Annotated in this window: 51 protein-coding genes and 1 tRNA gene (1 of these 52 cut by a window edge); 17 read left to right on the top strand and 35 right to left on the bottom strand. The window is 72.6% G+C overall.

Features of this window, described 5'->3' with window-relative positions; genetic code table 11:
* The 3 genes from IE217_RS19520 to IE217_RS19510 form a co-directional block, all read right to left on the bottom strand.
* Positions 1–2,231: the 5' portion of a glycosyl hydrolase gene (locus tag IE217_RS19520; protein WP_190179181.1), read on the bottom strand. 415 nt of this gene lie to the left of the window's left edge; 2,231 of the gene's 2,646 nt are visible here — the first part of the coding sequence; it begins with the start codon at positions 2,229–2,231; its stop codon lies off the left edge, out of view.
* Between the two features lie 176 nt (positions 2,232–2,407).
* Positions 2,408–3,814, bottom strand: a complete 1,407-nt coding sequence (locus IE217_RS19515; protein ID WP_190179180.1) for an NAD(P)/FAD-dependent oxidoreductase — start codon at positions 3,812–3,814, stop codon at positions 2,408–2,410.
* 9 nt (positions 3,815–3,823) lie between these two features.
* Positions 3,824–4,489 (bottom strand): rhomboid-like protein, encoded by a 666-nt coding sequence (locus tag IE217_RS19510; RefSeq protein WP_229865413.1) that lies wholly within the window; start codon positions 4,487–4,489, stop codon positions 3,824–3,826.
* Between the two features lie 123 nt (positions 4,490–4,612).
* Here IE217_RS19510 and IE217_RS19505 point away from each other — a divergent pair, with 123 nt between their 5' ends.
* A complete protein-coding gene (locus IE217_RS19505; RefSeq protein WP_190179179.1) occupies positions 4,613–5,671 on the top strand; it encodes a right-handed parallel beta-helix repeat-containing protein in 1,059 nt (352 codons plus the stop codon).
* 66 nt (positions 5,672–5,737) lie between these two features.
* Entirely contained in the window at positions 5,738–6,766 is a 1,029-nt protein-coding gene (locus IE217_RS19500) for a methyltransferase (RefSeq protein ID WP_190179178.1), read from the top strand.
* Between the two features lie 89 nt (positions 6,767–6,855).
* Here the strand turns inward: IE217_RS19500 and IE217_RS19495 are convergent, their stop codons facing one another.
* The 7 genes from IE217_RS19495 to IE217_RS19465 form a co-directional block, all read right to left on the bottom strand.
* Positions 6,856–7,188, bottom strand: coding sequence for a TcmI family type II polyketide cyclase (locus IE217_RS19495; RefSeq protein WP_189705845.1), 333 nt, complete (start codon positions 7,186–7,188; stop codon positions 6,856–6,858).
* A gap of 46 nt (positions 7,189–7,234) precedes the next feature.
* Positions 7,235–7,720, bottom strand: a complete 486-nt coding sequence (locus tag IE217_RS19490) for an SRPBCC family protein (protein ID WP_190179177.1) — start codon at positions 7,718–7,720, stop codon at positions 7,235–7,237.
* A 3-nt stretch (positions 7,721–7,723) separates the two neighbouring features.
* Positions 7,724–7,981 carry an acyl carrier protein gene (locus IE217_RS19485; RefSeq protein WP_189705843.1) on the bottom strand — a complete coding sequence of 86 codons (258 nt, stop codon included), beginning with the start codon at positions 7,979–7,981 and terminating at the stop codon, positions 7,724–7,726.
* A 74-nt stretch (positions 7,982–8,055) separates the two neighbouring features.
* Positions 8,056–9,306 (bottom strand): beta-ketoacyl synthase N-terminal-like domain-containing protein, encoded by a 1,251-nt coding sequence (locus tag IE217_RS19480; RefSeq protein WP_190179176.1) that lies wholly within the window; start codon positions 9,304–9,306, stop codon positions 8,056–8,058.
* 20 nt (positions 9,307–9,326) lie between these two features.
* Positions 9,327–10,580 carry a beta-ketoacyl-[acyl-carrier-protein] synthase family protein gene (locus IE217_RS19475; RefSeq protein ID WP_190179175.1) on the bottom strand — a complete coding sequence of 418 codons (1,254 nt, stop codon included), beginning with the start codon at positions 10,578–10,580 and terminating at the stop codon, positions 9,327–9,329.
* The gene (locus IE217_RS19470) at positions 10,577–11,023 is read right to left on the bottom strand and encodes a cupin domain-containing protein (RefSeq protein ID WP_229865412.1); all 447 of its coding nucleotides are present in this window, start codon (positions 11,021–11,023) and stop codon (positions 10,577–10,579) included. The genes IE217_RS19475 and IE217_RS19470 overlap by 4 nt, the downstream gene beginning before the upstream one ends.
* Positions 11,024–11,067: 44 nt before the next feature.
* Positions 11,068–12,201: a SchA/CurD-like domain-containing protein gene (locus IE217_RS19465; RefSeq protein WP_190179174.1), complete on the bottom strand. Its 1,134-nt coding sequence runs from the start codon at positions 12,199–12,201 to the stop codon at positions 11,068–11,070.
* A gap of 247 nt (positions 12,202–12,448) precedes the next feature.
* Between IE217_RS19465 and IE217_RS19460 the strand changes: the two genes are divergently transcribed.
* On the top strand, positions 12,449–14,110 hold the full coding sequence (locus IE217_RS19460; RefSeq protein WP_190179173.1) for an FAD-dependent oxidoreductase: 1,662 nt from the start codon (positions 12,449–12,451) through the stop codon (positions 14,108–14,110).
* A gap of 83 nt (positions 14,111–14,193) precedes the next feature.
* Here the strand turns inward: IE217_RS19460 and IE217_RS19455 are convergent.
* Positions 14,194–14,267, bottom strand: a tRNA-Thr gene (locus IE217_RS19455).
* A gap of 244 nt (positions 14,268–14,511) precedes the next feature.
* Between IE217_RS19455 and IE217_RS19450 the strand changes: the two genes are divergently transcribed.
* The 4 genes from IE217_RS19450 to IE217_RS19435 all read left to right on the top strand — a co-directional run bounded on the left by IE217_RS19450 (position 14,512) and on the right by IE217_RS19435 (position 18,179).
* A complete protein-coding gene (locus IE217_RS19450; RefSeq protein WP_190179172.1) occupies positions 14,512–15,648 on the top strand; it encodes an ABC transporter ATP-binding protein in 1,137 nt (378 codons plus the stop codon).
* Positions 15,649–15,895: 247 nt separating this feature from the next.
* On the top strand, positions 15,896–16,357 hold the full coding sequence (locus tag IE217_RS19445; protein ID WP_190179171.1) for a hypothetical protein: 462 nt from the start codon (positions 15,896–15,898) through the stop codon (positions 16,355–16,357).
* 92 nt (positions 16,358–16,449) lie between these two features.
* Positions 16,450–17,184, top strand: coding sequence for a nucleotidyltransferase family protein (locus IE217_RS19440; protein ID WP_190179170.1), 735 nt, complete (start codon positions 16,450–16,452; stop codon positions 17,182–17,184).
* Between the two features lie 398 nt (positions 17,185–17,582).
* Positions 17,583–18,179: a response regulator transcription factor gene (locus tag IE217_RS19435; RefSeq protein WP_190179169.1), complete on the top strand. Its 597-nt coding sequence runs from the start codon at positions 17,583–17,585 to the stop codon at positions 18,177–18,179.
* A 5-nt stretch (positions 18,180–18,184) separates the two neighbouring features.
* Here the strand turns inward: IE217_RS19435 and IE217_RS19430 are convergent, their stop codons facing one another.
* From IE217_RS19430 to IE217_RS19380, 11 genes are all read right to left on the bottom strand, one after another.
* Positions 18,185–20,017, bottom strand: coding sequence for an ATP-binding cassette domain-containing protein (locus tag IE217_RS19430; protein WP_190179168.1), 1,833 nt, complete (start codon positions 20,015–20,017; stop codon positions 18,185–18,187).
* Entirely contained in the window at positions 20,014–22,425 is a 2,412-nt protein-coding gene (locus tag IE217_RS19425; protein ID WP_190179167.1) for an ABC transporter ATP-binding protein, read from the bottom strand. The genes IE217_RS19430 and IE217_RS19425 overlap by 4 nt, the downstream gene beginning before the upstream one ends.
* Positions 22,426–22,553: 128 nt before the next feature.
* Entirely contained in the window at positions 22,554–22,682 is a 129-nt protein-coding gene (ramS, locus tag IE217_RS19420; RefSeq protein ID WP_190179166.1) for a mycelium formation morphogenetic lantipeptide SapB, read from the bottom strand.
* A 32-nt stretch (positions 22,683–22,714) separates the two neighbouring features.
* Positions 22,715–25,342, bottom strand: coding sequence for a class III lanthionine synthetase LanKC (gene lanKC, locus IE217_RS19415; RefSeq protein ID WP_190179165.1), 2,628 nt, complete (start codon positions 25,340–25,342; stop codon positions 22,715–22,717).
* Between the two features lie 222 nt (positions 25,343–25,564).
* Complete coding sequence (locus IE217_RS19410; protein WP_190179164.1) at positions 25,565–27,316, bottom strand: DoxX family protein; 1,752 nt, start codon at positions 27,314–27,316, stop codon at positions 25,565–25,567.
* Between the two features lie 187 nt (positions 27,317–27,503).
* Positions 27,504–28,445, bottom strand: a complete 942-nt coding sequence (rlmB, locus tag IE217_RS19405; protein ID WP_190179163.1) for a 23S rRNA (guanosine(2251)-2'-O)-methyltransferase RlmB — start codon at positions 28,443–28,445, stop codon at positions 27,504–27,506.
* A 129-nt stretch (positions 28,446–28,574) separates the two neighbouring features.
* The gene (gene cysS, locus IE217_RS19400; protein ID WP_190179162.1) at positions 28,575–29,975 is read right to left on the bottom strand and encodes a cysteine--tRNA ligase; all 1,401 of its coding nucleotides are present in this window, start codon (positions 29,973–29,975) and stop codon (positions 28,575–28,577) included.
* Positions 29,976–30,075: 100 nt separating this feature from the next.
* A complete protein-coding gene (locus IE217_RS19395; RefSeq protein WP_190179161.1) occupies positions 30,076–30,480 on the bottom strand; it encodes a PPOX class F420-dependent oxidoreductase in 405 nt (134 codons plus the stop codon).
* A 57-nt stretch (positions 30,481–30,537) separates the two neighbouring features.
* Positions 30,538–31,032, bottom strand: coding sequence for a 2-C-methyl-D-erythritol 2,4-cyclodiphosphate synthase (gene ispF / locus IE217_RS19390; protein WP_190179160.1), 495 nt, complete (start codon positions 31,030–31,032; stop codon positions 30,538–30,540).
* On the bottom strand, positions 31,022–31,834 hold the full coding sequence (gene ispD, locus IE217_RS19385; RefSeq protein ID WP_190179159.1) for a 2-C-methyl-D-erythritol 4-phosphate cytidylyltransferase: 813 nt from the start codon (positions 31,832–31,834) through the stop codon (positions 31,022–31,024). Before ispD ends, ispF begins: the two co-directional genes overlap by 11 nt.
* 290 nt (positions 31,835–32,124) lie before the next feature.
* Positions 32,125–32,607, bottom strand: coding sequence for a CarD family transcriptional regulator (locus tag IE217_RS19380; RefSeq protein ID WP_003953493.1), 483 nt, complete (start codon positions 32,605–32,607; stop codon positions 32,125–32,127).
* A 710-nt stretch (positions 32,608–33,317) separates the two neighbouring features.
* Here IE217_RS19380 and IE217_RS19375 point away from each other — a divergent pair.
* Complete coding sequence (locus tag IE217_RS19375; RefSeq protein WP_190179158.1) at positions 33,318–34,016, top strand: copper chaperone PCu(A)C domain-containing protein; 699 nt, start codon at positions 33,318–33,320, stop codon at positions 34,014–34,016.
* A gap of 162 nt (positions 34,017–34,178) precedes the next feature.
* Here the strand turns inward: IE217_RS19375 and phoP are convergent, their stop codons facing one another.
* Positions 34,179–34,850: a two-component system response regulator PhoP gene (phoP, locus tag IE217_RS19370; RefSeq protein WP_465201975.1), complete on the bottom strand. Its 672-nt coding sequence runs from the start codon at positions 34,848–34,850 to the stop codon at positions 34,179–34,181.
* Positions 34,851–34,855: 5 nt separating this feature from the next.
* Positions 34,856–36,121: a two-component system sensor histidine kinase PhoR gene (gene phoR / locus IE217_RS19365; protein ID WP_190179157.1), complete on the bottom strand. Its 1,266-nt coding sequence runs from the start codon at positions 36,119–36,121 to the stop codon at positions 34,856–34,858.
* A 188-nt stretch (positions 36,122–36,309) separates the two neighbouring features.
* Between phoR and phoU the strand changes: the two genes are divergently transcribed.
* From phoU to IE217_RS19345, 4 genes are all read left to right on the top strand, one after another.
* Positions 36,310–36,999: a phosphate signaling complex protein PhoU gene (gene phoU / locus IE217_RS19360; RefSeq protein WP_190179156.1), complete on the top strand. Its 690-nt coding sequence runs from the start codon at positions 36,310–36,312 to the stop codon at positions 36,997–36,999.
* Positions 37,000–37,122: 123 nt separating this feature from the next.
* Positions 37,123–37,278, top strand: a complete 156-nt coding sequence (locus IE217_RS19355) for a hypothetical protein (protein ID WP_189705823.1) — start codon at positions 37,123–37,125, stop codon at positions 37,276–37,278.
* Positions 37,279–37,638: 360 nt separating this feature from the next.
* Positions 37,639–38,208, top strand: coding sequence for a lamin tail domain-containing protein (locus IE217_RS19350; protein ID WP_190179155.1), 570 nt, complete (start codon positions 37,639–37,641; stop codon positions 38,206–38,208).
* Positions 38,209–38,446: 238 nt separating this feature from the next.
* The gene (locus IE217_RS19345) at positions 38,447–40,339 is read left to right on the top strand and encodes a trypsin-like serine peptidase (RefSeq protein ID WP_229865411.1); all 1,893 of its coding nucleotides are present in this window, start codon (positions 38,447–38,449) and stop codon (positions 40,337–40,339) included.
* Between the two features lie 112 nt (positions 40,340–40,451).
* On the opposite strand, the gene lepB is transcribed toward IE217_RS19345, so the two are convergent.
* From lepB to IE217_RS19325, 4 genes are all read right to left on the bottom strand, one after another.
* Complete coding sequence (lepB, locus tag IE217_RS19340; RefSeq protein WP_229865410.1) at positions 40,452–41,069, bottom strand: signal peptidase I; 618 nt, start codon at positions 41,067–41,069, stop codon at positions 40,452–40,454.
* Positions 41,070–41,289: 220 nt separating this feature from the next.
* Complete coding sequence (locus IE217_RS19335) at positions 41,290–41,889, bottom strand: RICIN domain-containing protein (RefSeq protein ID WP_190179153.1); 600 nt, start codon at positions 41,887–41,889, stop codon at positions 41,290–41,292.
* Positions 41,886–42,431, bottom strand: coding sequence for a hypothetical protein (locus IE217_RS19330; RefSeq protein ID WP_190179152.1), 546 nt, complete (start codon positions 42,429–42,431; stop codon positions 41,886–41,888). Before IE217_RS19330 ends, IE217_RS19335 begins: the two co-directional genes overlap by 4 nt.
* Positions 42,432–42,972: 541 nt before the next feature.
* Positions 42,973–43,734, bottom strand: coding sequence for a phosphoglyceromutase (locus IE217_RS19325; RefSeq protein WP_190179151.1), 762 nt, complete (start codon positions 43,732–43,734; stop codon positions 42,973–42,975).
* Between the two features lie 195 nt (positions 43,735–43,929).
* On the opposite strand from IE217_RS19325, the gene IE217_RS19320 reads away from it, so the two are divergent.
* Positions 43,930–45,207 carry an MDR family MFS transporter gene (locus IE217_RS19320; protein WP_190179150.1) on the top strand — a complete coding sequence of 426 codons (1,278 nt, stop codon included), beginning with the start codon at positions 43,930–43,932 and terminating at the stop codon, positions 45,205–45,207.
* Positions 45,208–45,240: 33 nt separating this feature from the next.
* Here the strand turns inward: IE217_RS19320 and IE217_RS19315 are convergent, their stop codons facing one another.
* On the bottom strand, positions 45,241–45,699 hold the full coding sequence (locus tag IE217_RS19315; protein ID WP_190179149.1) for a DUF2000 domain-containing protein: 459 nt from the start codon (positions 45,697–45,699) through the stop codon (positions 45,241–45,243).
* A gap of 182 nt (positions 45,700–45,881) precedes the next feature.
* Between IE217_RS19315 and IE217_RS19310 the strand changes: the two genes are divergently transcribed.
* A complete protein-coding gene (locus IE217_RS19310; protein WP_229865434.1) occupies positions 45,882–46,634 on the top strand; it encodes an AraC family transcriptional regulator in 753 nt (250 codons plus the stop codon).
* On the opposite strand, the gene IE217_RS19305 is transcribed toward IE217_RS19310, so the two are convergent.
* From IE217_RS19305 to IE217_RS19295, 3 genes are all read right to left on the bottom strand, one after another.
* Positions 46,613–48,292: a glycosyl hydrolase family 28-related protein gene (locus IE217_RS19305; protein WP_190179147.1), complete on the bottom strand. Its 1,680-nt coding sequence runs from the start codon at positions 48,290–48,292 to the stop codon at positions 46,613–46,615. The genes IE217_RS19310 and IE217_RS19305 overlap by 22 nt on opposite strands.
* Before the next feature lie 160 nt (positions 48,293–48,452).
* Positions 48,453–48,983: a type III secretion system chaperone family protein gene (locus IE217_RS19300; protein WP_190179146.1), complete on the bottom strand. Its 531-nt coding sequence runs from the start codon at positions 48,981–48,983 to the stop codon at positions 48,453–48,455.
* Complete coding sequence (locus IE217_RS19295) at positions 48,976–50,409, bottom strand: glycosyltransferase (protein ID WP_190179145.1); 1,434 nt, start codon at positions 50,407–50,409, stop codon at positions 48,976–48,978. Before IE217_RS19295 ends, IE217_RS19300 begins: the two co-directional genes overlap by 8 nt.
* Positions 50,410–50,760: 351 nt before the next feature.
* On the opposite strand from IE217_RS19295, the gene IE217_RS19290 reads away from it, so the two are divergent.
* From IE217_RS19290 to IE217_RS19280, 3 genes are all read left to right on the top strand, one after another.
* On the top strand, positions 50,761–51,591 hold the full coding sequence (locus IE217_RS19290; RefSeq protein WP_190179144.1) for a class I SAM-dependent methyltransferase: 831 nt from the start codon (positions 50,761–50,763) through the stop codon (positions 51,589–51,591).
* A gap of 211 nt (positions 51,592–51,802) precedes the next feature.
* Positions 51,803–52,912 carry a C40 family peptidase gene (locus IE217_RS19285; RefSeq protein ID WP_190179143.1) on the top strand — a complete coding sequence of 370 codons (1,110 nt, stop codon included), beginning with the start codon at positions 51,803–51,805 and terminating at the stop codon, positions 52,910–52,912.
* Positions 52,913–53,263: 351 nt separating this feature from the next.
* Positions 53,264–54,595: a PP2C family protein-serine/threonine phosphatase gene (locus IE217_RS19280; protein WP_190179142.1), complete on the top strand. Its 1,332-nt coding sequence runs from the start codon at positions 53,264–53,266 to the stop codon at positions 54,593–54,595.
* A 113-nt stretch (positions 54,596–54,708) separates the two neighbouring features.
* Here the strand turns inward: IE217_RS19280 and IE217_RS19275 are convergent, their stop codons facing one another.
* From IE217_RS19275 to IE217_RS19265, 3 genes are all read right to left on the bottom strand, one after another.
* Positions 54,709–55,056, bottom strand: coding sequence for a DUF2516 family protein (locus tag IE217_RS19275; RefSeq protein ID WP_190179368.1), 348 nt, complete (start codon positions 55,054–55,056; stop codon positions 54,709–54,711).
* 101 nt (positions 55,057–55,157) lie between these two features.
* Positions 55,158–55,871 (bottom strand): hypothetical protein, encoded by a 714-nt coding sequence (locus tag IE217_RS19270; RefSeq protein ID WP_190179141.1) that lies wholly within the window; start codon positions 55,869–55,871, stop codon positions 55,158–55,160.
* Positions 55,872–56,005: 134 nt separating this feature from the next.
* The gene (locus IE217_RS19265; protein WP_190179140.1) at positions 56,006–56,548 is read right to left on the bottom strand and encodes a helix-turn-helix domain-containing protein; all 543 of its coding nucleotides are present in this window, start codon (positions 56,546–56,548) and stop codon (positions 56,006–56,008) included.
* Positions 56,549–56,707 lie beyond the last annotated feature (159 nt).

The raw sequence follows: 56,707 nt of genomic DNA, 5'->3' as shown, positions 1-56,707 counted from the left end.
GGGAGGGTCAGCTGGTGCCAGCCGGTGCCGTCGGCGTTGCCGACCGCGATGCCCCGGGTGAAGCCCTGGTTGTTGCAGGGCCCGCACCAGGCCGCGTACACCTTGCCGCCGGAGGAGGCGACCGCCGTGGCGGTGTGGCCCGCGCCGAGGTCGAAGGCCGAGGTCCACTCGCTGCCGCTGCGGATCGCCCAGCCCTTGGTGTTGATCCACACGTGCCGGCCGCCGGCGACCCAGGTGTTCTTGTCCTTGATGTCGGCGTTCAGCGGGGCGATGAAGCGGGCCTCGCTGGTGGCGTTGTCGGGCGGGGCGACGGACCAGGTGGTCGCCTTGGACGGGTCGGTCATCCAGGAGCCGTCGTTGACCGCGCAGTTCTGGGTGACGGACACCGCCAGGTAGACGTACTCCTGTGCGGTGTTGCAGCCGTTGGCCGGGTCGGTGATCGTGTCGCCGCCGTCGCCGCCGAAGTTGGAGCCCATCACGCGGTCGCCGGGGCGCAGGACCGACTGGCCGTTGTCCTGGAGGCCGCCGGTGACGTCGACGCCGCGGGAGGCGGGGTCGGCGCCGATGCCCACCGAGTAGTACTGGAGGGCGTCCATGGTGCCGTCGTTGAGCGAGGTCCAGTCGGTGGCGTGGCCCTCGGCGTCGGCGCTGCCGTTCAGCGGGCGCCGGAAGGCGCCGCCGTCGTCTCCGACGACGACGTACGGGGTGCCGTGGTCGCTGCCGATGGTCACCGCGTGCTGGTCGGCGTGGACGGTGGAGGGGCAGTCGCCGGACTGCTTGGCCGGGTCGATGGACCAGCACTTGAAGCCGAAGTTCCAGTACGGCCCCGGCACGGTCCAGGACGCGCCGCCGTTCTTGGTCTCGAAGACCTCCTCCAGGCCGGCGTACAGGTGGTCGGGGTTCTTCGGGTCGACCGCGAGGAACTGGTTGTACCAGGCCTGGATGCCGGGCTCGTATCCGGCGCCGGTGAGCGCCGAACCGGAGTCGCGCAGCTGCTTGTAGTCCGCGATCCGGGTCCAGGGACCGGTCGGCGAGCCGGACTTCGAGACGTAGATGCCCGCCAGGCCGCTGTCGGGGTTGGCGGCGGTCTGCGCCGGCGACTGGTCGATGGCGTAGTAGCGGGAGCCGTCCGCGCTGCGCGCGAAGGTGACGTTGCCGACGTCGGCGCTGTCGCTGGGCAGGTCTCCGAGCCCGGTCAGCCGCTGCCAGCCCGCGCCGCCCTTGGCGTCCTTGGCGTAGAAGCCGTTGTAGGCGTCGCCGCCGCGCCAGCCGACCGCGAGGACGACCTTGTCCGGGTTGGCCGGGTCGACGGCGATGTCGTTGGCGATGTTCTTGTACGCGGCGCCCGGGTCGGAGGCCTTGGCGCCGCCGGGCAGGTAGTCCGGGTTGGGCGCGAACTCCAGCTTCCAGGGGCCCTTGAGGTTCTTCGTGGAGTGGCTCCACACACCCCGCGTGGTCGCCGCCCACACCTTGTCGCCGGCGAAGCGCAGCGCGTGGATCGACGTCGACTCCAGCTCGTCGCCGCCGACCCGGTCGCGCCGGGAGAAGCTGCCGTGCCGGGGGTCGGCCAGGACGTAGACGCCGGTGCCGAGGAAGGCGGTGGAGCTGGTGTTGGCCTCGCCGGTGGCGTACCAGAGCCGGCCGCCGCCGTCGAGTTCGAGGTCGCCGGTGGACAGCGCGGGCAGCCGGTCGGAGATCTCGGTCCAGTGGCCGCCGCCGGTGCGCGAGCGGAAGACGCCGCCGTTGGCGGAGCCCGCGTACACGTAGCCGTGGTCGTCGGCGGCGAGCCCGGTGACCCTGCCGGTCACGCGGCCCGCGCCGCCGCTGGAGTTGGAGTTGACGTCCCGGTAGCGGGGGTCGTCGGAGTCGTAGGGCAGCCGGGTGACGTCCCGCCAGGTGCCGCCGGTGCGCGGCAGGTCGCGCAGGGCGTCGTAGGCGGCGCCGTAGGCGCCCGGGGCGACGATGCCGGGCGAGGTGCGCGCCTCGGCGTACTGGTCGGCCTGTTCGGCGATCTCCTCGCCCTCGTTGCCGCCCCCGTCACCGCCGTCGTCGGCGAGGGCGTGGCGTCCCTTGTGCTGCTCGTTCAGCTGGGCCTGGTGGCGCAGGGCGCGTACCCCGAAGGGGTCGTTGCCGCGTCCCGCCGCCTGGGCCTGGGTGATGGTGAGGCCCAGCGCGGCGGTCGTGATGAGGACCGCCGCTGTTCGTCTTCTTCGCCGGCTCGTGGCCGTCATGAAGTGCCCTCCCCTATGGAGCCGTGGCGTACATGACACATACGGCACACAGCATCGGTGCGACGGCGGTGGCGGGAGGTGTTGGTGACGGCAATCAGCGCGTAAAAATTCGGCCGTTCCACAAAGCAGCGTACAAGCGGGTAAAGGGGCGGATACCGCGAGGAGTTGACCGGCCGTCAGCCGCGGCCGGCCACCCGGTCGGCGACCCTCGCCAGGCGTGAGGAGCGGGCGCTGTGGCTGAGCAGCTCGCGCCGGTCGGCGGTGCGGTAGGTGGCGTACATGCCCTGCACGCCCAGCCAGCGCAGCGGCTCGGGCTCCCACTTGCGCACCTTGTGGCCGGTCCACGGCAGCGCCGTCAGACCGGTCGGCCCGGCCTGGCCGGAATCGAACCGCACGAGGTCGCTCAGGGTGCGGGCGGCGAGGTTGGTGGTGGCCACGCCCGAGCCGACGTAGCCGCCCGCCCAGCCGAGGCCGGTGGCGCGGTCCAGGGTGACGCTCGCGCACCAGTCGCGCGGCACGCCGAGGACGCCGGACCAGGCGTGCTCGACGCGCACCCCGGCGAGGGCCGGGAAGAAGCCGACGAGGATGTCCCGCAGCGCCTCGACGGTCTCCGGCTGGGTGCGGCCGTCGTTGTCGGTGCGCGAGCCGAAGCGGTACGGCACTCCGCGCCCGCCGAGCGCGATACGGCCGTCGGCGGTGCGCTGGGCGTACATGTAGGCGTGCGCCATGTCGCCGAGGGTCTCGCGGCCCGCCCAGCCGACCGCCGCCCACTGCTCGTCGGTCAGCGGCTCGGTGGCGATCATCGAGGAGTTCATGGGCAGCCAGGTGCGGCGCTGGCCCTTGAGGGAGGCGGTGAAGCCCTCGGTGCAGCGCAGCACGTAGGACGCGCGGACGGTGCCGTAGGGGGTGACCGCGCGCTGGGGGCGGATCTCGGTGACCGGGGTCGCCTCGTGGATGGTCACCCCGAGCGCCTCGACGGCCGCCGCGAGGCCCTTGACCAGCTTGGCCGGGTTCAGCCGGGCGCCGTGCGGGGTCCAGGAGGAGCCGACGGCGTCCGCGACCCGGACGCGCTCGGCGGTCTCCCGGGCTCCGTACAGCTCGCGGTCCTTCTCGCCGAACGCCAGCTCGTGCTCGTGGAAGGCCTTCAGGCGGGCCAGCTGGGCGGGGGTGCGGGCCACCTCCAGGACGCCGCCCTTGTGGACGTCGGCCTCGATGCCCTCCTCGGCGGCGACACGGATGACCTCGTCCACGGTCTCGTTCATGGCCCGCTGGAGCCGAACGGCGGCCTCCTGGCCGTGCAGCTTCGCGTACCGGTCGCGGCCGGCGACGCCGTTGTAGAGCCAGCCGCCGTTGCGGCCGGAGGCGCCGTAGCCGCAGAACTTCTGCTCCAGGACGGTGATCCGCAGGAAGGGCGCGGCCTTCTTCAGGTAGTAGGCGGTCCACAGGCCGGTGTACCCGCCGCCGACGATCGCCACGTCGGCGTGTGTGTCGCCCGTGAGCGGCTCGCGCACCGCGGGGAGACCGTCGTGCGCGAACCAGAAGGAGACGCCACCGTTGACGACACTGCTCGACCAGCTGCTCATGGCCGGACGCTAACGCCTGAGGGCGGCCAGTGTCTCCTTCGGATTCCATGCTTTTCCGCAGCCCCTGACCAGCGGATAACAGCCGAGACCGATCAGTACGGCGGTGAAATGCCCGAGATCGGTGAAGGTGCGCCCGGTCACCAGCGGCAACCCGTAGAAGGCCAGCACGGCGGCCAGGTACACGTACCGCCACGGCGGCGCGATCCGGTAGGTCAGCACCCCCACCACCCCCGACAGCGCGTAACTCACGCCCACGTCCAGGGTGTTGACGGCCGACTCGGGCGCCACCCGGCGCTGGATCGCCCACAGCAGCGCGCCCTCGCTGATCAGCGTCGCCAGCACGTGCGCGGCCACGCACACCGCCAGCCAGCGCAGGGTGCCGAGCCACCGCTCGGCCTGCGCGTGGAAGACCGTGAAGAGTGCCGCGTACGGCAGCCACAGACCGCTCGCGATCCACATGGCGCTGGAGAAGAGCACCCGCACCGGGTTGTCCGACAGCTCGTGGATGTTCGTCGACCGCTGCCGCAGGAAGTCCTCCTCGAAATCCGGCGACATCCGGTGCAGCGCCACAGTGGTGACGAACAGGATGAGCAGCCACACGTACGTCCCCGGAGCACTGCGCACGTACGCCCGCACCCTCCGCCCCGCCCGCCGCGCCGCGCTGACCCCGCTCACACGCGCAAGTATGGTCACCGGGACGACCAGGGCGCCCGTCGAGCTCACCGCTTCCAGGCATGACACGCCCCCGGACGGACCATCACCGGTCCTGACGGGTTATCAGGTCATACCGTACAGAATATGACGAAACGCTACATCGCTCTGCTTGTGAGCGCCGCCGCGCTCGTCGGCTCGGGCATCGCAGCCGCCCCGCCGATCCAGTTCCCGCGCACCCACCTGGTGCACTTGGGCGAGTCGATCCAGAAGGCGGTGGACGCCGCCCAGCCCGGTGACACCGTCCTGCTGATGCCCGGCACCTACCACCAGAGCGTCAAGGTGACGACGCCCGGGCTGACCCTGCGCGGCATGGGCCCCGGAACCGTCCTGGAGCCGGCCACGAAGGCCACGGACGACTGCGGAAAGCGCGGCAACGGCATCTGCGTGGCCGGCACCAAGACCAAGCGCCTGACGGGCGTCACGGTCTCCGACCTGACCGTGACCGGCTACTCCCGCGCCGGCTTCATCGCCGTCGGGGCCGACGGGCTGGCCGTGCGGCGCGTCAACTCCGTCAAGAACGGGCTGTGGGGCTTCGCCGAGGAGCGCTCCGAGCACAGCACCTACCAGGCGAACACCGCCCGGAGCAACGGCGACGCCGGCCTGTTCCTGGCCAACACGATCACCGCTGAGAAGGGCGCCACCGACACCAAGGGCACCCTGATCGCCCACAACCGCCTCGAGGGCAACCGGATCGGCGTCACCGTCCGGCGGCTGCGCAACCTCACCGTCTCCGCCAACGAGATCAGCGGCAACTGCGCGGGCGTCTTCCTCGTCGGCGACGAGAACAAACCCAAGGCGGGCGCGCTGACCGTGCGGGACAACCGGGTCGTGGAGAACAACAAGTACTGCGCGAAGACCGCCCGGCTGCCCTTCCTCCAGGGCTCGGGCATCGTGCTGACCGGCGCCGAGGACTCCAACATCAGCCGCAACACGGTCGCCGGCAACGTGGGCAAGTCCCCCCTGTCGGGCGGCGTCGTGCTCTACAAGAGCTTCGTCGGCGCCACCAGCGACCGCAACCACATCGCCGACAACACCCTCCAGGCCAACTCCCCCGCCGACCTGGTCAACCAGGAGAGCACCAAGCGCGGCAACGTCTTCGAGCACAACTCCTGCGCGGCCTCCAAGCCCGCGGGCCTGTGCTGAGGCCGCAGTCCCCGTAGCCCGTGCCCCCGCCAAGCCGCGGGGGCCGAGAAGGAAGGAAGGCGGCACATGACGACCGCTCAGACCGCCCCACCGCCGTCCATGCGGCTCAGGGAACTCGCGTTCGGGGCGGCATGTGCCGCCGCCCTCCGCGCCGCCGCGCGCCTGGGCGTGGCCGACGCGCTCGGCGACACCCCCATGACCGCGGAGGACCTCGCGGCCGCGGTGAAGACCGAGCCCAAGCCGCTGCGCCGCCTGTTGCGCGCGCTGACCTGCTACGACGTCTTCAGCGAGCGGCCCGACGGCACCTTCGCGCACACCGGCATGTCCCGACTGCTGCGCGAGGACGACCCCGGCAGCCTGCGCTACATCACCCTGTGGTGCACCGAGCCGTGGACCTGGGACGCCTGGCCCAGGCTCGACGAGGCGGTGCGCACCGGCCGCAACGTCGTCGAGGACCTGTACGGCAAGGAGTTCTTCGTCTACCTCAACGAGGACGCCCCCGAGTCGGCGGACGTCTTCAACCGGGCCATGACGACCTCCAGCAAGCAGTCCGCGCGCGAGGTCGCCGAACTGCTGGACCTGTCCGGGGCCTCCTCGGTCGCCGACATCGGCGGCGGCCAGGGCCACGTCGTGGCGAGCCTGCTGGAGAAGTACCCGGCCATGCACGGCACGCTGCTGGACCTGCCGCGGGTGGTGGACAACGCCGACCCGAGGCTGCGCGAGGGCGGCTCGCTGGCCGGCCGGGTGGACATCGTGCCCGGCGACTGCCGGGAGTCCGTCCCGGTCACGGCCGACGTCTACATCATCAAGAACATCCTGGAGTGGGACGACGAGTCCACCGCCCGCTGCCTGCGCAACGTCATCCGGGCGGGCGGCCCCAAGGCGCGGGTCGTGGTCATCGAGAACCTCGTCGACGACACCCCGTCGATGCGGTTCTCCACCGCGATGGACCTGCTGCTGCTGATGAACGTCGGCGGGGCCAAGCACACCACCGGCTCCATGGTGAGCCGGCTGGAGGCGGCCGGCCTCGTCATCGACGACATCCGCCCGGTCAACCCCTACCTGCACGCCTTCGACTGCACCGTCCCGGTCTGACCGGCACCGGCGAGCGGCACGGCGACGGCCGCCGGGCCCGCGGGGATCCGCGGGCCCGGCGGCCGTTTCCCGTCCGTCCCCGGCCAGGTTCAGCCCCGGCCGTCGCGCTCCCAGACGTAGAAGCGGTGCGCCATGGCGTCCTTCGGCGAACGCCACGTCTGCGGGTCGTACGCGCTGACGTACGCCGACAGCCGCTCGCTGATGTCCCGGAACTCCGGGTGCCCGGCCACCTTGGCGATGGCGGGCCCGGGGTCACGGTCGGCCTCGACGAGGTGCATGTACACATCGCCGAACTGGAACAGGCTGCGCCGGGTGACGCCGACCAGGTGCGGCAGCTCGCCCCGGTCGGACTCCTCGAAGATCTTGGCGATGTCCGGGGCCGAGCCCGGCGCCATCCGGGCCACGATCAGGGCCTGGTGCATGGGCGTTGTCCTCCTCCTACGGTCCGGCTCACTGCGGTCCGGACGATCAGTCGGTGCTCAGGGCCGCCTCGGGCCGGCGGCCCCCGCGGGCGGCCTGCTCGACCTTCTCCTTGATGAGGGCCATCTGGACCTTGGAGTTCTTGTTGATGTTGTCGGTCATCCAGTCGTCGTCGACCGGCGCGTCCGGCTTCATCGCGAAGTCCTGCGTCCACACCATCCGCGTCCCGGCCGGCACCTCCTCGTACCGCCAGTGGATGTCCATGTGGTCGAACGGCCCGGTCTCCACCCGCCGCGCCCTGACGGTGAGCGTCGCCCGGTCCGGCTCACGCTCGGAGACCCAGCTCCACACGGTGCCGTTCTCGTCGGGGTGCATGGTCAGCCGGAAGGTGCACTTGTCGCCCTCCTGCTTCAGGATCTCGGCGGAGGCGTACTCGCTGAACAGCTGCGGCCACTTCTCCACGTCGTTGGTCATGTCCCAGACCAGGTCCACCGGCGCCGCGATGGTGATCTCGTTCTCGGTGTGTCCGGCCATCTCTTACGCTCCTGCCAGAAGGGTGCTGTTGACGAGGTCGAGGAACTTCCGGGGCGTCTTGCAGCGCTCCGCGTCGGCGGGCATCGGCGTACCGTGCCGGTTCTCCAGCTCGCCGACGATGCCGAGCAGGCCGAGCGAGTCGATGCCGAGCTCGTCGAAGCCCCGGTCGGGCCGGTCCGCCAGCTCCTTGGGGCTGACCGTGATACCGGCCGCCTTCTTCATGAGTTCGGACAGTTCTTCCACGGTGATTCGGACACTCATGCGGATCCTCTCCTTTTCGCTCCCGGTAGCTCCCGGTCGCCGGACGCGGCTCCCGGTACCTGCGGGCGGCCTCGCTAGGAGGCCTCGGCGGCGCCGTGCCGCAGCAGCAGCGCCGAGTTCGAGCCCATGAGGCCCCGGCTGAGGACCAGCGCGGTACGCACCTCGGCGGCGCGGGCCCGGCTGGTCACCAGATCGAGGTCATGGCAGATGTCGGCGACGTTCGGGGTGGGCGGGATCAGTCCGTGCTCCATCGCCAGGACCGCCGCCGCCGCGTCCAGCACCGGCGCCGCGCAGTAGCCGCGCCCGATGCCCGTCTTCGGCGCCGTGACCGGCACCCGCCGCCCGTGCGCGCCGAGCGCGTCCGCGATGGCCAGGGCCTCGGCCCGGTCGGCCTCCGGCACGCCGAGCGCGTCGGCGAAGACCACGTCGACCTCCTCCGGCGCGCACCCGGCCTCGGCCAGCGCCCCGCGGATCGCCTCGGCGAGCCCCTCACGGGACAGCTCCCAGCGGGAGGCGCCGGTGAACGTCGCCGCGTGCCCGGCGACCGTCGCCCGCACCGGCACGCCCCGCTCCCGGGCCGCGCCCGCCTCCTCCACGACGAGCATCGCGCCGCCCTCGGCCGGCACGAACCCCGACGCCGCCTCGGTGAACGGGCGGTAGGCCCGCTCCGGGTCGGACACCGGGCTCAGCTCCTCGTAGCCGAGCTGGCACACCATCGAGTACGGGGCCAGCGGCGCCTCCGTCGAGCCCGCCACGATCACGTCCGTGCCGCGCCGCACCGCCCGCGCGGCGTGCGCCAGCGCGTCCAGGCCCCCGGCCTCGTCGGCGGCCACCACCGAACAGGGCCCCTTGAAGCCGCGCCGGATGGAGATCTGGCCGGTGCTCGCCGCGTAGAACCAGGCGATCGACTGCCAGGGGCCCACGTAACGGCTGCCCTTGCCCCACAGCTTCTGCAGCTCCCGCTGGCCGAACTCGCCGCCGCCGGACCCGGCCGCCGTGACCACGCCGGCCGAGAACGGGGCGCCCCCGGTGGCGGCCTGGCCGAGCCGCGCCTCCTCCAGGGCCGCGTCGGCCGCCGCCATGGCGAAGTGCGTGAAGCGGTCGGTCTGGACGAGGTAGCGCTCCTCGATCGCCGCCGAGGCGTCGAAGGACCGCACCTCGCCGGCCACCTTCAGCGGCAGGTGCTCACAGCCCTCGCGGGTCACGCGGTCGAGGACGCTCAGGCCCTCCTGGGTGGCCTTCCAGAAGGTCTCGGTGCTCGTTCCGTTGGGCGCGACCACACCGATGCCGGTGACGGCCGCGCGCCGTTCATGGGATGCACTCATCGTGTCCTCTCCCTCACTCCCTACGGCCGGGTCAGGATCACCGCGGACTGGAAGCCGCCGAACCCGCTGCCCACGGAGAGCACGGCGTCCAGCTTCCGCTCGCGGGCGGTGCGCGGGACGTAGTCCAGGTCGCACTCCGGGTCGGGGGTCTCGTAGTTCGCGGTCGGCGGGACCACCTGGTGGGCCAGGGCCAGCACGCAGGCCACCACCTCGATCGCCCCGATCGCCCCCAGCGAGTGGCCCACCATCGACTTGATGGAGCTCATGGGAGTGTCGTAGGCGTGCCGGCCCAGCGCCCGCTTCACCGCGGCCGTCTCGTGCCGGTCGTTCTGCCGGGTGCCCGAGCCGTGCGCGTTGACGTAGTCGATGGCGGAGCCGTCCAGCCGGGCGTGGTCGAGCGCGGTCTCGATGGCCCGTGCCATCTCCAGGCCCTCACTGGTCAGACCGGTCATGTGGTAGGCGTTGCCGAAGGTGGCGTAGCCGCTCAGCTCGCAGTACACGTGCGCGCCGCGCGCCCTGGCGTGCTCCAGCTCCTCCAGGACGAGCACCGCGCCGCCCTCGCCCATGACGAACCCGTCACGGTCGTTGTCGAAGGGGCGGGAGGCGTGGGCCGGGTCGTCGTTGTTCGGCGAGGTGGCCTTGATCGCGTCGAAGCACGCCATGGTGATCGGGGATATGGGCGAGTCCGACGCGCCCGCTATGCAGATGTCGGCCCGGCCCTCCTCCACGGTGTGCAGGGCGTACCCGACCGCGTCGAGCCCGGAGGTGCAGCCCGTGGAGACGGTCTGCACCGGCCCGCGCGCCCCGAACCGCTCGGCCACCGTCGAGGCCAGCGTGCTCGGCGTGAACGCCCGCTCCAGGTGCGGGCGGGCCCGCTCGTGGTCCACGTCCCAGCGCTCGCCGCCATGGCTGACCAGGACGTAGTCGTTCTCCAGGCGTGTGGTGCCGCCGACGGCGGTGCCCAGCGAGACCGCGACCCGCCAGGGGTTCTCCCCGGCGAGGTCGATGCCCGAGTCCCGTACGGCCTCCTCGCCCGCCACCAGCGCGAACTGTATGTAGCGGTCGCAGCGCGCCGCCTGCTCCTCGCCCAGCCCCGCGGCGACCGGGTCGAAGTCGCACTCCGCGGCGATCCGGGACCGCAGCCCCGCCGGGTCGAAGAACGTGATGCCGCGTGTCGCGGTACGCCCCGACACCAGCAGGTCCCAGAACGCCGGCGCGCCGATGCCGCCCGGCGCCACCACGCCTATGCCGGTGACCGCCACCCGCCTGGTCATGACCGCACCTCGGCGGGATCCGCGTCCTGCACCGCGCCGGCCGCCACCGGCACCGTCTCGGAGCCCTCGGTGTCCACGTGGCCGAGCTGCGGGCGCGGCGCGAGCGGACCGAGGTGGAAGACGATCCGCGCCTCCACGTTGCCCACGTTGCGGAAGCGGTGGCGCATGTAGGCGGGGATCATCAGGCCCTGCTCGGGCCGGAGCGCGTGCGGCTCGCCGTCCAGGTCGACCTCGAGGTCGCCGCAGACGACGTAGACGAACTCCTCGGAGTACGGGTGGTAGTGCTCGCCGATGCGGTCGCCGGGCTGCACGATGGCCACGCCCATGAAACCGCTGGTGGAACCGACCGTGGCCGGGGTGAGCATGGCGCGCAGATCGCCTCCGCGCCGGGTGTTGGGCTCGGTGTCGCTGAGGTCCACGATCCTGGGCCTGGGTTTGATCACGTCGTTCCTCCGGTGGGTGTGGTCGTCTCTTGGGGGCGGCGGCGTCAGGCGTCCGGGGCGGACCGGCGGTCGGTGACGAGGTCCATCCGGGCCAGGCCGAGGAGCCGGGTCAGGTCGCCGTCCTTCTTGGCGGCGTCCTCGTCCAGCAGCGTGGTCAGCTCCGCCACCTGCGCGGGGTCCGCGATGCCCAGCGCGGCGGCCGGGTCCGCGTCCAGCCCGCCGCGCACGTCGATGAGCCGTACGACCACGTCGTCCCGCTCGAAGACCGTGCTGACCAGCACCGGGCTGCGCGGGTCGTCGGCGGCCCGCTCGTCCTGCTGGGCCAGCAGCTCGGCCAGCTTCATGCCCATGCCCGGGCGGGCCGGGTAGTACAGGGCGTGCCGCTCGGCCCGCTCCGTGTCCTGACCGCCCGTCACGTGGTGCACCGCGGGCAGCGCCGCCCGGGTGAAGAACACCCGTACGGACTCCTGGTCGTCGAAGTCGCGGGCCTGCTCCAGATACGGGTTGATGGCCTCCTCCACCGCGCGGATCTCCGGCTGCCGGGCCACGTGCCGCAGCGCCGCCAGCAGGTCCCCGCGCACCTCGATGGCCCGCACCACCCGGTTGCCGTGCATGAACAGCGAGGTCCGGCACAGCCTGGTGGTGTCGTCCACCCGCGCCTCGGGCGACTTGTAGTTCGCCAGCAGCTCGGCGACCTTCTGCTCGCTGCCCGGCTTCACCGTGAAGGTCAGCGCGTGCCGGATCACACCGTCGCCGATCCGCGGCGAGGCCTGGAGCCGGCGCCCGGCCGAGGCCTTCTCCACGCCGGTCTCGCGCACGATGTGGAAGCGCAGCGAGCGGGTGTCGCGGATGCAGCTGTGCATCGGCTGCACCATCCGCACGTGCTCCTCGCTGTTCACCCAGGCGAGGAACGGCGGCGCGCTCTCCCACTCGCTGGTGATGAGCCACTGGGAGGGGTTCTCGATCGACTGGCACAGCTGGTCGCTGACGTGCCCGGGAACGGAGGCGACCTGCTTGCTCATCTCCTCGTACGCCTCCAGGAACTGCTGCTGGGCGCCGTCGTAGACGTCCACCAGCAGCACGACCCGGAGCCGGGAGCCGTCGAAGACGGACTGGGAGACACGTTTCGAGGCCTGCTGCTCGGTCGGGTCTGAAACACGCTCAGAAATCGCGGTCATCTGCGTACGTCTCCTTGACGGGACTTGCGGTTGGCACGGGACGGAAGGGGAGGGGACACGCCCGCCGCGGGTGACGCGACGTCACGTGATCTCGATCCTGTGCCGGTCCCAGGCGGTGCGCGACTCGTGTGCACCACGTGGGTGATCACACGGGTGATTGGCCCCGCGGACGCACGCGGACGGCCCGCGCGCAGGGCATGGAAACTCCGACGCGCCCTGACCCCGCACCCCGCTTTCGGAGGCATCGATGCGCCAAGAAGCCGACCACCGGGTCCCCGTCCTCATCGTCGGCGGCTCCCTGGTGGGCCTGTCCACCTCGCTGTTCCTCGGCCGCCTCGGCGTGCCGCACATGCTGGTCGAGCGGCACGCCGGCACCTCCTTCCACCCACGCGGACGCGGCAACAACGTGCGGACCATGGAGCTGTTCCGGGTGGCCGGCATCGAGCCCGGCATCAAGGCGGCGGCCTCGCTGCTCGCCGACAACCACGGCATCCTCCAGACGCCCACCCTGGTCGGCGACGCCGGCGAGTGGCTGTTCAAGCACATCGACCCGGGCGGGGGGCTGGCGAGGTTCAGCCCGACCGCCTGGTGCCTGTGCAGCCAGAACGACCTCGAGCCCGTCCTCGTGGAGGGCGCCCGCGCGCTCGGCGGCGACCTGCGCTACTCCCACGAGCTGGAGACCTTCGAGCAGGACGGCGACGGCGTCACGGCGGTCGTACGGGACCGCGCCACCGACGAGCGGTACACCGTCCGCGCCGACTACCTCGTCGCCGCCGACGGGCCGCGCAGCCCGGTGCGGGAGCGGCTCGGCATCGGCCGGAGCGGCCCCGGCGACCTGTTCGCCAACGTCAGCGTCACCTTCCGCTCCAAGCTCCTCGCCGACGTCGTGGGCGACCGTCGCTTCATCTGCTGCTACCTCACCCACCCGGACGCGGACGGCGCCCTGCTCCCGGTCGACAACAAGGAGCACTGGGTCTTCCACGCGCCCTGGCACCCCGAGCGCGGCGAGACCCTGGAGGAGTTCACCGAGGACCGCCTCCAGCGGCACATCCGCCGCGCCATCGGCGAGCCGGACCTCGACGTGGAGGTCACCGGCAAGGCGTCCTGGCGGGCCGCCGAACGCGTCGCCGACCGCTACTCCCGCGGCCGCGTCTTCCTCGCCGGCGACTCCGCCCACGAGATGTCGCCCACCGGCGCCTTCGGCTCCAACACCGGCATCCAGGACGCCCACAACCTCGCCTGGAAGCTCGCCGCCGTCCTCGGCGGCTGGGCCGGCCCCGGCCTCCTGGAGACCTACGACACCGAGCGCCGCCCGGTCGCCACCGCCACCAGCGCCCGCGCCTCGGCCCGCTCCGTCGAGCACAGCCACCCCGGCTTCGCGCCCGCGCCCGGCGTCGGCGGCGCCAAGCGCGGCGGCATCCTCAACGTCGTCCTCGGCTACCGCTACCCGCACGGCGCGGTCGTCGGCGCCGACCCCGACCAGGCGGTCGTCCCCGAGGGCATGCGCCTGACCGGCGAGCCGGGCAGCCGGGCCCCCCACCTGTGGCTGCGCCGCGACGGCGACCGCATCTCCACCCTCGACCTGTACGAGCGCTCCCTTGTCCTCCTCTCCGACGCCGGCTCCGGCGCGGGCTGGCACACGGCGGCCCGCAGGATCGCCGAGACGGAGGACCTCCCCCTGGTCCCGTACCGGATCGGCAAGGACCTCACCCAGGAACCGGGGCCCGCCCCGGCCGGCCCCGGCGGCGCGACCGACGCCCCCGACTGGGCCCGGGCCCACGGCACGACCGCCGACGGCGCGGTCCTCGTCCGCCCGGACGGCTTCGTGGCCTGGCGCGCCACCGGCGCCACCCCGGACCCGGAGGGCACCCTGCGCGAGGTCCTGGCCGCCCTCCTCCGGACGGCCTGACCACCCGGCCCGGAGGAGAACGCGAACGAACGGGAACGAACAAGGCCACCGGCACCCGAGGTGCCGGTGGCCTCACCACGCGGAGCCCCCTGTCGGATTCGAACCGACGACCTTCGCTTTACAAGAGCGGCGCTCTGACCAGCTGAGCTAAGGAGGCGTGCACGGCCCTGTGCGCTCGTGCCCGTGCAGTGTACCCGGGCCACCGCCGCCCACCTCGAAAATTTCCGCGAAGTTCACAGGGCCTCAAGTGCTGACAGACGAGGTGGACGCCAGGTAGCGTCCTGTGCCAGTTCACCCTTGTGGACTACACCACACCACAACGGAATCACCCGTAGTGGCAACCACCTTCCTACAACGGATCGTCCGGCACGTTCCTGCCGGTAGAAGGGGGCCCATTCGCCATGGCCACTGTCCAGTTCGACAAGGCGACCCGGATCTACCCGGGTTCCGACAAGCCCGCCGTCGACGCGCTCGACATCGACATCGAGGACGGCGAGTTCCTCGTCCTGGTCGGCCCGTCCGGCTGCGGCAAGTCCACCTCGCTGCGGATGCTCGCGGGGCTCGAGGACGTCAACTCCGGCGTCATCCGCATCGGTGACCGCGACGTCACCCATCTGCCGCCCAAGGACCGGGACATCGCCATGGTGTTCCAGAACTACGCGCTCTACCCGCACATGACGGTCGCCGACAACATGGGCTTCGCGCTCAAGATCGCCGGCGTCAACAAGGCGGAGATCCGGCAGAAGGTCGAGGAGGCCGCGAAGATCCTCGACCTGACCGAGTACCTGGACCGCAAGCCGAAGGCGCTCTCCGGCGGTCAGCGCCAGCGTGTCGCCATGGGCCGGGCCATCGTGCGCGAGCCGCAGGTCTTCCTCATGGACGAGCCGCTGTCCAACCTGGACGCCAAGCTCCGCGTGTCCACCCGTACGCAGATCGCCTCGCTGCAGCGCCGCCTCGGCATCACCACCGTCTACGTCACCCACGACCAGGTCGAGGCCATGACCATGGGCGACCGGGTGGCCGTGCTCAAGGACGGTCTGCTCCAGCAGGTCGACTCGCCGCGCAACATGTACGACAGGCCCGCCAACCTGTTCGTGGCCGGCTTCATCGGCTCCCCGGCGATGAACCTGGTCGAGGTGCCGATCACCGACGGCGGTGTGAAGTTCGGCAACAGCGTGGTGCCGGTCAACCGCGATGCGCTCAAGGCCGCCTCCGACAAGGGTGACCGCACGGTCACGGTCGGCGTCCGCCCCGAGCACTTCGACGTGGTGGAGCTGGGCGGCGGCGCCGCGGCCTCGCTGTCCAAGGACTCCGAGGAGGCCCCGGCCGGCCTCGCGGTCTCGGTGAACGTCGTGGAGGAGCTCGGCGCCGACGGCTACGTCTACGGCACCGCCGAGGTCGGCGGCGAGCCGAAGGACCTCGTGGTCCGCGTCAACGGCCGCCAGGTCCCGGAGAAGGGCTCCACGCTGCACGTCGTGCCGCGGCCGGGCGAGACCCACGTGTTCTCCACCTCGACCGGCGAGCGCCTCACGGACTGAGCCGGCCGAGCCCCGTACGGCTGAAACATCCGGAAAGAACCGGGTGTTTCACCCGGGTTGACGAAAAGGGCCCCGCGAACAGCGGCGGGGCCCTTTTCCGTGTCCTCCCGCTCCCGCGAAATACCCCGGCGCAGGGGACATTTCGAGCAGTGTGCGTCAACATGTCACCCGCCAAGGGCCCCGTCGGCATCCCCCGAAGTGGTGACTAAATGTCGCCAAATCATTACCGGGCGCTACCCTCACTCGCGTGAAGCACTCCACCACCCACATCACGCGACGCGGCCGGGGCCCCGCCCGCCGGATCGGCCGCTCCCTCGCCCTCGTCCTGCCCGTCGTCCTGGTGCTCTCCGGGACCCTCGCGGTCACCCGAGTCAACTGGTCGGGGAGCCCCTCGAACTCGGTGCTCACCGCGTCCGACGCGTCGGTGGCCGAGGTCGCCGTCCACGACCGCGCCCGCGCCCGCGCCCCGCAGGACGTACTGCGCGACCAGCTGCTGACCGAGCTGCAGGAGAAGAACCCCGGCGTCGCGCTGACCCACCTCCAGCAGGCGGTCAACGGCCGCCCCTCGCTGGCCGCGCACTGCGCGTCGATCGCCCGCACCCTGGGCCGCGCCGCCGTCCGCATCTACGGCCCCTCCCGCGCCCAGTCCTTCGCCCGCCCGGTCTGCGACACCTCCTTCGCCTCCGGGGTCCTCGCGGCGCACAGCTGACCGGGCCCGGGCCGCGTCGTGTGCGGCCGCGCGACACAGCGCGGCCGCACACGCGCGCGAGGCCGGGCGGGCGCGGGACGTACAGTTCCGTCATGACCCATCCGAACGCGGCGACCCGCCCCACCCAAGCCGTCGTCCTGGCCGGGGGCCAGGGATCCCGGCTGCGCCCCTACACGGACGACCGGCCCAAGCCGATGGTCGAGATCCCCGGCACGGGCATCCCGATCATCGGCCACCAGCTCGCCTGGCTCGCCGAGGAGGGCGTGACGGACGTCGTGGTGTCGTGCGGGCACCTCGCGGAGGTCCTGCAGACCTGGCTGAAGTCGTCGGACCTCCCCGTCAACGTCACCACCGCGGTGGAGACCGAGCCCCTCGGCCGCGGCGGCGGCCTGAAGTTCGCCGCCGCCCACCTCCCCCACCCGGACCGGCCCTGGTACGCCACCAACGGCGACATCTGGACGCGCTTCTCGCTGCGCGACATGGCCGACTTCCACACCGAGCGTGACGCGGTCGCCACTCTCGCGCTGGCCCGTCCGCGCATCCCGTGGGGCGCGGTGAAGACGGACGGCTTCGGTCACATCACAGACTTCATCGAGGCCCCGCCCTCCACCTTCGAGATCAACGCGGGCGTCTACGTCTTCTCCCCCGAGTTCGCCGGCCTGCTGCCCGAACGGGGCGACCACGAGCGCACCACCTTCCCCCACCTGGCGCGGGAGCGGCGCCTGGCGGGCTTCCCGATCCCGCAGGGCGCCTACTGGCGGGCCATCGACACCGCCAAGGACCTCACGGAGGCCGCCAAGGAACTGGCCTCCCTGCGCCGCGCGTAGCGGACGGCCCACCGCACGGGTAAGGCCCCGCACCACTCGGTGCGGGGCCTTTTTCAAGAGTGACCGCAGCGTTCGGGCCACATTCGCGCCGTGCGTTTTCGGCAACGGCTGTCTCGTTCTCTCCCCGCGGGCGGCCGGGAGTTCTCCCCGCCGACGTCCGCCGAGTCGTCCCCAGCGGCGGCCGGCCCGGTGGGCGCGGTCTGTCAAGGGCCGCCTTCCGGACATGTGCTGCTCCCTCCTCCGCTTGGGCACGCCCCTGAGAACGGCGTATTGATGTCGCTGAGCGGTGGGGCAATTGCCAGTTCTGCCTTTCTCGGTGGCGTCGGGGCAGTGGGTGGGGGGTGGGGACGAGCCCGGACGTCGTGGGACGACCGGGAGGCCGAGGGGGTTGGGCGCGCATGGTTCGTGTTCTCGTGGTGCACGACGCGGCACTGTTACGCACGGCACTGGTGCAACTGCTCAGATCCGCGGACGGGTTGGAGGTCTCCTCCGTGTCCTTTCGCGGTGGCGGCCCGGAGGACGGCGACCTGCCCCCGGACGTGTGTGTGGTGGACGGGGACTGCCTGCGCAGACCGGAGGACGTCGGTCGCGCGTGGTTCCGGGACCGCTGCGGGGGTCGTCTCGTCGTCCTCGGGACTTCGCAGCGGCCTGGAGTGCTGCGCAGGGCGTTCGACGCGGGAGCGCTGGGGTTCGTCGACAAGAACTCCCCCTCGCAGCAGTTGATCGCCGCCTGCCACACCGTCGCCAAGGGCGAGCGTTTCCTCGACGAGAGACTCACCGTGGCGCTGCTGGAAGCGTCACAGATGCCGCTGACCACGCGCGAGCTGAACGTGGTCTGCCTGGCGGCGCAGGGCGCCCCGATCGCGGAGATCGCCACCTGCCTGCACCTGTCCCGGGGCACCGTCCGCAACTACATGGCCAGCGCCATACGGAAGCTGGGGGCGCGCAACCGCGTGGACGCGATACGCATCGTGCAGAGCGCCGGCTGGACGTGACCGGGTCACTGTCCGGTTCCGCTCCAGTGCCCCACCAGGTCACGGTAGAGGGGCGAACGGGCGAGGAGGTCCCGGTGGGTGCCGCACACGGCACCGGTACCGTCCAGCAGCAGGATCCGGTCGGCCCGCATCGCGGACGACATGCGGTGCGCCACGACGACGAGTGCTCCCGGACGCCGTGCGAGCGCCTCCTCGGCCCGCGCCTCCGCCGCCGCGTCGAGATGGCAGGTCGCCTCGTCCAGGAGGAGCAGCCGGGCCGTCGACAGGTGTGCGCGTGCCAGCACCAGCAACTGCCGCTCGCCCTGCGAGAGGTCGCCGGGACGTACCGGCGCGTCGAGCCCGCCCAGGCGCTCGACGAGAGGGCCGGCCCCGAGTTCTCGTACGGCTTCCTCGATGTCGTCCGGCCGCGCGTCCGGCCGCAGGTAGCCGAGGTTGTCCCGGACCGTCCCGGTGAAGACGTACGCCTGCTGGGGCAGCAGGACGCGAAGGGGGGCGAGTTCGGCCGGGCTCCGGCCGGCGATCCTGACGCCGGCCACTTCGACCTCGCCGCTGCCGGGGGCGAGTGTCCCGGCGATGAGGCGGGTGAGGGTCGACTTGCCGATGCCGCTGGGACCGACGACGGCCAGGTGTTCGCCGTCCTCGACGCGGAGATCGAGCGCGTCGAGGACCGGCTCGGCCGCCGCCCCGTAGGCCACGGTCACCGCCCGCAGCTCCACCGCGGGGGCCGGGCACGGGTCGCGGGGGGCTTCGCGCGGCGGGCAGGCTGCCTGCCGCGGCAGGCCGGCACGGGCGTCGGCGGGCGGCGTCCGGGGCACGGCGGGGGTGGGGGACGAAGGCCGCGCCGGCGTGGTGAACCGGTCCAGGACCACGAGCAGCCGGGTTCCCGCGGCGCCGATCGCCGTCATGAGGGTGTGTAGCGCGGGCAGCAGCGCCTGGGCGAGGTAGGTGAACGCGCCCAGCAGGGCGCCGGTGGTCACTCCCCTTCCGCGCAGCCACGGCACGGCCACCACCAGGAGCAGCACCGGCAGTTGGCCGGCGACGCCGAGGGCCAGCGCCCGTACCGCGCTCCAGCGGGCGAGGGCCCGTGAGGCGGCGGCCGCTTCGGCGACGAGCCGCGCTCCGTCCCGTGCCGCTGCCGCCTCCGTCCCGCAGGCGGTGATGTCGCGCAGCGCCCGCCGGGTGCGCGCCGCGTGATCGCCCAGCGCCTCGTCGGCGGCGAGCGCCCGCCGTTGCGTGGCCGCCATGGGCCGCAGGGTGGCCAGGAACAGGGCGAGGCCCCCGACGAGGGGCGGCACGACGACGACGAGGAGGACCGGGTCCAGTGAGAACAGTCCCAGCAGGGCCCCGGCGGCGGTGAAGACGAACGAGCGCAGCGTGAGGACGATCCCGGCGAAGCTGTCCCGCACGGTCTCGGCCTGGTTCGTGAGCCGCGAGACCGCGGCGCGGTCCCCACCACCGGGGTGGGCCAGGGCACGGGCCATCGACTGGTCGGCCGTCCGCCGCACCAGCTGGTCGCGCAGCGGCTCCGTCAGCCCGGCCAGCTGGGCGAAGACGCCTCTGACCACCGGCGCTCCGAGCAGCACGGCGACGCCGGACACCGCGAGCCAGCCGAGTCCGGCGAGGGTGTCACCGGCGAGGAACCCCCGGTCGACGGCCTTGGCGACTCCGTAGCCGACGAGCAGGGTCTGCGCGGACTCCGCCACGGACCACGCCGCGAGCCGGGCGAGGACGTACTTGCGTGCGGCGAGGAAGCGGCGGGTGGGCGGCAGGAGCCGGACCAGCGTCCCGGGGCCGCGGGCGGGCGGGGCGGCGGAACGGCCGCCGTCGACGGCGGTCACGGCCGCACCTTCCCGCGGGCAGAAGGCATCCCGCCCCGCCGGAGCCCGTCACCGTCCCCGGTCCCGAGGGGCACGGTGCCGTGCCCGGTCCCGGGAGGTACGGTGCCGGCCTCCGATCCGAGGGCTACGGAGCCGTCCTCCGACCCGAGGGCTACGGTGCCGGCCTCCGACCCGAGGGCTACGGTGCCGTCCTCCGCCCCGGAGGCTACGGTGCCGTCCTCCGTCCCGAGGGCTACGGTGCCGTCCTCCGCCCCGGAGGCTGCGGTGCCGGCCTCCGCCCCGAGGGCTACGGTGCCGGCCTCCGACCCGAGGGCTACGGTGCCGTCCTCCGCCCCGGAGGCTACGGCGCCGGCCTCCGCCCCGAGGGCTACGGAGCCGGCCTCCGCCCCGGAGGCTACGGCGCCGGCCTCCGCCCCGAGGGCTACGGCGCCGTCCTCCGCCCCGGAGGCTACGGAGCCGTCCTCCGCCCCGAGGGCTACGGAGCCGTCCTCCGCCCCGGAGGCTACGGAGCCGTCCTCCGCCCCGAGGGCTACGGAGCCGGCCTCCGCCCCGAGGGCTACGGTGCCGGCCTCCGCCCCGAGGGCTACGGAGCCGGCCTCCGCCCCGGAGGCTACGGCGCCGTCCTCCGCCCCGAGGGCTACGGCGCCGTCCTCCGCCCCGGAGGCTACGGTGCCGTCCTCCGTCCCGAGGGCTACGGCGCCGTGCTCCCCGGTGGCGAACACCGCCCGGTAGGCGGCCTCCGTCCACAGGCGCCGATGGGAGCCCACCGCCCGTACCCGTCCGCCCTCGAGCCAGATCACGAGATCGGCCCGGGCCGCGACCGACGGGCGGTGCGCCACGACCAGCCGTGTGGCGGTCCCGAGGGAGCGGCGCAGTGCCTGGTCCACCGCGTGTTCCGTGACCGTGTCGAGGCTGGATGTCGCGTCGTCCATGACGAGCAGCCGGCCCGCGTGGGCGAAGGCGCGGGCCAGGCCGAGGCGCTGGTATTCGCCGCCGGACAAAGGGGCGTCGGCGAGGGGGGTGTCGTACCCGCCGGGCAGGCGGCGTACGAAGGTGTCGGCGCCCGCGACGCGCAGCGCCTGCCGGATCCGCCGCGGTGACACGGAGCGTGGTCCGGCCGCGACGGCTTCCGCCACGGTGCCCTCGGCCAGTACCGGCCGCGCGAAGGCGAAGCCGACCTCCGCGCGCAGGCACGGGCGGGTCAGCCGGTCAAGAGGTGTCCCGTCCAGCAGGACCTCCCCCTCGTCGGGGTCGATCAGCCGGCCGGCCACGGCGGCCAGGACGGATTTGCCGGCACCGGTGCGGCCCACGACCGCGGCGGTCAGGCCGCCCGGCACGACGACATGGTCCACCCGCAGGACCTCCGCCCCGTCCCGCCGGACCCGCACCCCGCGCAGTTCGAGGGCGCCGGGACCGTCCGGGGGAAGAGTCCGGGTTCCGCAGGGCAGGGCGGGAAGCTGTTCCAGCGCCGTGGTGCGTTCCCGCGCCGACCGCCCTCTGACGAGTGCGCCGAGCAGGGTGGCCGCGCTGCCGAATCCCGCGGTCAGCTGGGCGTACCGGACCACCGCCAGCAGTTCGCCGACGCTCAGGGCCCCCGCGCCGAGGCGGAGGCCGCCGACGGCCGTGGCGGCCAGGGTCAGCAGCGGGACCAGGACACCGCCGGTCGCCAGCGCTCTGCCGTGCAGCACCCACATGAGCCGGCCAAGCCCGGCCAGTTCGGCCAGCGGCGTCAGCACGCGCTCGCGTTCCCGGACGGCCGTCCCGGCGGCGGCGATGGTCTCCGCGCCGTCCGTCGTCTCCAGCAGGCGTGCCGCGATGTCCGACTGCACGCGCTGGTAGTCCCGCACCGACGCCCCCGTGTCACGGGCGAACGCCCGCAGCACCAGTACCAGGGCCGGCAGCCCGGCCAGGACGCAGGCGGCGACCCACACGTCGACGACGGCCAGCGCGACGAGCGCGCCGGCCGGGGTGATGAGCGAGGCCGCCAGCGCGGCCCGGGTCGCCGGAACGCCGCCGGCGTCGGAGGCGTTGAGGGTCAGCCGGGTCGCCACGTCCCCCGGCGAGTACCGGCCGGCCAGGTCCGGGACGGCGTGCAGCATTGCGCTGAGGGCGCGGGAGCGGACCGCGGCGGTCCAGTCGGCGGTGCACCGGCCGGTGACCAGCGCGGTCAGGCCGTCGAGCAGGATCTCACCGACGAGCAGTGCGGCGCTCGCCGCGAGCCAGACCCCGGCGGAGCCTTCGTGCAGCAGCAGGTCCAGGGTGCGGCCGAGGACGAGGGGCTGGGCGACGGCGACCGCCGCCGCCAGCACCGAGCACGCCAGGACCAGCAGTTCGGGCAGGCGGCCCGGACCGGTGTCGCGGGGGCCGGGCGCCGGACGCGTCCGCCGCCGGGCCGGAATGATCCCCACAGCTCTCCCTCCTCGTGGCCGTCGCCACCCGCGGCGGGGCCCGGAAACGCCGTGCACCGGCGCCCTGGACACGAGTCCGGGGCGCCGGTGCCGGGTCGGGCGGCCCGCACGGCGGGCCGCCCCCCGCGTCAGTGACAGGTCGTCACGCTGAGGCTGCTGTCGCCGCAGAGGAGCAGGCTGGCGCGGCTGCCGTTCTCGACGTCCCCCATGGCCTCTTCCTTCGGGGTCTCCATCGACTGCAGATCGAACAGGTTCATGTGCTCTTCCCTTCGTTCAGCAACGGTGTTGTTCACGGCCCCGGGTGGGACCGGCTCGTGGGCCGCGGCAGCCGCCGCGGCGAGGGGAGGAACGGCAGAGCGGCGGGGCGCTCACCGCGTACGGACGCGATGGCCAGCAGGCACCCGGCGGTTCCCGTGGAGAGGTCCATGGACAGGCGCATCATCTGTTCGCCGGGGAAGGCCAGCCGCCCGCGGTAGGACATGGCGTGCCAGGCCAGCGCGTCGGTCTGGCGCCGGACGGCCTCCGGACCCGTGCCCGCCCCGGTGACCGTCGTACGGCCGAGGTACAGCACCATCCCGGCCACGCCGCGGTAGAGCCCCGGCTGGGCGTAGAACATGGCCTGCGCGGCGCGCACGATCTCCGTCCGCGCCTGCTCGAACCGCTCGTCGGCGCGGTGCGCCAGGTAGTCGTCGAGCACCATGCCGATGCCCACGCTGCCGGCTCCCAGGTACGGCATCGTGCGCCAGCCCTCGTCCACCTGGAGCGCGCCGCTCGCGCCCCGGACGCAGGCCGACAGGTCCTGACGCAGCGCGGCCCCGGCGAGGTCGAGCAGGCCGGTGTCGCCGGTGCGTTCGTACAGGCGCAGGAACAGCAGCGCGCTGCCCGTCGCGCCGTGCAGCAGGCCCGCTCGGCGGCGAGGGCCGCCGGGCCGGCCCCCGGGTGCGCCGATGGCATCGATGCTCCGGGCGCTCAGCTCGGCGCACCTCACAGCCGCGGCGCGCAGGGCGGCGTCGCCGGTGGAGGCGGCCAGCGAGTCCAGCGCCAGGCCGACCCCGGCCGTGCCGCTGTGCAGGTCCGTGCCGAGATCCTCCAGCGGATGCTCCAGGAGCGTCCCGGTCAGCTCCAGCGCCCGGTCCCGGTGGCCCAGGTGGTCCAGGGTCCACGCGGTTCCCGCGACGCCGTCGTGGAAGCCCAGCGGCATGCCCGACGGCAGTTCCTTCGTCCGGTCGAGCAGCCACTGCTCCTCGTCCTCGTCGCGCTCGGCACCGCTCTCGGCGAGGGCGTACAGCACTCCGGCCGCTCCGTAGCCGAACGAGAGCCCGCCGCCCGCGGTGGCGAACTGGGCGATGTCGCCGGGGAAGAGGCGGTCGTCGCGCGAGGGGGTCGCCGACGCGTGGATGGCCGCCGTCATCGAGTCCCGGCTGCGGGGCCAGTCCCCCGGCTGGACCGGGACGAAGTGCTCCCCTCCGCGTCGCGCCGACGGCGGCCGGGCGGGCGTGGCGCCGGTGATCTCCTTCACCGCCGCGTCGAAGAAGGCACGCGGAACCGGGAACTGCCGCGACACGATGTCGGCGAGGTGCTCGGCCTTGCGCCGGTCGAGTGCGAGGAGGCTGGTCAGCGGCAGGAACAGGGCCAGCCGCAGGCAGGCCAGCGCGTACCGGTCCACGGCCGTGCCCTGCAGGCCGGGGGGCGCCACGAACCCGGGATGGGCGACCGTCTGCCGGCCGGGCTCGTCGACGTGATGGGCGGCTTCGAAGTCCAGCAGGGCCACCCGCCCGTCGTCGAGGACCATGATGTTGAACAGGTGCAGGTCGTTGAAGACGACACCGCGGGCGTGCACGTCCGCGACGGCCTGCTCCACCCGCGCGTGGATGTCGAGCGCCCACTCGGTGTACTCGGCCAGCCGCCGGTCGCCGGGGTCTGCCTCGATGAGCGGATGACGCCGGGCGAAGAAGGTGTTGAGCGGTTTGCCGTCGAGGTGCTCCAGGGCGAGGAAGTGGTGGTCCCCCACGGTGAAGCACCCCCGCACCTCGGGCGTGCAGGGCAGGCCCGACAGCCTTTCCAGCGCCCGGCGTTCGCGGTGCAGGCGGGCCACGGCGTCGGCGCCGTCGGCCGCCAGCCCGGCGTGCGGGCGGCCTTCCTTGAGGACCACGAGCTCGCCCGTGCGGACGTCACGCGCCCGGTAGACGCCACCGCCGTTGGAGAAGTGCAGCGCCGACTCGACGGTGTACGGGATGCCGGCCAGCGTCACCGTCGCCCGCGCGTCGATGTGGGGCCGCAGGAAGGCCGGCACGCTCACCCAGTCGGGCACCTGGAACACCGGGCCGCGGAGGTCGGGGACGAGTACGCCCTCGGGGTTCGCCACGGCGGGCCGCAGTTCGCCGTTGTCGTCGTAGCAGTTGCGGCGGGTGAAGCTGCCGTAGCGCACGTGCACCGGGCCGTCGCCCAGTCTGAGGTCGCTCAGGATCCGCGGTCCCGGTTCGCCGGCGAGCAGTGCGGCCAGCTCGCCGGCGAGGCGCTCGAACTGCTCCTCGTCCGACGGGTACACGGTGATGAACTTCCCGCTGCCCGCCCGGTCCGCGTACTTGGCGTTGCGCTGGTGCAGCAGATAGCGGCTCGGGACGAACTTGAACGCGACCCCGCGCTCGAGGCAGTAGTCCCGTACCCGCTCCAGGACCGACTCGGCGTTGTCCAGGCAGGCGGAGACGTGGATCTTCCAGCCCTGCGGCGGCAGTACCGCGTCCGACGGGCGAAGGGCGAGCCAGTCACCGATCTCTGCCCGCTGCCATCCGGCCGGCACCGGCAGCGAGGCCGCCGCGTACCGGGAGTCGGCGGCACGGGTGCCGGGGACGGCGCGGTGCGGAGCGTCGTAGAAGTCCGGATCCGCGTCGCAGTAGACGGCGTAGCCCTTGTTCACTCCTGCTCCCTCCGACCGGGTCGGTGCCAGGAGAGACGCTGTCACGCGCCGCCCGGCCGGGAACAGTCACCGCTGTCACCACTCCGACGTGCGGAACGCACAGGTAACTTGGCCGCGCGGAAGGCGTCGGGGCAGGAGGGCGCCGCGGCCGTCACCCCGCGTGGCGCGGCGCCGAGCGCTCATGACGACGCTGCTCGGCACCGGCCGAGGGGGTGGCGGTTTTCAGCCCAGCAGGCCTCCCACGAGCCCCGGCTGCCCCGAGGAGGAGCCGCCGCCGCTGGAGCCGCCGCCGCCGGTCGCGGTGCCGCCGGAGGTCGGTCCCGCGCTGGTGCTGGGCGCCTGGTGGCCCGGCGAGGACTGCCGCGGCCTGCTCCGCCCGGTGGTGCCCCGGGTCTGGCTGGGCGAGCCGGACGTCGCCGCGTCGCCGCCCCGGAGCGAGCCCGGGGTGGTCGCGGGGCCGCCGGACGGGCCCGCCGTGGCGCCGTGGTGGCGGGGCGAGGAGGAGGCGGACGGCGCCTTGTGGTGCCGCTGCTGCCCCGGCGTCCGCGGGAGCGGCGAGCCCGGCAGCTCGTTGCGCGGGGCCTCGCCGGGCCCGGGCACGACCACCCGGTCGGAGTCGCGCACCGCGCCGCCGAGCAGCGAGCCCACGAGCAGCGTCAGACCGGTGACGACGACCGTGAGCAGCGCGCCCCGGCGCAGCACGAAGCGCCGCAGCTCCCAGATGTCGGAGCGCGGCCCGAGCCGCCGCCACGCCGAGGCGGCGAGGCGGCCGTCGACCGAGTACACCGGGGCGCCCGCGATGATCAGCGGGGACCAGGCGGCGAGGTAGATGATGTCGGGCGCGTCGTAGACCGGGACGGTCTTCCAGCTGACGGTGACGATCAGCGCGGCCGACAGCAGCGCGCCGAACACCGCCGCGACCCGCTGCCAGCAGCCCAGCACCGTCAGCACGCCGACGATGACCTGGAGGAAGGCGATCACGAGGCCGGAGCCGACGGGGTGGTGCAGCGCGAACTGGCGCAGCGGCTCGGCGACGTCCCAGGGGTGCAGGGTGTCGAGCCACTTGACCATGGAGCCGCGCTTGCCGCCGTCGAAGTACAGCGGGTCGCACAGCTTGCCCATGCCGGCGTAGATGGAGATGAAGCCGAGGAAGACGCGCAGCGGGAGCAGGACCACGCCGAGGTTCATCCGGCGGCCCGGGTAGTACGCGTGCCGCGCCGGGTCGTCGGCGTGCCGCCTGCCGGGCCGGCGCCCGGCCGTCTCGGGGTCGTGGCCGTACTCGTCCTCGTCCTGGCCGTACTCGTCGTCCTGGCCGTACTCCGGCCCGTAACCGGGTCCTTGGTCGTAGTCGTCCACGAACTCGGTCGCGCCGTAAGGGGGCCGGCCGTAGGGAGCGTGGCCCGCACCGCCGTACGCGGCGGTCTCCTCGTAGGCGCTGCCCACGGTCCGCATGTGCGGCAGGAGCCGGGTGCCGGGCTCGCCGGTGCGCTGGGCCCCGACGACGGGGGTCTCGACGGTCCGGTCGAGGTCGTCGTAGCCGACGGCGCCGCCACGGTGGCCCGGGGCGGGGTCGACGCGCGGGATGACCTGGGTGGCCCCGGCGTCCGCGGACGGATCCTCGGCGTGCCGCACGCTGCCCCGGACGGCCTGGAGCAGCCGGTGGGCGCCGGTGTCGTCGGGCGCGGACCTGCCGCTCCAGACGACGGGGCGGCGGTGGGCGGCGGCCCCGGCGCGGCCCGCCGTACCCACGACGGGCCTGCGCGCGGGGGCGTCGGCGGCGCTCAAGTGCCGGGCGATCCGCGGTGACTGGGCCCGCCGCGAGGAGGCGCCCAACTGCACGCGGAAGCTCGCGTGATTGACGATGACCTGCGCCGGATCGCTCGGCACCTTCACCATGCTCAGCGCGGGAGCGTCGTCGATCGCCGACGAGCCCTCCCCCGTGGGAGTGCGGGGTGTTCTGGTGTCCACACTCATCTAACCGAGTGATGGGGAGTTAGGACACTGCCTTGACCCGCCGGATCTGTCCGGACCGCGTCAAGGTTGCGCTGATCGCCCGGATTTACCCGAGTGGGTGACCGGACGGACGCCCGTTCGGCCACCCACCGTGTGGGGCAAGGGAGTTCACGCCCCCTCGGTCACCCGCCCTGTGCGGCGGGGGAGTTCACGCCCGCCGACGGGCCGCCTCGTAGAGCACGACGCCCGCCGCCACACCGGCGTTGAGCGACTCCGCCCCGCCCGGCATCGGGATGCGCACCCTCAGGTCGCAGGTCTCGCCGACCAGCCGCGACAGGCCCTTGCCCTCGCTGCCGACCACGATCACGACCGGGCCCTCCAGCGCGTCCAGCTCGCCGAGCTCGACCTCGCCGTCCGCGGCCAGGCCGACCACCGTCATGCCCGCCTTCTGGTACGCCTCCAGGGCGCGCGTCAGATTGGTGGCGCGGGCCACCGGGGTACGGGCCGCGGTGCCGGCCGAGGTCTTCCAGGCGCCCGCGGTCATGCCGGCCGCGCGCCGCTCGGGCACGACCACGCCGTGCCCGCCGAAGGCGGAGACGGAGCGGACGACCGCGCCGAGGTTGCGCGGGTCGGTCACCCCGTCCAGGGCCACGATCAGCGGGTCCTCGCCCGCGTCGTACGCGGCGTCGGCGAGGTCCTCGGGGTGGGCGTACTCGTAGGGCGGGACCTGGAGGACCAGACCCTGGTGGTTGAGCCCGTTCGTCATCCGGTCGAGCTCGGGACGCGGGGCCTCCATGAGGTTGATCCCGCCCCGCTCGGCGGCGAGCTGGAGCGCCTCGCGCACCCGCTCGTCGTTGTCGATGAACTGCTGGACGTAGAGCGTGGAGGCGGGCACGCCCTCGCGCAGCGCCTCGACGACCGGGTTGCGGCCGACGACCAGCTCGGAGGCCGAGCGGCCCGATCCGCGGCGCTGCTGCGGCCGGCCCTGCGCGCGGCGGGTCTTCGCCTGGGCGGCACGCTGCTTGGCGTGTCCCTTGCGCATCTCGGCGGGGGGCGTGGGGCCCTTGCCCTCCAGGCCCCGGCGCCGCTTGCCGCCGCTGCCGACCTGCGCGCCCTTCTTGCCGGACATGCGGCGGTTGTTCGCGGCCATGACCTACCTGTCTGTCGAAATCGTCGTACGTACCTGTGACTCGCACGAGGGGTACGTACGTCTGTCACGTCTATGAAGTGTGCCGCCCGAGGGGCCGGGCGGCACAGTCGATCTTCGGTGCGCGGGGGCTCAGCGGGGGCCGAGGCTCCAGCGCGGGCCCTGCGGGCTGTCCTCGATCACCAGACCGGACTGGCCGAGCTGGTCGCGGATGGCGTCCGCGGTGGGCCAGTCCTTGCGGGCACGAGCGGCCTCGCGCTGGTCGAGCACCATGCGGACCAGGCTGTCCACCACGCCGTGCAGGTCCTCGCCGCGGTCGCCGCCCTCGCCGGCCCACTGCTCGTCGAGCGGGTCCAGACCGAGGACACCGAGCATGGCCCGCACCTCGGCGAGCCGGGCCACGGCGGCCTCCTTGTCGTCGGCGGCCAGCGCGCTGTTGCCCTGCCGGACGGTGGTGTGGACGACCGCGAGCGCCTGCGGGACGCCCAGGTCGTCGTCCATCGCCTCGGCGAAGGCGGGCGGCACCTGCTCGGCGGGCTCCACCGGGCCGGCCTTCTCCATCACGCGCTGGATGAAGCCCTCGATCCGCGCGAACGCGGACTCGGCCTCGCGCAGCGACTCCTCGCTGTACTCGATCATCGAGCGGTAGTGCGGGGTGCCCAGGTAGTAGCGCAGCACGATGGGGCGCCACTGCTTGACCATCTCCGACACCAGCACACTGTTGCCCAGCGACTTGGACATCTTGTCGCCGGCCATGGTCACCCAGGCGTTGTGCACCCAGTACCTGGCGAACTCGTCGCCGTAGGCCTTGGCCTGGGCGATCTCGTTCTCGTGGTGCGGGAAGATCAGGTCCAGGCCGCCGCCGTGGATGTCGAAGGCGCTGCCCAGGTACTTGTGCGCCATGGCGGAGCACTCCAGGTGCCAGCCCGGCCGGCCCTCGCCCCACGGGGTGGGCCAGGTCGGCTCGCCCGGCTTGGCCGCCTTCCACATGGCGAAGTCGCGGGGGTCGCGCTTGCCGGTCTCGCCCTCGCCGGACGGCTGGAGCAGGTTGTCCAGCTCCTGCCGGGACAGCTCCAGGTACTGCGGGAAGGAGCGCACGTCGAAGTAGACGTTGCCGTCGGCGGCGTAGGCGTGCCCGCGGTCGATGAGCGTGCGCATCATCTCGATCATCTCGGGCACGTGCCCGGTCGCGCGGGGCTCGTAGGTGGGCGGCAGGCAGCCGAGGGCGGTGTAGCCGTCGTTGAACGCGCGCTCGTTCTCGTAGCCGATGGACCACCAGGGGCGGTTCTGCTCGTGCGCCTTGGCGATGATCTTGTCGTCGATGTCGGTGACGTTGCGGATGAACGTCACCTCGTAGCCGCGGTGGGCGAACCAGCGGCGCATGATGTCGAAGTTCAGGCCCGACCGGATGTGCCCGATGTGCGGGGCGGCCTGCACGGTGGCACCGCACAGGTAGATCGAGACGCAGCCCGGCTTGAGCGGGATGAAGTCACGGATCTGCCGGGCGCTGGTGTCGTACAGGCGAATGGTCACCACTCCAGGGTAGTGGGCGGCGGGCAGTGCCTTGCGACCATCGCGGTGACAAGGCGCATTCGTGACCTCGCCGGCCGGGCCCGCCGGGCCGCGGCACGGCTCAGAGGCTGCCGACGATCTTCCGCGCCCTGATCCGTACGACGACCCGCTCCGCGTCCTGCCCCGAGGCGGGGTTGAACTCGGCGTACTTCTTGCCGGTGTACTTCAGGCTCAGCTCGTCGATGAGCTCCTGGCCGCCCTCGGTGGTCATCTCCACCGTGCCGCGGATCTCGGCGTACTCGTACGGGGACTCGGGGTCCTGGACGACGACGCCGACCCGCGGGTCGCGGTCGAGGTTCTGCTTCTTGCGCCGGTCGGCGGTGGTCGAGACGAGCAGGTCGTCGCCGTCCCGCTTCACCCACACCGGCGACATCTGCGGGCTGCCGTCGGGCTGAACGGTGCCGAGGACGACGAAGACGGGGCTGTCGAGCAGGCTCTTGAGGCGGTCGGACAGTACGGCGGACATGGGGGCACCCTCCGGTCCATCGGCTGATCGGGGCTTCGCGGGTACCCTCGCACGCCCTCAGCTCACCCGCACCACGAGCGCCGTCGCCACGGCCATGAGCCCTTCGTCCCGGCCGGGGAAGCCGAGCCCGTCGGTCGTCGCGCCGGAGACGGTCACCGGGGCGCCGGCCGCCTCGGAGAGGATCTTCTGCGCCTCCTCGCGCCGCCTGCCGATCTTCGGGCGGGGGCCCACGACCTGGACGGCCACGTTCCCGATCCGGAAGCCCGCCTCGCGCACGATCCGCGCGGCCTCAGCGAGCAGCGTCACCCCGGACGCGCCCGACCACTCGGGCCGGCCGGTGCCGAAGTGCTGCCCGAGGTCACCGAGGCCGGCGGCGGAGAACAACGCGTTGCACGCGGCGTGCGCGACGACGTCGGCGTCGGAGTGCCCGGCCAGTCCCGGCCCCTCGCCCTCCCACTTCAGGCCCGCGCACCACAGCTCCCGGCCCTCCTCGAAGGCGTGGATGTCGGTGCCGATGCCCACCTGGGGCAGCACCAGGGGGTCAGAAGCCATCGTTGAGCCTCCGGCGGGCGAGGACCGCCTCGGCGAGGACCAGGTCGAGCGGGCGGGTGACCTTGAAGGCCTCCTCGTGTCCCGGCACGGCCACGACCGGCTCGCCGAGCTGCTCGACCATGCTCGCGTCGTCGGTGACGCCGTCGGTGACCGTCTCGTGGGCGCGCACCAGGGTCGCCCGGTCGAAGCCCTGCGGGGTCTGCACGGCGCGCAGCCGCGCCCGGTCGGGGGTGGCGACCACCGGTTCGGGCGCGCCCGGCTCGGCGGCCGGCTCGACCTGCTTCACGGTGTCCGCGAGCGGCAGCGCGGGGACGACGGCCACCGCCCCGTCCCGTACGGCCTCGATGACGGCGTCCACGGTGTCCACCGGGACCAGCGGGCGGGCCGCGTCGTGCACGAGGACGATGTCGTGACCGGGCGGCAGCGCCTCCAGACCGAGCCGTACGGACTCCTGACGGCTGTCGCCGCCCGGGACGACCATGAAGTCGGTGCCGCCCCAGGTGCCGCTCGGCGTGCCGCCGGGCAGCGCGTGGGCGTCGAGCAGCGACTTGACCTCGGCGGCGCCGTCGGGCGGGGCGACCACGACCACCAGGGAGACGGCGCGGGAGGCGGCCAGCGCGCGCACCGCGTGGACCAGCATCGGCGTGCCGCCCAGCGTGCGCAGCGCCTTGGGGGCGCCGGGGCCGAGGCGCACACCCCGGCCGGCGGCCGGGATCACGGCGGCGACACGGGTGGCGGGGCGGTCCGCCGGGCGGTCGGCGGGGCGGGCGTCCGCGGGCGAAGGGCGCGATTCGTCAGACATCGGTTCCTGTCAGGTTTGTGTGCTGGCCTTGTCTGGGTATGGCCACACCGTGCCGGGCGCGACGCCCCGACCGGACCCTTCCGTGACCCTGGTCGGGCGCACTGCCCGGGCCCGGCACACACTATCGGGGGCCCACCCCGTCGTACGGCAGGGACGCCAAGCGCGGGATGCCGCGCGGGTACGAACATGCCGCAGCGCCCGGCGACTGCGATCGCGTCATCGGGCACCGCGGCATTATCAGTGTGCTGAACAGAGGCGAGTGGTGCGGTCGCCCCGGATCAGGACCGGCGTCAGGATGCGAGAACCTCGTCGAGCAGGGCCTCGGCCTTGTCCTCGTTGGTGTTCTCCGCGAGGGCCAGCTCGCTCACCAGGATCTGGCGGGCCTTGGCGAGCATGCGCTTCTCACCTGCGGAGAGTCCGCGCTCGCGCTCCCGGCGCCACAGGTCGCGCACGACTTCCGCGACCTTGATGACGTCGCCGGAGGCGAGCTTCTCCAGGTTTGCCTTGTAACGACGCGACCAGTTCGTGGGCTCCTCGGCATACGGAGCGCGCAGCACCTCGAAGACCCGGTCCAGCCCGTCCTGACCGACCACATCACGCACGCCGACGAACTCCGCATTGTCCGCTGGCACACGTACCGTCAGGTCACCCTGGGCGACCTTCAGCACCAAGTAGGTCTTGTCCACGCCTTTGATCTGGCGAGTTTCGATGGCCTCGATCAGCGCGGCCCCGTGATGGGGATAGACCACGGTGTCGCCAACCTTGAACGTCATGTGACAGGTACCCCTTCCGTGGCTATCCAGGGTAACACGGATACGGCGTCTTCTGAATGGCGTTTTCGCAGGTCAGGGCATATCTCGGGGCTTGACAACAGCGACAGGAACGTGCTTCGGAAGGGTCGGACGGGCCAAGAGGAGGCGGGTATTCGCAGGTCGGAGGGGCTCTCCGCACGGGGTGAAACGCGTACGCTACACACATTCAGCGCACCATCCAAACGGCGGAACGTCCCGATATGTCCGTCTCCAAGCGCGCGCCTTCCGCTACTCCGTTCGATGCGGATGCGTCACGTCCGAGCCGAATCCGGAATTGATCACGGCGACCGGACAACGCGCCGGCATGCCGGTCCGTGATCAATTCCCGGGCGCCCGCGCATTCCCGCGCCGGAAATCCGCGCAACCGCCGCCGCGGGCACAAGGGCGTTCTCGCCTTCTCGCCGGGCCGTTGCCGCCTTCTTATGTGAATGGCGGACGGACACGCGGCCAATGGCCCGGGTCCAATGGGCCGACGAGAGCGCATTGCGAGCGCGGTGACGGCCCCGCCGAAGGCGGTGTACGGGTGCCTCGGGAGGCAGAAGAGGCGCTGAGGGGCGGGTCGGGTGCGAGGCCCCGGGAACGGCTCGGTAACCTATGGCCGCTGACAGTCACTTAGGGCGGCTTTACAAGGAGCCGCCTGCTCCGCCCACGTTCAAGGAGTTGCCGCCGCCGTGAGCAGCAGCCTTCGACGCGGCGCCCTCGCCGCCGCCGCCATCGCGTTCTCGATCGCCTCGCTCGCCGCGTGCGGTGCCGGCAACAACGCCCAGACGCTCCAGGTCAAGCCGGACAACGCGGCCGCCACCGTAGGCGACATCAAGGTGCAGGGCGCCACGGTGATCACCCAGCCCGACCCGCAGTCCAAGGGCCCGGCCGTCATCTCCGCGACCGTCTTCAACAGCGGCACCACCGACCAGACCCTGGACTCCATCAGCGTCCAGGGCGACGGCACCGCCCAGCTCTCGCCCGCGGGCGGCAAGGGCAAGCTGACCGTCCCGGCCGGCGGCTCCGTCGTCATCGGCGGCAAGGGCAACGCCGCCGCCGTGCTGCCGGGCCCGGCCACGGCCGTGCAGAACGGCAACGCGCAGCAGATCACCTTCACCTTCAGCAAGGCCGGTGACGTGAGCCTGCGCGCCTTCGTCGTCCCGGCCAAGAGCTACTTCGACAAGTGGGGCCCGAGCAACGTCCCGGCCGCCCCGGGCGCCACCGGCACGGCCAAGCCGTCCGCCTCGCAGTCCGCGGGCGCCGGCAAGCCGGCGAAGTCGCACTCGCCGTCCAAGGCTCCGTCCGGCTCGCCCTCGGCGGCCGGCTCGCACGCCGGCACCACCGTGACCCCGAGCGACTCGGCCTCCCAGTCGGCGGCCGGCCACTGACCCGGGCCCGGACCGGAAACGAACAGTGGGGCGGCACCCTCCGGTAGGAGGATGCCGCCCCACTGCTTTCCCCTGCTCACCGCCGCGCACGGCCGCTCACGGCCGCTTTCCGCCTGCGCGGTCGCGCGGCTGCCCGGCTGTTCGGCTGCCCGGCTGTTCGGCCTACGGCTCGAACTTGTAGCCCAGTCCCCGCACGGTCACCAGGAAGCGCGGCGCCCCCGGGTCCGGCTCGATCTTGGCGCGCAGGCGCTTGACGTGGACGTCCAGCGTCTTGGTGTCGCCCACGTAGTCGGCGCCCCACACGCGGTCGATGAGCTGCATACGGGTCAGCACGCGGCCCGCGTTGCGCAGCAGCATCTCCAGCAGGTCGAACTCCTTGAGCGGAAGGTCGACCTTGGAGCCGGAGACGGTGACGACGTGCCGGTCGACGTCCATGCGGACCGGCCCGGCCTCCAGGGCGGCCGGGGTGACCTCCTCCGGCTCGCCGCGCCGGCGCAGTACCGCCCGGATACGGGCGACCAGCTCGCGGGAGGAGAAGGGCTTGGTGACGTAGTCGTCGGCCCCTATCTCCAGGCCGACGACCTTGTCGATCTCGCTGTCCTTGGCCGTCACCATGATCACGGGGACGTTGGAGCGGCCGCGCAGCTGACGGCACACCTCCGTGCCGGGCAGGCCCGGCAGCATCAGGTCGAGGAGGACGAGGTCGGCGCCGTTGCGCTCGAACTCGTCGAGTCCGTCGGGCCCGGTGGCCGCGACGGCGACCTCGAAGCCCTCCTTGCGGAGCATGTACGACAGGGCGTCGGAGAAGGACTCCTCGTCCTCGACGACGAGCACACGGGTCACGGAAGGACCTCCGGGGCGGGAAGCGGTTCGTACGGGGATGAGTCTGTGGGGGGATGCCCGTTCTCGTCGTCGAGACCGGGGTGCTGCCGGGCGCGGTCGCGGGCCTCGCGGGCCGCGGCCGCCTCCGGCAGGCGCAGGGTGAAGGTGGAGCCCTGTCCCTCGGCGCTCCAGACCGTGATCTCCCCGCCGTGCGAGGCGACCACGTGCTTCACGATGGCCAGGCCCAGGCCCGTGCCACCCGTGGCACGTGAGCGGGCCGGGTCGACGCGGTAGAAGCGCTCGAAGATGCGTTCCTTGTCCTTGTCGGAGATGCCGATGCCCTGGTCGGTGACGGCGATCTCGATGAGGTCCCCGCCGGGCGCGGTGACACTGCGGGCGGCGATGCCGACGCGGGTGCGGGCCGGGGAGTAGTTGACGGCGTTCTCCACGAGGTTGCCGAGGGCGGCGGCGAGCTGGCCGCGGTTGCCCCACACGTGCAGGTCGGCGGTGCCTCCGGTGGCCATCGTGATCTGCTTGGTGCCGGCCTGGTGGCGGCAGCGGTCGATGGCCTCGGCGACGAGTTCGTCCACGCGTACGGGCTCGGCGTCCTCGAGGGGGTCGTCGTTCTGCACGCGGGAGAGGTCGATGAGCTCCTGCACGAGGCTGGTGAGCCGGGTCGCCTCGATCTGCATCCGCCCGGCGAAGCGCTGCACGGCCTCGGGGTCGTCCGAGGCGTCCATGACGGCCTCGGAGAGCAGGGAGAGCGCGCCCACCGGTGTCTTCAGCTCGTGGCTCACATTGGCGACGAAGTCGCGCCGTACGGCCTCGATCCGGCGCGCCTCGGTCAGGTCCTCGACAAGCAGCAGCACGAGGCGCGACCCGAGCGGGGCGACCCGCGCGGAGACGGCCAGGGCCTCGCCCCGTCCGGTACCGCGCCGGGGCAGGTCCAGCTCGACCTGCCGTATCTCCCCGTCCCTGCGGGTGTCCCGGGCCATCTGGAGCATCGGCTCCACCGCGAGCTTGCCGCCCCGGACCAGCCCGAGGGCGTACGCCGCCGAGCTGGCCTTGACCACGCCGTCGGCCTCGTCGAGGACCACGGCGGAGGAGCGGAGCACCGACAGGACGGTGTCCACGCCGGGCGGCAGCACCGGGTCGGTGTGCAGGGACGTACGGGTCGGGCGCTTGAGCTCCCGTTCGCTGAAGCGGAACGCCAGAACGGCGATGACACCGGTGAGCACCCCGGCGATCGCTGCCGCTGCGGCGACCGCCGCGTTCACGTCCATGCGTCCAGGTTAGGCATGGGACGGGACGTGCCCACAGCCGTCCGGGTGCGAGCTCGAACACTCGTCGCCCAGAGTTCACCTTGGAGCCAGTGATGGTTCATTTGGGGTGACGGAAACGGACGCGTAGGGACCCGACCGTGGGAGCGTGGGGTTGACACCCCTACCGGATACGCACGAGAGGGAACCTGATGCGGGACGCGTACCACGAGGAACTGGACTCGATCGGCGACGGTCTGGTGGAGATGGCCCGGCTGGTCGGGTCGGCGATCGGGCGCGCCACGACCGCCATCCTCGACTCGGATCTGAAGCTGGCCGAGAACGTGATCGAGGCCGACAAGAGGGTCGACGAACTCCAGCACGACCTGGAGGCCCGGGCCATAGCCCTGCTGGCCCGGCAGCAGCCGGTGGCGACGGACCTGAGGATCGTCGTGACGTCCCTGCGGATGTCCGCCGACCTGGAGCGCTCGGGCGACCTCGCCCAGCACGTGGCCAAGCTCGCCCGGCTGCGCTTCCCCGAGCGCGCGGTCCCCTACGACCTGCACGCCACCATCCTGGAGATGGGCCAGCTCGCGCAGCGCCTGATGGCCAAGGCGGCCGAGGTCATCGTGACCAAGGACGTCGACCTGGCGCTCCAGCTGGAGCAGGACGACGACGAGATGGACCTGCTGCACCGCACCCTGTTCCAGCACCTGATCGACGACCGCTGGAAGCACGGCATCGAGACGGCCGTCGACGTCACCCTGCTCGGCCGCTACTACGAGCGCTACGCCGACCACGCGGTCGCGGTGGCCAAGCGGGTGGTGTACCTGGTGACGGGCGAGCACGCGGACGAGCTCCAGCAGGACATCCAGCCCGTGACCGGAGTGGAGGGCGCCTGAACCGGCGCGGGAAACAGGCGCGGGGACCGGACGCCAGGGCGCGCGCGAGCCACTGTGCGCCGTTGATGCGCCCAGGGAAGCGGGCATGGAATGGGCAAAGGCACCGGCCTCGAGGAGAAACCCATGACCGATTCCCCCAGCACCACGCCCGACCCCACGCAGGAGCGCGAGACCGAGCAGCCCGCCGAGATCAAGAGCCTTCCGCTCTTCGGCGCCTGCGGCTGCGGCTCGGGCTGCGGCTGCGGGTGCCAGTCGGGCGGCCCCTGCCAGTGCGGCTGACTCCGTAACCTCTTCACCGCGAAGGGCCCCGGCGCACGCCGGGGCCCTTCGACATGCGCGGGCACGGCACGTGCGCGCCCCGGCCGTTACCCACTTTCGAGTGACGCGGACCACACGTCTGGGGTGGCGCAAACCGGCGAAAGCCTCCGCAAAGCCCGTAAACAAAGCCTTCACGCCCACACCGGGCGTCAACCCCGCACATACACCGGATAAATGGATATTGCACTCAAGAGTCACAGATATATGGACGACCTGTAACACAGCCCGGATTGCGACCACCGGCGGTGGGACCCGGGGCCAAGGTGTCCCTGCGCGGCCGACCGGCCGCACTCGCACTTCGCACTCCATGCAGGGGGCACTGTGTCCGTTTCCGCTTCCGTCACCACCCGCCGTCTCGCCGCGGCCGTCCTCACGGCCGGCACCCTGGTCGGCACGGTGGCGCTGCCGGCGTCCGCGGCCGACCACGCGCGTCCGTACCGCCCGCAGGTGGAGATCACCCACGTGCAGTACGACACCCCGGGCCGGGACGACCGCTCCAACCGTTCCCTCAACAGCCAGTGGGTGGAGCTCACCAACACCACCCGCCACTCCGTGAACATGGACGGCTGGACGCTGTCCGACCGGGAAGGCCGCACCTACACCTTCCACCACTACCGGCTGGACCGCCGGGCCACCGTCCGCGTCCACACCGGGGTCGGCCGTGACAGCCGCCGCGACCTGTTCCAGGACCGCCACCACGTCGTCTGGGACCGGCGCGACACCGCCACCCTGCGCAACGACGACGGCCGCGTCGTCGACTCGGTCTCCTGGGGCGGCGAGCGCCACGGCCACCGCTCCGACGACCGCCGCACCGACCGGGACAACCGCCGCCACGACGACCACCGCGACGACCGCGACAGCCGCCGTCACGGCGGCGGCCACCACGACTGACCCTCCCCGGCCCGGCCTCGAACACGACGCAGCCAGGAGCCCCCTCCCCGCGCCACCGGCACGGGGAGGGGGCTCTGGCGTTGGCCGGAAACAGGTGGCCGGTGTGGGGCCATGTCGGTGATCACATCGCGACGCGCCTCAACTCGCTGGCCCCCTTCGGGTGTTCGTGCGAAGATCGCGTGTCCTGTCGCCGTTCGGGTGTATCGCCGTCAAGGTGTGCCCCGTCAGTGGAGTGGAATTGTTCTCGCGTCACAGACGTCTGCTGGTCGTAGCAGCCGCGTGCGCGGCCGTGCTCGGGGGTTCCGGGCAGGCCGCGTGGGCCGGGCCCCCGTCCCCCGGGCCGTCCCCGTCCGCCGCGTCGCCCGCGCCGCGTGCTGGTTCGGGCTCGGGCAAGGGCACGGGCTCGGGCAAGGGCACGGGCACGGGCTCGGGGCGGGAGGCACGGCAGGCCGCCGAGTACTGGACCGCGGGGCGGATGGCCGCCGCGCGGCCGCTGGACGACGCCAAGAACGCCGCGGACACCGCCGGTTCGGGCTCGCGCGCCGTGGCGGGCGTGACCAAGGGCACGCTGTTCGGCGGAACCCGGCTCGTCGGCACGTTCTTCGGCTCCGGCGGCCCGAACGGCACCGACTGGACCTGCACCGGCAGCGTCATCGACACCCCGGCCAGGAACATCGTCCTCACCGCCGCCCACTGCGGGCTGGGCATCAAGGCCGACTACATCTTCGTACCGAAGTTCCTCAAGGGCGCCGGTCCCGACCAGCAGCCCTACGGCATCTTCCACATCCAGCACGTCTACATCGACCCGCGCTACGTGCCCGACCAGGGCTCCTCGACCACCAAGAAGCCCTGGTCCGACCTGGACACGGCCTTCGCGCGGGTTTCGGCCAACCAGCGCGGGCAGCAGCTCCAGGACGCCGTCGGCGGCGGCCTGACCTTCACGCAGCCGGCCGGCTACGTCAACAAGAACGTGACCGTGGTGGGTTACCCGGCGAGCAAGTACGGCAACGACGCCGGGCAGGCCGTCAAGTGCACGGTGCCGACCACCCAACTCCCCGGCTACCGCCAGATGTCCATGACCTGCGGCGGCTACTACGGCGGCACCTCCGGCAGCCCCTGGATCACCGACTACCAGGACGACGCGGTCACCGGCCACGTCATCGGAAACCTCGGCGGCTACAACGGCGGCGGCAACGACGCCAACGTCGACTACATCAGCTACGCCCCCGCGTTCGGCACCGACGCCGCCAACCTCCTGGCCGACGCCGTCGCCGGCCAGGACCCGCCGGGCAACCTGCCCCCGTACCAGGGCATCCAGGCCAAACTGCCCGGCGGAGCGGGGACTTGGCAGCACGCCAAGCTGCTGGCCTCCGGCGAGTACACCGGCGACAAGTACGGCGACATGATCGTCATCTGGTCGGACGGCGAGGTCAGCCTCTACCCCGGCGACGGCAAGGGCGGCTTCCAGAAGGAAGTCCAGCTGCGCGCGGCCAACACCGCCTGGGGGCAGGCCGTCACCATCACCGGCGGCGACTTCGCCGGCGGCGACCGCTACGACCTGATGGTGCGCTGGTCCAGCGGCAAGGTCAGCCTCTACCCCGACGTCAGCCCCGCCGGCCTCGGCAAGGAGATCCAGATGGCGCCCGCCGGCTCCGACTGGAAGAACGCCGTGCAGATGACCGCCGGGCAGTTCCACAACGGCAAGTACGTCACCGACCTCGTCGTCCGCTGGGCCTCCGGCGAACTCACCCTCCACACCGGCGTGGGCGCCGGCACCTTCGGCACCAGGCACCGCCTCCAGGATCCCGGCTCCACCTGGAAGAACGCCACCCTGGTGACCAGCGGCAACTTCAGCCACCACACCAACTGGGACCTCCTCGTACGCCGTTCGGACGGCGAACTGGACTCCTACGCGGCCACCTCCCCGGCGGGCCTCGGCACCAGGACCCGTCTTGCCGCCCCCGGCACCACCTGGACCCACGCCCAGGTCATGACGGCGGGCAACTACACCACCAACCAGCTCGGCGACGACCTCATCGTCCGCTGGTCCGACGGCGAGACCACGCTGTACGCCGACACGAGCGCGACGCGCCTCGGCACCGAGGACACACTGGTGTACCCGAACACCTGACCCGGGGGCAGGCCGGCCCGGCCGGGGCGGGAGCCGGCCGGGGCGGGGCCGGCCTGAAAAGGTGACAGCCCGGAAACGACGTGCTCCAGGCAAGCCCCACCCTCGTTCCCGCTCAGGCCACAGGCCAAGGCTCCGCCGGCGGGAACGAGCGCCGGGCACGTCGTCCGACGGCGTAGCTTGCGAGACCGGCAAGGACCAGCACGATCCCGAGGCCCCCGAGCGTCGCCGGCACCGCCGCCACGGTCCGGCCCTCCACCACTCGTCCCCGCACCCCGGAGGCCGCGACACTGCCCGACCGCTCGCCGAGGTGGAAACGCGAGTCGTTGGCGTTGTCCCGGTGGTCACCCAGCAGGAACAAGCGTCCCTCCGGCACCGTCACCTCATACGGCCTGACCGTCAGGTTGTCCGCGCCGTCCGTCACGTACGGCTCGTCGACCGGCCTGCCGTTCACCGAGACGCGGTTGCCCTCACCCGCCACGTGATCGCCGCCCACTCCGATGACCCGACGCAGCAGCGGTCCCAGCCGAGTGTGTTCCGGTGCGTCGATGAGCAGTACGTCGCCCCGGCGTATCTCGCTCGCGTCGATCCGCTCGATGAACAGCCGATCGCCCTGGCGGTACGTGGGGCTCATGGAGCCGCCCATGACCGTGGCCATCCGGTAGTTCGCGAGGGTGTACACGATGGTCCCCACCAGGAGGGTCAACCCGAGCGGTGCCAGCACCCAGGCCACACCCGTCCACCTGCCGACTGCTCTTCGCCGCTGCATGATCAACCTCTTCGTCAACCGCCCGACGGCTGTACGGGCCGACAAAGAATATGCGTCCCCGGAACACCGGCCCGAGCGGTCCGCTCCGGCAGCGCGGGCGGGTCCCTGCCGAGTCGGCAGGGGCCCGCGGCACAGCAGAGGAGCACCGGAGACGACCGGCCGGCCGTCCGGCAGCGGTGGCTGCCTAGTGGACCATGCTCCAGATCTGCCACTTGTTGGAGTGGTTGTCACAGGTCTTCTTGAACTGGCCGATGTCGAAGACCATGTTGTTCGCGTGGCCTGCCTGTCCCCGGTCCAGGCAGAAGTTGAACTCGGTGCGGCCCGACAGCGGGCCGGACGGCTGCCAGTTGAGGAACTGGAAGCTGTTGGAAGGGTTGCCCGGGGTGTTGCCGACCCAGGTCATGTTCCACTGGTCCCGGTAGTTGCCCGCGTCGCAGCTGTCGGTCTTGGCCTCGTAGCCGTTCCCGGCGAAGAACTGGACCCGCAGACAACGGCCGGTCTGGACGTTCTGGATCTGCACCCTGCTGTAGTAGTTGTTCACGTCCGGGGCGTAGGACGTGACGTTCCAGCGCTGGTAGCTGCCGCCGTTGCAGGGCAGGATGTACAGCGACCCGTTGTAGTTGCTGTCCAGGCAGTCCAGGCCCTGGTCCTGGAGGTCCTGCAGCTGGACGTTGCGCTGGTAGGTCGCGGCCTGCGCCGTCCCCGACAGGGCGAGCGTGCCGGCCAGGGAGCCCACGGTCATGACACCCGCCGCCACCGCGGTCCTGAGCTTCTTGCGCTTCATATGCCGCACACCTGCCAGTTGTGGCTGGCCTCGTTGGCGCCGGTGGCGAAGCTGTGGCCGTTGCCGTAGTAGTCGGTCGGGCGGCAGGTGGGGATCCTGCCGTCGCTGAAGGTGAGCCCGATGTGCAGCCTCGGCTGGCTGTAGCCGTAGCCGAAGCTGTCGATGGGCACCAGGTTCGAGGACCCGTACGCCCCGTACTGGCCCAGGCTTCCGATGTCCGCCTTCCCCGCCTGGTGGCCGTGGGCGTCCTGCAGCCAGATGTAGTTGTCGCCGATCATGGACAGGTCGACGTTCTGGTCCCAGTGCACCTCCGCGTACTCCATCCGGCAGCTCGGGATGTACCCGATGTACAGCTTGCCGAGGTGCTTGTTGGAGATGACGCCGCCGTTGTACCCGTAGAGGTCCGTCGGCTTGCTCGCCAGGACGCGGTCCGAACCGCAGGATGCGGCGTGCGCCGCCGGCGCGTTCGCGGCGGCCAGGCCGGTCGTGGACATCAGGGCCAGCGCCCCCGCCAGGACGGACCTTCTGATCCTGAGTCTCACTGATCGTATTCGCATGTGCTCCCCCATACGTGGTGAACTGGGCCGGCCGTGCAGGATGGGGCAGACCAGGCTGCCCGAGTCGGCCTGGTGAACTTCCGCCTCCCACACGACCTCACCCGCCCGCCTCCAGACGCTGCGTGTCGCGGTCAAGACATCGCAGGTGACGCTGGTGAGCAGGGACGCGGTTTGCGTCGAACGCCAACCTAGGCCCGTCAACGCATTGTGCGGGGTGCCTGGTTGCACAGTGAAGAGGGGGTTCCGGTGCCGCATTGCACAGCGAGCCGGGAAAACCGCAGACGCGACCGCCCTCGGAACACCAGGCAGAGCCGCCTGGTGTTTCATCGCGGCTTTCCGAGGCGAGGCCCTGCGACGACCGGCTGCGCTGGGAGCACTGCCGCGTCGGCGTCCGGCTCCAGCGGACCGGCCGTGGCCGCCGTCTCGGACACGGCCCGGCCGGAGCCGTCGGGCACCTTACGGCCCAGAGGCAGAAAAGCCCCCTCCCAGCGGAGAACCCGCAGGCAGGGGGCTTATTCGCGGGCGGTTACTTCTTCTTGCCCTGGTTCTTGACCGCCTCGATGGCTGCTGCTGCCGCGTCCGGGTCGAGGTAGGTGCCGCCGGGGGTCACCGGGTGGAAGTCGGCGTCCAGTTCGTAGGACAGGGGGATGCCGGTGGGGATGTTGAGGCCGGCGATGTCGGCGTCCGAGATCTGGTCGAGGTGCTTGACCAGGGCGCGGAGGCTGTTGCCGTGGGCGGCGATCAGGACCGTGCGGCCGGTCAGGAGGTCGGGGACGATGGCGTCGAACCAGTACGGGAGCATGCGGGCCACGACGTCCTTCAGGCACTCCGTCTGCGGGCGCAGCTCCGGCGGGAGCGTCGCGTAGCGCGGGTCGGAGAACTGGGAGTACTCCGCGTCGCGGGCCAGCGGGGGCGGCGGGGTGTCGTAGGAGCGGCGCCAGAGCATGAACTGCTCCTCGCCGAACTCCTCCAGCGTCTGCGCCTTGTCCTTGCCCTGGAGCGCGCCGTAGTGGCGCTCGTTGAGGCGCCAGGAGCGGTGGACCGGGATCCAGTGGCGGTCGGCCGCCTCCAGGGCGAGCTGCGCGGTGCGGATCGCGCGCTTCTGCACGGACGTGTGGACCACGTCGGGCAGCAGGCCGGCGTCCTTCAGCAGCTCACCGCCGCGGACTGCCTCCTTCTCGCCCTTGTCGTTGAGGTTGACGTCCACCCAGCCGGTGAACAGGTTCTTCGCGTTCCACTCGCTCTCGCCGTGGCGGAGGAGGATCAGCTTGTACGGTGCGTCGGCCATGCCTCCGAGCCTAATCCACGCCCTGCGGGCCGCGCCCCGGCCGCCCGCCAGGCGGACAGGAGGGGAAGGAGCCCTCCGGGTCAGCCGACAGTTGACGGGTTCTGTTAATTGAGTGGCCCGGCGCCGGGCCGCCCCCGTAAGTTGTGCTCGCCGCTTCGGCCGCTTACATTCACCGCTCGTACCCGGGGGCCCTCCATGTCCGTCGCCAGTCTCAGACGTGCCGCGCGCGAGACCGTCTCGGGGCTACCCCGTGAGTTCTGGTGGCTGTGGACCAGCACCCTCGTCAACCGCCTCGGCGCCTTCGTCGCCACCTTCATGGCGCTGTACCTCACCCTCGACCGCGGGTACTCCGCCTCCTACGCCGGTCTGGTCGCCTCCCTGCACGGGCTCGGCGGGGTCGTGTCGTCGCTCGGCGGGGGCGTCATGGCCGACCGGCTCGGACGCCGGCCGACCCTGCTGGTCGCGCAGGCATCGACGGCCCTCGCGGTCGCCGCGCTCGGCTTCGTGCACGAGCCCGTCGCCATCGCCGCGGTCGCCTTCCTCGTCGGCATGGCCTCCAACGCCTCCCGGCCCGCCGTGCAGGCGATGATCGCCGACATCGTGCGGCCCGAGGACCGGGTCCGCGCCTACTCGCTCAACTACTGGGCGATCAACCTCGGCTTCGCCGTCTCCTCCATGGCCGCCGGTTTCATCGCCGAGTTCAGTTACCTCGCCGGGTTCCTCATCGAGGCCGGCATGACCATGGCCTGCGCGATCGTCGTCTTCCTGAAGCTGCCCGAGTCCAGGCCCGCCGCGCCGGAGGGCGCGCACGGCGCCGACCCGGGCGCGCACGGCTCCGTGCGGCTCGCGACCGTGCTGCGCGACCGGCGGTTCATGGCCGTGGTCGGGCTGTCCTTCCTCGTCGCCGTCGTCTTCCAGCAGGGCGCGGTCGGTCTGCCGGTGGCCATGGGCCGGGCCGGGTTCACGCCCGCCGACTACGGCATGGCCATCGCGGTCAACGGCATCCTGATCGTCGCCCTCCAGATCCCGGTCACCCGTCTCATCGAGCACCGCGATCCCCGGCGGCTGCTGGTCGTCTCCTCGCTCCTGGCCGGGTACGGCTTCGGGCTCACCGCCTTCGCCGGGTCGGTCGGCGTCTTCGCCCTCACGGTCTGCGTCTGGACCCTAGGCGAGATGGTCAACGCGCCGACCCAGACCGGGCTCGTCGTACGGCTCTCCCCCGTGCACGGGCGCGGGCGCTACCAGGGCGTCTACACGCTGTCCTGGTCGGTGGCCGCGCTGGTCGCCCCGCTGATGTCCGGCGCCGTCATCGACCGGCTGGGCGCGGAGTGGCTGTGGGGGTCCTGCGCGGTCGTCGGCACGGTGGCCGGCTTCGGTTACGCGGTACTGATGCGGCGTATGCCGAAGGCGGAGCCGGCGGACGCCGGCGCCGGGGCCCCGGCGAGCGCCCGGCGCGAGGCCACGGCCGCCTGACCCGGAAGGGGCGCGGCGCGGTCCCGCGCTCGCTCAGGGATGCATCCGCGCCCCCTTCAGCACCTTGTCCACCGCGTTCCTCGGGCCGTGCACCGCGAGGCCGACCAGGTCCAGTTCCGCGGTGCGGACGGAGCGGACGGCCGCGCGGTTGTCGTGGTCGTTGCCTGTGGCGAAGAGGTCGGAGGTGAAGACCGCGCGCGGCAGGGCGCGGGACAGGGTGCGGGCGTGGGCCGCGGTCAGCGTCTCCTTCGTGCCCTCGAAGACCAGTACCGGCTGGCGGAACATCGGCAGGTACGGCACCGCGTCGGCGTCCTCGTACGGCTCCCCGATCACCTCGGGGACGACCGTGCCGAGGCCGCTGACCAGGAACGCGGTGACGTTCAGACGCTGCCAGGGCTCCAGGTCCCCGCGCAGCAGCACGGCGATCTTGGTGTCGAACCGGACGGGGGGCGCGTCGGGCCGCCCGTTCTGCGGGCTGGACTGCTCGTTCATGGAGATGAGACTCGCCGACGCCGTACGGCGCCGTCTTGTACGTTCTTTGCGTGGCCGGACAGCAGCGGGCCCCCCGGCAGCAGCCCGGGCGCGCCGAGCAGCCAGAGGGCGCCGAGCAGCCAGAGCGCGCCGAGCGCCCCGGGCGGGACGTCGCCGCCTGGCGGCCGGGCGTCCCGGGCGTCGTGGAGGTCTTCCACGCCCACTTCACCGAGTACGCCTATCCCATGCACGTCCACGAGGCGTGGACGCTGCTGATCGTGGACGACGGCGCCGTGCGGTACGACCTGGACCGGCACGAGCACGGCACCCCGCACGACACCGTGTCCCTGCTGCCGCCGCACGTCCCGCACAACGGGTCCGCCGCCACCCCGGAAGGCTTCCGCAAGCGCGTCGTCTACCTCGACGCGACCCGCCTGGGCGACGAGCTCATCGGGGCCGCCGTGGACGGGCCCGATCTGCGCGACCCGGTGCTGCGGCGGCGGGTGGGGCAGCTGCACACCGCGCTCGCGCACCCCGGTGACGGGCTGGAGGCGGAGAGCAGGCTGACCCTGATCGCGGAGCGGCTGGAGGAGCATCTGCGGCACCGCTTGCCGGGCGGCGGGCGCGCACCGCGCCGGGATCCCCGTCTCGCCCGCCGTCTGCGGGAGTTGCTCGACGAGCGGGTCGCGCACGGGCTCGCGCTGGAGGAGGCGGCGGCGCTCCTCGGCGCTCATCCCGCCCATCTGGTACGGGCGTTCAGCACCGCCTACGGCATCGCCCCACACCAGTACCTGATGTCCCGCCGGGTCGGGCGCGCCCGCCGGCTGCTGCTGGAGGGGCTGCCGCCGGGTGAGGTGGCCCCGGCGACCGGGTTCTACGACCAGGCCCATCTGACCCGGCACTTCAAGCGGCTGGTCGGGGTGACGCCGGGGCGCTACCGGCTGAGCGCGCGCTGAGCCGCGTGGAGGTTGCGCGGCCGCACGACGCCGGTCGTGCCGTACAGCTCCAGGCGGGAGTGCAGATCGCCGGTGAAGTCGGGTACGTCGGTCTGGCCGGACTCGGTGACCTCGTTGATGCCGACGGTGGCGGAGTACGGGGCCAGCCCGTCGATCCGCGTCAGTCCCGCGCGACCGTTGGTGACGCGGATGTTCCAGTGGGTGAACCGGGCGCCGAACAGCGGTCCCGCGCTCGCGTCGCCGCCGTGGCGGCCGTCGTTGTTCACCGTGATGTCGGTGCGCACGTCGGCGAAGGGCAGGCCGCGGTGGCTGTCGAAGGTGCCCATCCGCATCTCGCCGCGCGACCAGACGTTGTACGAGGACAGGCCCTCGACGTTGATGCCGTGCAGCTGGGTGCCCGGCGGGGCCGGGACGGTGCGCTCCTCGACGGTGAAGTCCTCGATCAGGTTGTCGTGGGAGCCCTCGCGGCAGAAGTAGGGGTGGTGGGAGCCCCGGCCGGCCACCCGGGTGCGGCGCAGGGTGCAGGCGGAGGCGGCCACCAGGCCGAAGCCGTTGTCGACGTCGCGGACGACCACGTCGTCGGCCCAGCAGTCGTAGGCGCACTGGAGGACCACGCCGTTGTAGCCCTTGTCGAGCAGGTGGGGCGACTGCGGGGTCCGGACCGCCTCCAGGGTCAGGCCCTCCACACCGGAACCCGTCAACTCCTGGACGTGCGTGGTCAGTCGGGGGTCCCACTCGGGGCGTACGTCGAGCGGCAGGGGGCGTTCGAGGGTGACCTCGCGGCCGCGTACGCGCGTGATCCGCACCGGCCACTCGTAGGGGACGTACGAGGTCAGCTTGGTCTTGTCGTCCCAGTCGTACGCCTCGGGGCCGGGGCCGCCGCCCGCCATGTGCTGGAGCAGGGTGTGACCGGCGTCGTCGGCGAGGCGGAGCAGGACCAGGCGGCCGGGGCGCAGGGCGGAGGCGTCGGCGACCCGCACGGTCCACGCGCCCCGCTGCGCCGGTTCCACCGTGGTGAGGGTGGTCCACTCGTCGCGCCTGTTGCCGGTCCAGCCCTCGAAGGGCCAGGCCCTGGCCCGGATGGCGGCGGCCAGGGAGTTCCAGCGGGCCTCGGGGGCCAGCCAGATCAGGCCGCCGGCCCAGGACCAGGCCGACTTGTCGCCGCCGTAGCGGGAGCCGTAGACGCCGATCAGTTCGCTGAGGTTCTTGGTGGCGTACAGCGTCGTACGGCCGCTGCCGGCGCCGCGCAGGACGACGCGGGAGTGGCCGACGCGGATCAGGCCGTCGATGCGGAAGGTGCCGGGCGGGATGGTGACCGTGCCGCCGCCGGCCCGTCCGGCGGCCGCGATGGCACGGTTGATCGCGGGGGCGCAGTCGGTGGTGCCGTCGGGCACGGCGCCGTAGCGGGTCACGTCGGCCACGACCGGGCGGCGCGGGAGGCGGGCGGCGCCGCCCCGGCAGCCCGCGCGGCCGACGTAGGGGATCTGGGGGTGGGTGAAGGGCGTGCGCTCGAACTCCCGCCAGAGGGCTGGCACTTCGCCTCGGGCCTGCCCGGGTGCGCCTTCGGCCGTCGCCCTGCCGCCGGTCACCGCGACCGCCGCCACGGTGACGGCGCCCGCGAGCAGGGACCGTCTGCCGATGCCCGTGCTGCCGCTCATGTACGACCACCTCTTCATCGATTCATGTGCATGAACGCTGTTCAGGTGTGCGTCGGTGATGAGCATGCCATGACGGCCCGTGGCGGGGAAGTGGTAGTGCGGCCGGGCGAGTTGGCGGCGGGGGACCGGCAATCGGCGGCCGGCCCCAAGCCGGGGAAGGTCAGTCCGGAGCCGAGGAGGGCCGCTGGGTCAGGTGCGTGAACGCCTCGAGGTTCCGCGTCGACTCGCCGCGCGACACGCGCCAGGCGTACTCCCGGCGGATCGCGGAGGCGAAACCGAGTTCCAGCAGGGTGTTGAAGCTGCCGTCGGCGGCCTCCAGCACCTGCCCGAGGAGGCGGTCGACCTCGTCCGGCGTGATCGCGGCGAGCGGCAGCCGGCCGGTGACGTAGATGTCGCCGAGCTGGTCGACGGCGTAACTCACGCCGTACAGCTTGAGGTTGCGCTCCAGCAGCCAGCGGTGGACGCCGGGCTCGTTCTCGTCGGGGTGGCGGATGACGAAGGCGTTCAGGGACAGCGAGTGGCGGCCGACGATCATCGACAGGGTGGTCGACAGCTTCCGCGTGCCGGGCAGTTTGACCACGTAGGTGCCGGACTCGGGGCTCTCCCACTCCAGTTCCGCGTCCTTCAGGACGTCCTCGACGACCAGCGCCGCGCGCTGCTGTTCCGTCCCGCCGCTCCTGTCCTCACCCATGGTGGGAGCGTACGCGACGGCGGTGGGCGTGCAGCGCGGCCGTGTAGACCTCGACCGTGGCCGCCGCCGAGGCGTCCCAGCCGAAGCACCGCGCGTGGCGGGCGGCGGCGGCGCCCATCCGGTCCGCCAGGAGCGGGTCGTCGGCGAAGCGGTCCAGCACGCGCGCGTACGCGGCCGGGTCGTGGCCCTGGACCAGGAACCCGGTCTCGCCGTCCCGCACGGCCACCGGCAGCCCGCCGACCGCGGCCGCGACCACCGGGGTCCCGGCCGCCTGCGCCTCTATGGCGACCAGTCCGAAGGACTCGCTGTACGAGGGCATGACCAGCACCGACGCGGCCCGGAACCAGTCGGCGAGCTGGTCCTGCCCGACCGGCGGCCGGAACCGTACGACGTCGGCGATGCCCAGGCGGGCCGCCAGCTTCTGCAGCCCCTCCGGCTTGGCGAGGCCGCTGCCGCTCGGGCCGCCGACCACCGGCACGACGATCCGCGAGCGCAGCTCGGGCCGCCGCTCCAGGAGGACTCCCACGGCCCTCAGCAGCACGTCGGGGGCCTTGAGCGGCTGGATGCGGCCGGCGAAGAGGGGGATCAGGGCGTTGGCCGGGAGGCCGAGGCGGGCACGGGCGGCGGCGCGGGAGGCCATGACGTCCTCGACACGCAGGCGGGCGCGGCCGTCGGCGCCGGAGGGGCCACCGGGGGGAACGACGGGAGGGAACGGCCCGCCGAGGGACTCCGGGAAGGGGCGGAAGCGGCCGAGGTTCACGCCCGGGTGGACCACGGCGACCTTGCCGGGGTCGGCGCCGTAGTGCCGTACGAGCTCGTCGGCCTCCTCGTCGGTGTTGGCGATCAGCCGGTCGGCGGCCGCCACGATCTGCGTCTCGCCGATGACCCGGGCCGCGGGCTCGGGGGTGTCGCCGTCGGCCAGGTTGGCGTTCTTGACCTTGGCCATGGTGTGCATGGCGTGCACCAGCGGAACGCCCCAGCGCTGGGCGGCGAGCCAGCCGACGTGGCCGGAGAGCCAGTAGTGGGAGTGCACGAGGTCGTAGTGGCCGGGGCGGTGGCCGGCCCACGCCTGCATCACGCCGTGCGTGAAGGCACACAGCTGGGCAGGCAGGTCCTCCTTGGCCAGGCCCTCGTAGGGGCCGGCGTCGACGTGCCGGACGAGGACGCCGGGGGCGAGTTCGACGGCGGGCGGCAGGCCGCCGGAGGTGGCCCGGGTGAAGATCTCCACCTCCACGCCCTGCGCCGCCAGCCGCTGGGCGAGCTCCACGATGTAGACGTTCATGCCGCCCGCGTCGCCCGTGCCGGGCTGGTGCAGCGGCGAGGTGTGCACGGAGAGCATCGCCACGCGGCGGGGCCGGCGGTGCAGCCGCAGCCGCGCCGGTACCGCCGGGGAGCGACGCGCGAGCCTGCCGGCGTACTGGCTCACGGGGCGTTCCTCCTTGCTGCGGGCATGCCGGGCGTAGGGCACTGAGTGCCCCTCAAGAGGCAACGCCGCGAGGGGCGGGCCACTTCCCGTCGGCGGGTTCTTTGCCCAATCATTGCCGAGTCTCGCTCAACCGTTCGACGTCGGGTGGCGTGGCGTGCCACGTCGAGGGGCGTGGTGTGCCCGTCGGGGGCGTGGTGTGCCTGTCGGGGGCGTGGTGTGCGCGCCAGGTCCGGGATTGCGCGCGGTGGGTGCGCGCACCAGGTCCGGCGTTCCGCGCGGTGGGTGCGCGCGCCACGTGTTCTTGGTTACGCGGGTGCGTACGGCACCGAGTGCCCCCATACCCTCGTATCCATGACATCCCGCGCAGCGACCCGGCCGCCGAGCCGGCCCGTGGGCACGGTCACGCGCGGGACGACCAACCCGAACCGGCTGCGCCGCATGGACCGCTGGATCGCGGCCGTGCACGGCGCCGAGCTGCGCCGTGCCCCCGATCCGGTGGCCGTCGACCTCGGCTACGGCGCCGCCCCCTGGACGGCGGTCGAGCTGCTGCACCGGCTGCGCACCGCCGCCCCGCACGCGCGCGTGGTCGGCGTCGAGATCGAGCCCGCGCGGGTCGCGGCCGCGCGGCCCTACGCCCGCGAAGGCCTCGACTTCCGGCACGGCGGTTTCGAGATCCCCGTGCGGGGGCGCCCTCAGCTGATCCGCGCGGCGAACGTGCTGCGGCAGTACGACGAGGCCGAGGTCGCCGCCGTCTGGGAGCGGCTGTGCGCGCGGCTCGCCCCGGCGGACGGGCACTCGCGCGGGGGTCTGCTGGTGGAGGGCACCTGCGACGAGATCGGCCGGCGGCACGTGTGGGTGGCGCTCGGTCCGGAGGGTCCGCGCACGGTCACCTTCGCCACCCGGCTCGGCTCCCTGAACCGCCCCTCCGACCTCGCCGAACGCCTGCCCAAGGCGCTGATCCACCGCAACGTCCCCGGCGAGGCCGTGCACGCCTTCCTGCGCGACTTCGACCGCGCCTGGGCCGCCGCCGCGCCCTACGCCTCCTACGGCGCGCGCCAGCGCTGGATCCGCGCGGTGCGCGATCTCGCCGCCGACTGGCCGGTGGCGGACGGGCCGGGGCGGTGGCGGCAGGGTGAAGTGACGGTGGCGTGGGAGGCGTTGGCGCCGCGCCGCCCGCGGTGAGGCCGGGCCGCCGCACGTCCGCGGTGAGGCCGCCCCACCCCCTGTGAGCTGGAGGGAACGATCTCCGTGAGTCGTTCGTCACAGATGCGGGAACGGCAGTCGCCGGGTGGGAATCCGACCTCTGTTGTTTTGGGCGGGAACATGGCACGATCCCCCAGACGCCCGTAAGTTACTGACGGTAAATCAGGTTGAGGGGTTGGGGGTCCGGCGTATGGGACGGCGGGGCAGGAGCAGTGCGCTGGCGGCGGCCGTGGCAGTGGTCTGTGCGGTCACCGTGCTGGGCGCGCCGGGTGTGGCGTTCGCGAGCGCGCGGCCGGCGCCCTCGCCCTCCGGCTCCCCCACGTCCTCGCCCGCCCCGTCCCCCTCCGTGACGCTCGCGCCGGACAAGGACCTCGAGGCCGTCGGCGCCAAGCTGGACAAGCTCTACCACGACGCGGCCGTGGCCACCGACGCGTACAACGCGGCCGAGGAGAAGGCGAAGAAGCAGTCGGCCGAGATCGTCGACCTGGCCCGGAAGATCGTCGCCGAGCAGCAGAAGCTCGACGGGCTGAAGGACCGCGCCGGCGCCGCCGCCCGCGAGCAGTACCGTACGGGCGGGCTGCCGCCCGAGGCGCAGTTCATGCTCAGCGACGACCCGCAGACCTTCCTCGACGGGGCCGGCCGGGTGCTCCAGGGCGAGCGGGCGACCAAGGCGCTGATCGAGGAGACGGCCCGTATCCAGCGGGACTTGAAGGAGTACGCCGACGACGCGGCCGACCGCTGGCGCGAGCTGGAGGCGAACCGCAAGGAGAAGGCGGCCGCCAAGAAGCGGATCGAGCAGCGGATCGAGGAGGCCGAGAAGCTCCAGTCCAGACTGGAGAAGCGGCAGCAGGAGCGGCTGGCCCAGCTGGAGCAGCAGGCCGCCGACCGGGCCCAGACCCAATGGCTGGACACCGGCATACTCAAGGACGTCAAGGCCGGCGCGTCCGAGGCGGGCGCCAAGGCGGTGAAGTTCGCCACCGAGCAGCTCGGCAAGCCGTACGTGTGGGGCGCCGAGGGCCCGGGCTCGTACGACTGCTCGGGGCTGACCTCGCAGGCGTGGGCCGCGGCCGGGCACCCGATCCCGCGCACCTCCCAGGAGCAGTGGCGCCAGCTGAAGCACGTGGACGTCAAGGACATGCGCCCCGGCGACCTGATCATCTACTTCGACGACGCCAGCCACGTGGCGATGTACGTCGGGGACGGCGCGATCATCCACGCCCCTCGGCCGGGGCGCACGGTGACGGTGGCGGGGGCGGGGACCATGCCGATCCTGGGGGTCGTACGGCCGGACGCGAGCTGAGACAGGGCGGCGGGCGGGCGGTCGCGCCCGGTGACGTACCGGGCGACGGCCCCCTTCCACGGCGTACCCGGTGACGGACGCTGCGGCCCACCCGGTGACGTGGGCCACGTGATGGAGCGCACCCGGGGCGGGAGGCGGTCCCGGGGCCGGCGTGAGCTTCGTCATCCCCTTCCCGGCGGCGGCCTGTCCAACTCCGGTAGGTATCGCGGCATATGACAGTGGCCGCGGGCCGAGCGGGACGCCTCACACCATTCCGCTGCGGCGCCGACTACCGCTATGGTCCCCGTCGGTGGGCCGAGGACCCCTCGTGCCCGCCACATGCCCTCGGGGGGAGGGAAGGAATTCAGGACGATGCCCGTGCCCGTACCGCGGCAGAGAGCGATCCCGGCCGCGGAGAGCGGCCAGGCGCAGACCGCGCCCCCCGGCGGCGGCCCTCCGGCACCTCAGCCTCCGCAGAAGGACATCACGGTCGACAAGGACAACCGCAAGGCCGGTCACGGCACCGGCGGCGCCCAGCTCACGCTGCTGCTGATCGAGGACGATCCCGGCGGCTCGCCGATCGTGCCCACGCTGGTCGACTCGTCCGGCAAGCCGATCCGCGTCCGCACGGCCCGCAATCTGACCGAGGCCGCGCGGCTGCTCACCGACGACGTCCACTGCATACTGCTGGACCTGGCGCTGCCGGCGCCCGGCCGGTCCGCCGACCCCGACGACGAGCTGGCCGTGCTGCGGCACGTGCTCGAACTCGCGCCTCGGCACGCCGTGCTCGCGCTCACCGCCTCCGGCGACGCCGAGCGCGGCGCCGAGGCGGTGCGGGTGGGCGCCCAGGACTACCTGTTCCGCGACGAGCTGGACGGGCGGCTGCTGAGCCGTGCGATCCGCTACGCGGTGGAACGCAAGCGCTCCGAGGGGGCCGAGCGCCGGCTCGCCGAGGGCAAGCTGCGCGCGCAGGAGAACCGCCGCCTGGAGCGCGGCCTGCTGCCGACCCCGCTGCTGGACGGCTCCTCGCTGCGCTTCGCCGCCCGCTACCGCCCGGGCCGCTCCCGGGCGCTGCTCGGCGGTGACTTCTACGACGCCGTGCGCACGCCCGACGGCACCGTGCACGCCATGATCGGCGACGTCTGCGGGCACGGGCCCGACGAGGCGGCGCTCGGCGTGGAGCTGCGCATCGCCTGGCGGGCGCTGACGCTGGCGGGGCTGTGCGGGGACGAGCTGCTGAACACGTTGCAGCAGGTGCTGGAGCACGAACGCGCCGACGAGGAGATCTTCGCGACGCTGTGCACGGTGGACATCGCGCCGGACGGGCGCCGCGCCGGCCTGTGCCTGGCCGGTCACCCCTCGCCGCTGGTCATCACCCCGGGCCGGCCCGCCAAGCTCCTGCCGTACGAGAACAACGGCCCCGCCCTCGGCCTGCTGCCCGGCGCCCGCTGGCCCCGGATGCAGGTGGAGCTGGGCGCCGAGTGGAGCCTGATGCTCTACACCGACGGCCTGATCGAGGGCCGCGGCGGCCGGGACGGCGAGCGGCTCGGCCAGGACGGCATGCTGGAGATGGTCCGCCGCCAGCTCGCCGAGGGCCTGCGCGGCGAGGACCTCCTGCGAGCAGCGGTCAACGAGGCCCGCGACCTCAACGGCGGCGAACTGACGGACGACGTGGCCGTCGTCCTACTGGACCGGGAGCCGTAACGCCGCGCCGCGCGGGACCGGTCGCGGTGCGGCCGGTGTGCCGCGCGGGCGGCCGGTGGCGGCAGGCGCCTTCATTGCCGAAGGTGGCCGGCGGCCGCCGTTGCCGGTGGTGGCTAGCGGCCGCCGTTGTACGGGCCGTACGGGCCGTCGCTGCTGCTGCCGCCGCGACGTCGCCAGCCGCCGTTGCCTCCGGAGACCTGCTTGAGGGCGGGGCGTACGTCCACGATGTAGACGATGCTCGCGATGACGCCGATGACGGGGAGGAAGGAGAAGATCGAGAACAGGTAGCTCACCGCGAGCGCGATGGCCAGGATGATCAGCCAGAACACCTTGTTCTGCTTGTCCGCCGCGCGGAAGGCGTCCTCGCGCCGGAAGGCGGCGTCGAACAGCCCGAACGCGGCGAGGGCCATGAGGAGGATCTTCAGGATCCCCAGGAACCCCGCGAAGCCCAACATCAGCATGCCGTCCACCGCCCGTTTCTTCCGACTCCTTGCGGCCACCGTACCCGTAGAACGGGCCGGACACCCCAAGGGTGCCCGGCCCTCGAACTCTCCGCGTCCGCCTACTTGGCAGGCGGGGTGGTCTTCTTCGCCGCGGGCGCGGTCTTCTTCGCGACCGGCGCCTTCTTGGCCGCCGGCTTCTTCGCCGAAGCGGCCTCGGCCCCGGCCGGCCCGGGCTGGGCGGGCTTGACCTCGACGGGCTTCACGACCGGCTTGGCCACGGCGGGCCCGGCCGCGGCCGGCTCGGCCTTGGGCTCGACCGCGATGGCGAGCTCCTCGACGTTCTCGGCGACGTCCTCGATGCCCTCGGCGGCCTGACCGCGCCAGGTGCGCACGGCCTGCTCACCGTGCTCGGCGACCTTCTCGTAGGTCTCGCGGGCCTTCACGGCGTACTCGGCGGCGACGCCGACACCGCGCAGCGCGAGGTCCTGGGCGCTCTCGCCGAGCTTCTTCAGGTCGGAGTCGATGTTCGTGCCGAACTTCTTCAGGTCGGAGTCGAGGGAGTTGAAGAACTCGGTGACCTTGCTCTGGAAGCTCTCCTGCGTCTCCTTGACGCGGGCACCGGCCTCCTTGGCGCGGGCGGCGGCCCGCTCCTGGACGGCCTTGGGGTCGGTGTTGCGCACCGCGTCGATGCGGGCGGGAGCCTCGGCACGCAGCTGCTCCACCAGGGCGGGCACCTTCTTGGCCTGCTGCAGGGCCAGGTCCGCGGTACCCGCCGCGAAGTACAGCGGCGTGGGGTTGCTGAGGGTCTTGCGCAGGTCCTCGGTGATGGCCATGGTGACGGTCCTCCCGGATCGGTTCACTGTCGCTTGAGGGTTTTGTGGTGTGCCGCGGGTACGGCCGGCGAGCGGCCCGGGCCGCGGGGCCCGAGCCCCACAGGCGAACCGCATCGGCCACGTCGGCCGCGGGATCAGCCGGCCGTCCGCCGCGGTTCGGTGTCGCCGCCGCCGGACGTTCGTCTACGGCGTCGCTCGGCGGGTTCGGCGTCCGAGGCGGAGCCGGCGTCCCGTATGGAGCCGCCGTCGGCACCGACGGCGGCGCCGTCGGCGGTGCCCGCCCCGCCTCCAGGGCTCTCCGGCTCCTCGTCGTCGGGTCTGCCGGTCCCGAACCCGTTCTCCTTGCGGAAGGACTCGTAGATCTGGAGCAGCACTTGCTTCTGACGCTCGTTGAGCGAGGGGTCGGCGAGGATGACGGCACGCGTCTCCACGTCGTCCCGGTCCCGCTCGGCATCGAGGATGCCGGCCCGCACGTACAACGTCTCGGCGGAGATCCGCAGCGCCTTCGCGACCTGCTGCAGCACCTCCGCGCTCGGCTTGCGCAGCCCGCGCTCGATCTGACTCAGATACGGATTGGACACCCCGGCGGCATCGGCGAGCTGCCGCAGCGACAGCTGCGCGTTGCGCCGCTGCTCGCGCAGGTACTCACCGAGGTTGCCGACGTTGAGCGATGCCATACCTCCACCTTGCACGTCCCCGCTAACAATTGCAAGCAACCCGCTTGCAAAAGTGCCCCACACCACTCTTGAGGCCGAGCAGGTGCTCGTGGTGGTCCATGTCCTGTCTCTGTGATGTCCGGGCAGTCCCGGAGATCTCCGGGCATCTGAGCTGACGTC

The organism is Streptomyces naganishii JCM 4654, from assembly GCF_014650575.1.
Taxonomy (GTDB): Bacteria; Actinomycetota; Actinomycetes; order Streptomycetales; family Streptomycetaceae; genus Streptomyces; species Streptomyces naganishii.
Note: the sequence above shows the minus strand (reverse complement) of the source record. Positions and strands in the feature narration are given on the sequence as shown.

Coding starts and splice junctions, on each gene's coding strand:
- IE217_RS19515 (WP_190179180.1), bottom strand. CDS start 3,814: ATGAGCAGCTGGTCGAGCAGTGTCGTCAACGGTGGCGTCTCCTTCTGG.
- IE217_RS19505 (WP_190179179.1), top strand. CDS start 4,613: ATGACGAAACGCTACATCGCTCTGCTTGTGAGCGCCGCCGCGCTCGTC.
- IE217_RS19500 (WP_190179178.1), top strand. CDS start 5,738: ATGACGACCGCTCAGACCGCCCCACCGCCGTCCATGCGGCTCAGGGAA.
- IE217_RS19495 (WP_189705845.1), bottom strand. CDS start 7,188: ATGCACCAGGCCCTGATCGTGGCCCGGATGGCGCCGGGCTCGGCCCCG.
- IE217_RS19490 (WP_190179177.1), bottom strand. CDS start 7,720: ATGGCCGGACACACCGAGAACGAGATCACCATCGCGGCGCCGGTGGAC.
- IE217_RS19485 (WP_189705843.1), bottom strand. CDS start 7,981: ATGAGTGTCCGAATCACCGTGGAAGAACTGTCCGAACTCATGAAGAAG.
- IE217_RS19480 (WP_190179176.1), bottom strand. CDS start 9,306: ATGAGTGCATCCCATGAACGGCGCGCGGCCGTCACCGGCATCGGTGTG.
- IE217_RS19475 (WP_190179175.1), bottom strand. CDS start 10,580: ATGACCAGGCGGGTGGCGGTCACCGGCATAGGCGTGGTGGCGCCGGGC.
- IE217_RS19465 (WP_190179174.1), bottom strand. CDS start 12,201: ATGACCGCGATTTCTGAGCGTGTTTCAGACCCGACCGAGCAGCAGGCC.
- IE217_RS19460 (WP_190179173.1), top strand. CDS start 12,449: ATGCGCCAAGAAGCCGACCACCGGGTCCCCGTCCTCATCGTCGGCGGC.
- IE217_RS19450 (WP_190179172.1), top strand. CDS start 14,512: ATGGCCACTGTCCAGTTCGACAAGGCGACCCGGATCTACCCGGGTTCC.
- IE217_RS19440 (WP_190179170.1), top strand. CDS start 16,450: ATGACCCATCCGAACGCGGCGACCCGCCCCACCCAAGCCGTCGTCCTG.
- IE217_RS19435 (WP_190179169.1), top strand. CDS start 17,583: ATGGTTCGTGTTCTCGTGGTGCACGACGCGGCACTGTTACGCACGGCA.
- ramS (WP_190179166.1), bottom strand. CDS start 22,682: ATGAACCTGTTCGATCTGCAGTCGATGGAGACCCCGAAGGAAGAGGCC.
- IE217_RS19410 (WP_190179164.1), bottom strand. CDS start 27,316: ATGAGTGTGGACACCAGAACACCCCGCACTCCCACGGGGGAGGGCTCG.
- rlmB (WP_190179163.1), bottom strand. CDS start 28,445: ATGGCCGCGAACAACCGCCGCATGTCCGGCAAGAAGGGCGCGCAGGTC.
- IE217_RS19395 (WP_190179161.1), bottom strand. CDS start 30,480: ATGTCCGCCGTACTGTCCGACCGCCTCAAGAGCCTGCTCGACAGCCCC.
- ispF (WP_190179160.1), bottom strand. CDS start 31,032: ATGGCTTCTGACCCCCTGGTGCTGCCCCAGGTGGGCATCGGCACCGAC.
- ispD (WP_190179159.1), bottom strand. CDS start 31,834: ATGTCTGACGAATCGCGCCCTTCGCCCGCGGACGCCCGCCCCGCCGAC.
- IE217_RS19380 (WP_003953493.1), bottom strand. CDS start 32,607: ATGACGTTCAAGGTTGGCGACACCGTGGTCTATCCCCATCACGGGGCC.
- phoR (WP_190179157.1), bottom strand. CDS start 36,121: ATGGACGTGAACGCGGCGGTCGCCGCAGCGGCAGCGATCGCCGGGGTG.
- phoU (WP_190179156.1), top strand. CDS start 36,310: ATGCGGGACGCGTACCACGAGGAACTGGACTCGATCGGCGACGGTCTG.
- IE217_RS19355 (WP_189705823.1), top strand. CDS start 37,123: ATGACCGATTCCCCCAGCACCACGCCCGACCCCACGCAGGAGCGCGAG.
- IE217_RS19335 (WP_190179153.1), bottom strand. CDS start 41,889: ATGAAGCGCAAGAAGCTCAGGACCGCGGTGGCGGCGGGTGTCATGACC.
- IE217_RS19325 (WP_190179151.1), bottom strand. CDS start 43,734: ATGGCCGACGCACCGTACAAGCTGATCCTCCTCCGCCACGGCGAGAGC.
- IE217_RS19320 (WP_190179150.1), top strand. CDS start 43,930: ATGTCCGTCGCCAGTCTCAGACGTGCCGCGCGCGAGACCGTCTCGGGG.
- IE217_RS19315 (WP_190179149.1), bottom strand. CDS start 45,699: ATGAACGAGCAGTCCAGCCCGCAGAACGGGCGGCCCGACGCGCCCCCC.
- IE217_RS19305 (WP_190179147.1), bottom strand. CDS start 48,292: ATGAGCGGCAGCACGGGCATCGGCAGACGGTCCCTGCTCGCGGGCGCC.
- IE217_RS19300 (WP_190179146.1), bottom strand. CDS start 48,983: ATGGGTGAGGACAGGAGCGGCGGGACGGAACAGCAGCGCGCGGCGCTG.
- IE217_RS19290 (WP_190179144.1), top strand. CDS start 50,761: ATGACATCCCGCGCAGCGACCCGGCCGCCGAGCCGGCCCGTGGGCACG.
- IE217_RS19285 (WP_190179143.1), top strand. CDS start 51,803: ATGGGACGGCGGGGCAGGAGCAGTGCGCTGGCGGCGGCCGTGGCAGTG.
- IE217_RS19280 (WP_190179142.1), top strand. CDS start 53,264: ATGCCCGTGCCCGTACCGCGGCAGAGAGCGATCCCGGCCGCGGAGAGC.
- IE217_RS19275 (WP_190179368.1), bottom strand. CDS start 55,056: ATGCTGATGTTGGGCTTCGCGGGGTTCCTGGGGATCCTGAAGATCCTC.
- IE217_RS19270 (WP_190179141.1), bottom strand. CDS start 55,871: ATGGCCATCACCGAGGACCTGCGCAAGACCCTCAGCAACCCCACGCCG.
- IE217_RS19265 (WP_190179140.1), bottom strand. CDS start 56,548: ATGGCATCGCTCAACGTCGGCAACCTCGGTGAGTACCTGCGCGAGCAG.